This is a genomic window from Gordonia rhizosphera NBRC 16068 (assembly GCF_000298195.1).
In the GTDB taxonomy this organism is placed as follows: Bacteria; Actinomycetota; Actinomycetes; order Mycobacteriales; family Mycobacteriaceae; genus Gordonia; species Gordonia rhizosphera.
Window position 1 is genome coordinate 1 of the sequence record NZ_BAHC01000205.1, and the last position, 44,411, is coordinate 44,411.

39 protein-coding genes and 1 tRNA gene are annotated in these 44,411 nt (G+C 66.9%); 28 read left to right on the forward strand and 12 right to left on the reverse strand.

Features of this window, described 5'->3' with window-relative positions; all coding sequences use genetic code 11:
• From GORHZ_RS24665 to GORHZ_RS24710, 10 genes are all read left to right on the forward strand, one after another.
• Positions 1-489: glutamine amidotransferase-related protein (locus tag GORHZ_RS24665; protein WP_006337934.1), on the forward strand; the 489-nt coding region annotated here is incomplete at its 5' end.
• Positions 486-1,115 carry an NUDIX domain-containing protein gene (locus tag GORHZ_RS24670; protein ID WP_006337935.1) on the forward strand — a complete coding sequence of 210 codons (630 nt, stop codon included), beginning with the start codon at positions 486-488 and terminating at the stop codon, positions 1,113-1,115. The genes GORHZ_RS24665 and GORHZ_RS24670, both read left to right, overlap by 4 nt.
• Positions 1,112-2,053 carry a site-specific tyrosine recombinase XerD gene (gene xerD / locus GORHZ_RS24675; RefSeq protein WP_006337936.1) on the forward strand — a complete coding sequence of 314 codons (942 nt, stop codon included), beginning with the start codon at positions 1,112-1,114 and terminating at the stop codon, positions 2,051-2,053. The genes GORHZ_RS24670 and xerD overlap by 4 nt, the downstream gene beginning before the upstream one ends.
• A 131-nt stretch (positions 2,054-2,184) precedes the next feature.
• On the forward strand, positions 2,185-3,132 hold the full coding sequence (locus tag GORHZ_RS24680; protein ID WP_006337937.1) for a ParA family protein: 948 nt from the start codon (positions 2,185-2,187) through the stop codon (positions 3,130-3,132).
• The gene (locus tag GORHZ_RS24685; RefSeq protein WP_006337939.1) at positions 3,129-3,944 is read left to right on the forward strand and encodes a segregation and condensation protein A; all 816 of its coding nucleotides are present in this window, start codon (positions 3,129-3,131) and stop codon (positions 3,942-3,944) included. The genes GORHZ_RS24680 and GORHZ_RS24685 overlap by 4 nt, the downstream gene beginning before the upstream one ends.
• Positions 3,941-4,669: an SMC-Scp complex subunit ScpB gene (scpB, locus tag GORHZ_RS24690; RefSeq protein WP_006337941.1), complete on the forward strand. Its 729-nt coding sequence runs from the start codon at positions 3,941-3,943 to the stop codon at positions 4,667-4,669. The genes GORHZ_RS24685 and scpB overlap by 4 nt, the downstream gene beginning before the upstream one ends.
• Before the next feature lie 5 nt (positions 4,670-4,674).
• The gene (locus GORHZ_RS24695) at positions 4,675-5,697 is read left to right on the forward strand and encodes a pseudouridine synthase (protein WP_006337943.1); all 1,023 of its coding nucleotides are present in this window, start codon (positions 4,675-4,677) and stop codon (positions 5,695-5,697) included.
• Complete coding sequence (gene cmk, locus GORHZ_RS24700; protein ID WP_006337944.1) at positions 5,694-6,377, forward strand: (d)CMP kinase; 684 nt, start codon at positions 5,694-5,696, stop codon at positions 6,375-6,377. The genes GORHZ_RS24695 and cmk overlap by 4 nt, the downstream gene beginning before the upstream one ends.
• A gap of 35 nt (positions 6,378-6,412) precedes the next feature.
• A complete protein-coding gene (gene der / locus GORHZ_RS24705; RefSeq protein WP_040533376.1) occupies positions 6,413-7,846 on the forward strand; it encodes a ribosome biogenesis GTPase Der in 1,434 nt (477 codons plus the stop codon).
• A 278-nt stretch (positions 7,847-8,124) separates the two neighbouring features.
• The gene (locus GORHZ_RS24710) at positions 8,125-8,388 is read left to right on the forward strand and encodes a hypothetical protein (protein ID WP_006337955.1); all 264 of its coding nucleotides are present in this window, start codon (positions 8,125-8,127) and stop codon (positions 8,386-8,388) included.
• 120 nt (positions 8,389-8,508) lie between these two features.
• Here the strand turns inward: GORHZ_RS24710 and GORHZ_RS31455 are convergent, their stop codons facing one another.
• Together GORHZ_RS31455 and GORHZ_RS31460 are read right to left on the reverse strand one after the other, a co-directional pair.
• The gene (locus GORHZ_RS31455; protein ID WP_051999063.1) at positions 8,509-8,775 is read right to left on the reverse strand and encodes a hypothetical protein; all 267 of its coding nucleotides are present in this window, start codon (positions 8,773-8,775) and stop codon (positions 8,509-8,511) included.
• Positions 8,776-8,792: 17 nt separating this feature from the next.
• Positions 8,793-9,251 (reverse strand): acyltransferase family protein, encoded by a 459-nt coding sequence (locus GORHZ_RS31460; protein WP_006337957.1) that lies wholly within the window; start codon positions 9,249-9,251, stop codon positions 8,793-8,795.
• 289 nt (positions 9,252-9,540) lie between these two features.
• Here GORHZ_RS31460 and GORHZ_RS31110 point away from each other — a divergent pair, with 289 nt between their 5' ends.
• From GORHZ_RS31110 to GORHZ_RS24760, 10 genes are all read left to right on the forward strand, one after another.
• Positions 9,541-9,714, forward strand: coding sequence for a hypothetical protein (locus GORHZ_RS31110; protein ID WP_006337958.1), 174 nt, complete (start codon positions 9,541-9,543; stop codon positions 9,712-9,714).
• Between the two features lie 60 nt (positions 9,715-9,774).
• Positions 9,775-10,251: a hypothetical protein gene (locus tag GORHZ_RS24720; RefSeq protein ID WP_006337959.1), complete on the forward strand. Its 477-nt coding sequence runs from the start codon at positions 9,775-9,777 to the stop codon at positions 10,249-10,251.
• Between the two features lie 320 nt (positions 10,252-10,571).
• The gene (locus GORHZ_RS24725; protein ID WP_006337967.1) at positions 10,572-11,177 is read left to right on the forward strand and encodes a nitroreductase/quinone reductase family protein; all 606 of its coding nucleotides are present in this window, start codon (positions 10,572-10,574) and stop codon (positions 11,175-11,177) included.
• Positions 11,178-11,339: 162 nt separating this feature from the next.
• Positions 11,340-11,702 (forward strand): alpha/beta fold hydrolase, encoded by a 363-nt coding sequence (locus tag GORHZ_RS24730; RefSeq protein ID WP_006337968.1) that lies wholly within the window; start codon positions 11,340-11,342, stop codon positions 11,700-11,702.
• Positions 11,703-12,082: 380 nt separating this feature from the next.
• Positions 12,083-12,156 (forward strand) — tRNA-Pro (locus tag GORHZ_RS24735).
• A gap of 131 nt (positions 12,157-12,287) precedes the next feature.
• Positions 12,288-13,013 (forward strand): group I intron-associated PD-(D/E)XK endonuclease, encoded by a 726-nt coding sequence (locus GORHZ_RS31115; RefSeq protein ID WP_157205353.1) that lies wholly within the window; start codon positions 12,288-12,290, stop codon positions 13,011-13,013.
• A 236-nt stretch (positions 13,014-13,249) separates the two neighbouring features.
• Positions 13,250-13,648, forward strand: coding sequence for a hypothetical protein (locus GORHZ_RS24745; RefSeq protein ID WP_006337970.1), 399 nt, complete (start codon positions 13,250-13,252; stop codon positions 13,646-13,648).
• 366 nt (positions 13,649-14,014) lie between these two features.
• Positions 14,015-14,731, forward strand: coding sequence for a DUF4386 domain-containing protein (locus GORHZ_RS24750; RefSeq protein WP_006337971.1), 717 nt, complete (start codon positions 14,015-14,017; stop codon positions 14,729-14,731).
• Between the two features lie 97 nt (positions 14,732-14,828).
• On the forward strand, positions 14,829-15,584 hold the full coding sequence (locus tag GORHZ_RS24755) for a response regulator (protein ID WP_006337973.1): 756 nt from the start codon (positions 14,829-14,831) through the stop codon (positions 15,582-15,584).
• A 6-nt stretch (positions 15,585-15,590) separates the two neighbouring features.
• Complete coding sequence (locus GORHZ_RS24760) at positions 15,591-17,300, forward strand: sensor histidine kinase (RefSeq protein WP_157205354.1); 1,710 nt, start codon at positions 15,591-15,593, stop codon at positions 17,298-17,300.
• A 7-nt stretch (positions 17,301-17,307) separates the two neighbouring features.
• On the opposite strand, the gene GORHZ_RS24765 is transcribed toward GORHZ_RS24760, so the two are convergent.
• The gene (locus GORHZ_RS24765) at positions 17,308-19,269 is read right to left on the reverse strand and encodes an acetoacetate--CoA ligase (RefSeq protein WP_040533384.1); all 1,962 of its coding nucleotides are present in this window, start codon (positions 19,267-19,269) and stop codon (positions 17,308-17,310) included.
• Between the two features lie 223 nt (positions 19,270-19,492).
• On the opposite strand from GORHZ_RS24765, the gene GORHZ_RS24770 reads away from it, so the two are divergent.
• Positions 19,493-20,482 (forward strand): LLM class flavin-dependent oxidoreductase, encoded by a 990-nt coding sequence (locus tag GORHZ_RS24770; protein WP_006337993.1) that lies wholly within the window; start codon positions 19,493-19,495, stop codon positions 20,480-20,482.
• 1,462 nt (positions 20,483-21,944) lie between these two features.
• Here the strand turns inward: GORHZ_RS24770 and GORHZ_RS24775 are convergent.
• Complete coding sequence (locus GORHZ_RS24775; protein WP_006337994.1) at positions 21,945-22,841, reverse strand: haloalkane dehalogenase; 897 nt, start codon at positions 22,839-22,841, stop codon at positions 21,945-21,947.
• Positions 22,842-22,976: 135 nt separating this feature from the next.
• Here GORHZ_RS24775 and GORHZ_RS24780 point away from each other — a divergent pair, with 135 nt between their 5' ends.
• A complete protein-coding gene (locus GORHZ_RS24780; RefSeq protein ID WP_006337995.1) occupies positions 22,977-23,954 on the forward strand; it encodes an Acg family FMN-binding oxidoreductase in 978 nt (325 codons plus the stop codon).
• Between the two features lie 220 nt (positions 23,955-24,174).
• Complete coding sequence (locus tag GORHZ_RS24785; protein ID WP_006337996.1) at positions 24,175-25,647, forward strand: glyceraldehyde-3-phosphate dehydrogenase; 1,473 nt, start codon at positions 24,175-24,177, stop codon at positions 25,645-25,647.
• 258 nt (positions 25,648-25,905) lie between these two features.
• Here GORHZ_RS24785 and GORHZ_RS24790 read toward each other — a convergent pair whose 3' ends face one another.
• The 5 genes from GORHZ_RS24790 to amrS form a co-directional block, all read right to left on the reverse strand.
• A complete protein-coding gene (locus tag GORHZ_RS24790; RefSeq protein ID WP_006337997.1) occupies positions 25,906-27,543 on the reverse strand; it encodes an amidohydrolase in 1,638 nt (545 codons plus the stop codon).
• The gene (locus tag GORHZ_RS24795; protein WP_006337998.1) at positions 27,540-29,060 is read right to left on the reverse strand and encodes an MFS transporter; all 1,521 of its coding nucleotides are present in this window, start codon (positions 29,058-29,060) and stop codon (positions 27,540-27,542) included. The genes GORHZ_RS24790 and GORHZ_RS24795 overlap by 4 nt, the downstream gene beginning before the upstream one ends.
• Positions 29,061-29,157: 97 nt before the next feature.
• Positions 29,158-30,417 carry an ROK family transcriptional regulator gene (locus GORHZ_RS24800; RefSeq protein WP_006337999.1) on the reverse strand — a complete coding sequence of 420 codons (1,260 nt, stop codon included), beginning with the start codon at positions 30,415-30,417 and terminating at the stop codon, positions 29,158-29,160.
• A gap of 233 nt (positions 30,418-30,650) precedes the next feature.
• Complete coding sequence (locus tag GORHZ_RS24805) at positions 30,651-32,228, reverse strand: HNH endonuclease signature motif containing protein (protein ID WP_006338000.1); 1,578 nt, start codon at positions 32,226-32,228, stop codon at positions 30,651-30,653.
• A gap of 191 nt (positions 32,229-32,419) precedes the next feature.
• Positions 32,420-33,508: an AmmeMemoRadiSam system radical SAM enzyme gene (amrS, locus tag GORHZ_RS24810; RefSeq protein WP_006338001.1), complete on the reverse strand. Its 1,089-nt coding sequence runs from the start codon at positions 33,506-33,508 to the stop codon at positions 32,420-32,422.
• Positions 33,509-33,677: 169 nt separating this feature from the next.
• Between amrS and GORHZ_RS24815 the strand changes: the two genes are divergently transcribed.
• A complete protein-coding gene (locus tag GORHZ_RS24815; protein ID WP_006338002.1) occupies positions 33,678-34,196 on the forward strand; it encodes a hypothetical protein in 519 nt (172 codons plus the stop codon).
• A gap of 101 nt (positions 34,197-34,297) precedes the next feature.
• Here GORHZ_RS24815 and GORHZ_RS24820 read toward each other — a convergent pair whose 3' ends face one another.
• Together GORHZ_RS24820 and GORHZ_RS24825 are read right to left on the reverse strand one after the other, a co-directional pair.
• Positions 34,298-34,600, reverse strand: coding sequence for a hypothetical protein (locus GORHZ_RS24820; RefSeq protein ID WP_006338004.1), 303 nt, complete (start codon positions 34,598-34,600; stop codon positions 34,298-34,300).
• Positions 34,597-35,169 carry a recombinase family protein gene (locus tag GORHZ_RS24825; RefSeq protein WP_040533389.1) on the reverse strand — a complete coding sequence of 191 codons (573 nt, stop codon included), beginning with the start codon at positions 35,167-35,169 and terminating at the stop codon, positions 34,597-34,599. Before GORHZ_RS24825 ends, GORHZ_RS24820 begins: the two co-directional genes overlap by 4 nt.
• Before the next feature lie 251 nt (positions 35,170-35,420).
• On the opposite strand from GORHZ_RS24825, the gene GORHZ_RS24830 reads away from it, so the two are divergent.
• Positions 35,421-35,843, forward strand: coding sequence for a nitroreductase family deazaflavin-dependent oxidoreductase (locus GORHZ_RS24830; RefSeq protein ID WP_006338014.1), 423 nt, complete (start codon positions 35,421-35,423; stop codon positions 35,841-35,843).
• Between the two features lie 177 nt (positions 35,844-36,020).
• Positions 36,021-39,194, forward strand: coding sequence for an AAA family ATPase (locus GORHZ_RS24835; RefSeq protein WP_006338016.1), 3,174 nt, complete (start codon positions 36,021-36,023; stop codon positions 39,192-39,194).
• 71 nt (positions 39,195-39,265) lie between these two features.
• On the opposite strand, the gene GORHZ_RS24840 is transcribed toward GORHZ_RS24835, so the two are convergent.
• Positions 39,266-41,485 carry a 6-phosphofructokinase gene (locus GORHZ_RS24840; protein WP_006338018.1) on the reverse strand — a complete coding sequence of 740 codons (2,220 nt, stop codon included), beginning with the start codon at positions 41,483-41,485 and terminating at the stop codon, positions 39,266-39,268.
• A 214-nt stretch (positions 41,486-41,699) separates the two neighbouring features.
• Between GORHZ_RS24840 and GORHZ_RS24845 the strand changes: the two genes are divergently transcribed.
• Complete coding sequence (locus tag GORHZ_RS24845; RefSeq protein WP_006338020.1) at positions 41,700-42,227, forward strand: flavodoxin domain-containing protein; 528 nt, start codon at positions 41,700-41,702, stop codon at positions 42,225-42,227.
• 211 nt (positions 42,228-42,438) lie between these two features.
• A partial coding sequence (locus GORHZ_RS24850; protein WP_006338022.1) for an AAA family ATPase occupies positions 42,439-44,411 on the forward strand: 1,973 nt, incomplete at its 3' end.

The following is a 44,411-nucleotide window of genomic DNA, read 5'->3' on the forward strand; positions in this document are numbered from 1 at the left end:
GACCCGGACACGCCGTTCCCGGTGATCTCGACGATGGCCGACCAGGAGGAGGTCGTCGCCGGTGAGGCCGACCTGGGCGGCACCATGCGGCTGGGTGCCTACCCGGCCACCCTGCAACCGGGCAGCGTCGTCGCCGAGGCCTACGGCACCACACAGGTTTCCGAACGTCATCGTCACCGGTTCGAGGTGAACAACGCCTACCGCGACAAGATCGCCGCGTCGGGTTTGGTGTTCTCGGGGACCTCGCCCGACGGGCACCTCGTCGAGTTCGTCGAATACCCGCCGTCGGTGCATCCGTTCTTCGTCGCCACCCAGGCACACCCCGAACTCAAGAGCCGTCCCACCCGGCCGCATCCGCTGTTCCGGGCATTCATCGAGGCGGCTCTGGAATACAAGGCGGCCGAACGCCTTCCCGTCGACCTCGGTGACTACAAATCGGCAGACGCCGACCCCGAACCGCTCGATGACGACGAGGAACGTGGCGCTTGAGCGGACGTCACGAGTTCGTCGTCCGCGACAGCAGGTCCGTCTACGACGGGGCGATCCTGTCCTTGCGGGTCGACGATGTGGAGATGCCGGGCGGGCGCGTCGCCCGACGTGAGGTCGTCGAGCATTTCGGCGCGGTGGCGGTGGTCGCCCGCGACGAGGAGGGCCGGATCGCCATGGTCCGCCAGTACCGGCACCCGATCGGGCGCCGGCTGCTCGAACTGCCCGCCGGGCTGCTCGACGCCGGCCCGGGGGAGACCCCACTCGTCGCCGCCCACCGCGAACTCGCCGAGGAGACCGATCTCGCGGCCGATCGCTGGCACGTACTGGTCGACGTAGCCCTCTCTCCGGGATTCACCGACGAGGCACTGCGTATCTACCTCGCCGAGGACCTGCACGCACTGGAGGCCGCCGAACGCCACGACGAGGAGGCCGATCTGACGGTGGAATGGCTCGCCGTCGACGATGCGGTCTCCCGTGTGTTGGCCGGCGAAATCGTCAACGCCACCGCCGTCGCCGGAGTGTTGGCCGTGGCGCTGGCCGACGACCGGCGGATCCCGTTGCGCGACGTCACCGCACCCTGGGTGGACGAGCCGACCGCCCTGCGGGAACGACGGTCGCACCGATGAGCCGCACCGGTGTGACCGACGAGACCGCCGCCGACCAGGTCACCCGCTTCCTCGACCATCTCACCGTCGAACGCGGGGCCGCCGCGAACACGGTGAGCTCCTACCGCCGCGACCTCGGCCGCTACGAGCAGTACCTCACCTCCCGGGGCATCGACGACCTGTCGTCGGTGACCGAGAACGACGTCCGAGAGTTCCTCGTCGACCTGCGCCGCGGGGACCCGGACGCCGGCTGGGTTCCGTTGGCGGACAGTTCGATCGCGCGCAGCCTCGTCGCGGTGCGCGGTCTGCACAAGTTCGCCGCCGCCGAGGGTCTCGTAGCGGCCGACGTGGCCCACGCGGTCCGCCCGCCCCGCCCGGCCCGGCGGCTGCCCAAGTCGTTGCCGGTCGACGAGGTGGTCGCGATCCTGGAGTCCGCGGGTGCCGCCGATCATCCCCGCGCGCTGCGCGATCGGGCCCTGCTCGAATTGCTCTACAGCTGTGGCGCCCGGATCTCGGAGGCCACCGCGCTCGACGTCGACGACATCGACGCCGAGACCCGTGCGGTGCGGCTGAGCGGCAAGGGTGGAAAGGAACGGGTGGTGCCCGTGGGCGGTCCGGCCGTGGAGGCGCTGGAGGCTTACCTGGTGCGGGGCCGCCCGGCGCTGGTCAGCCGGGCCAACCCCGCCCTGTTCCTCAACGCCCGCGGAGGACGGCTGTCGAGGCAGAGCGCCTGGCAGGTGCTCTCCGACGCGGCGCAGCGCGCGGGACTCGACAAGACCGTGTCGCCGCACACCCTGCGGCACAGCTTCGCCACCCACCTGCTCGACGGGGGCGCAGACGTCCGTGTCGTCCAGGAGTTGCTCGGGCACGCCTCGGTGACCACTACGCAGGTGTACACCCTGGTCACCGTCAACACGATGCGCGAGGTGTATGCCACGGCGCATCCGCGGGCGCGGTGAGCATGGAGCAGTACCACCTGCCAGGACTCGAGCCGATCCACCTCGGCGATGCGTCCCCGGTTCGGACGCCGGACACATTAGGCTGTGACCATCGCGCAACGGCCGGTACGAGCGAAGGGAGCGGCGGACACGTGAGCACCCCGGGGGCACCGCGTTCGGCCGCCGCACACGCTGATCAGTACCGCATCGCGGTCTCTCCGGGCATCGACACCGACGAGGACCACGATCACGGCGACGAGTTGGGTCCGACCGGTCGGCCGTACCGTCCGGTCCCCGAGCCGCAACCGCTGGAGCGGCACGGTCCGGCCACCGTGGTCGCGGTGTGCAACCAGAAAGGCGGCGTCGGCAAGACCACCTCGACGATCAACCTGGGTGCGGCCCTGGCCGAATACGGTCGCCGGGTGCTGCTGGTCGATCTCGACCCGCAGGGCGCGTTGTCGGCTGGGCTGGGGGTGGCCCACCACGACCTCGACGAGACCGTCTACAACCTGCTGGTCCCGCCGCACGCCGCCACCGACGACGTCCTCATGCGCACCCGGGTCGATGGATTGGATCTGCTGCCGAGCAACATCGACCTGTCGGCGGCCGAGATCCAACTGGTCAGCGAGGTGGGGCGGGAGCAGGCGCTCGCGCGCGCGTTGCACCCGGTGCTCGACCGCTACGACTTCGTGCTGATCGACTGCCAGCCGTCGCTGGGCCTGCTCACCGTGAACGCGCTGGCCTGCGCGGACACGGTGCTCATACCCATGGAATGTGAGTACTTCAGTCTGCGTGGGCTCGCGCTGCTCACCGACACGATCGAAAAAGTGCACGACCGTCTCAATCCCCGACTCGATCTCGGCGGCATCCTGGTGACGATGTTCGACTCCCGCACCCTGCATTCGCGGGAGGTGATGGCGCGCGTCGTCGAGGTGTTCGGCGACACCGTCTACGACACCGTGATCAGTCGTACCGTCCGTTTCCCGGAGACCAGCGTGGCCGGTGAGCCGATCACCTCCTGGGCGCCGAAATCCGCGGGCGCCCAGGCTTACCGCGCACTGGCGCGTGAGGTGATCGCCCGCAATTCCCGTCGCACATGATCGCCGACGACACGGCTGCGTCCACCGGCTTCCAGGTCCGTCTGAAGAACTTCGAGGGTCCGTTCGACCTACTGCTGAGCCTGATCAATCAACATCGCCTCGATGTCACCGAGGTGGCCCTGCACGAGGTGACCGACGACTTCATCGCCTACATCCGCGAACTCGGCCCGCAGATGGGGCTGGAGCAGACCACCGAGTTCCTGGTGGTCGCGGCGACCCTGCTCGACCTCAAGGCGGCGCGGCTGCTGCCGACCGGGGAGGTCGACGACCCGGAGGATCTCGCTCTGCTCGAGGCACGCGACCTGCTGTTCGCGCGGCTGCTGCAGTACCGCGCCTACAAGCAGGTCGCGGCACTGTTCGGTGAACTCGAAGCGGCCGCGCTGCAACGCTATCCGCGTGCGGTATCCCTCGAACCGCAGTTCTCGGACCTGCTGCCCGAGGTCACTCTCGGCGTCGACGCGGCGGCGTTCGCCGCGGTGGCCGCCGCCGCGATGACACCGCGCCCGGTGCCCACCGTCGGACTCGATCATCTCCACGACGTGCACAAGGTGTCGGTGCCCGCGCAGGCGCGACGGATCGCCGAGTTGCTGACGTCACGGCCGGGGGAGTGGATGAGCTTCGGCGACATCGTCGCCGAGTGTGAGTTCGGACTCGAGGTGGTGGGCCGGTTCCTCGGGCTGCTGGAGTTGTTCCGCGAGCGGGCCATCGCCTTCGAACAGCCCGAGGCGCTCGGGGAGTTGCGGGTCAGCTGGACTGGCGAGCGTGACGCCGACGACATGAGGCTCGAGGCGGCGGAGGAGGACTACGGATGACCGACGTACCCGACACGCCCGAACAGACCACCCTCGACATCGCCGAGACCGAGGTCCTCGACGACGACACGTTGCGGTCGGCGCTCGAGGCGGTCCTGCTCGTGGTCGACTCGCCGGCGACCACCGAGGAACTCGCGTCGGCGGTCGGCGAGGCCCGGCAGCGGGTGCAGGCCATGCTCACCCGCATCGCCGATGACCTGAGGTCGGCCAACAGCGGGATCGACCTGCGGTTTGCCGGCGACGGCTGGCGGTACTACACCCGCGCCGAGTTCGCGCCGTACGTGGAGCGGCTGCTGCTCGACGGTGCCCGGTCGAAGCTGACCAGGGCCGCGCTGGAGACCCTCGCCGTCATCGCCTACCGGCAGCCCGTCACCCGCGCCCGCGTCAGCGCCATCCGCGGGGTCAACGTCGACGGTGTGATCCGCACGCTGGTGGCGCGTGGCCTGATCAACGAGGTCGGCACCGACCCGCAGACCACCGCGACGACCTACGCCACCACCGAGCTGTTTCTCGAGCGGCTCGGCCTCGCCTCGCTGTCCGACCTGCCGGATCTGGCCCCGCTGCTGCCCGACGTGGACGTCATCGACGACCTCGATGAGGAGATCTCCTCGGATCCGCGATTCGCCAAACTCGACGCTCACCGGTCAGACTCGACAGGTAACGATTCACCCGGGTCGGGAGCTGACGGCTCGTCGACCGGCCCGGACACCGACGAGCAGGACTGAACACGATGGCATCCGCTAGCCGAGACGGCACACCGGGCCCGCGCCGCAAACCCGCGCGAGCACACAAGACCGACAAGAAGACAGCCGGTAACAAGGGATCGAAATCCGGCGGCAAGACCGCCGGACGGGGCGCGTCGGGTAACGCACACCATGGCCGGCCCGCGAAGAAGACGCACCGCAAGGGCTCGGCGCAACCCGACGTGAAGTCGGGCCAGGTACGGCTCAACAACGCCAAACCGGCCCGCCACCAGACCCCCGGACCCGATCACACCGAGTCCGGTGCCACCTATGTCGCCGACGGCGTGCGCCTGCAGAAGGTGCTCGCCTCGGCCGGGGTCGCCTCCCGGCGCGGTGCCGAGGAACTGATCGCCGCCGGACGCGTCGAGGTGGACGGCGAGATCGTCACCGAGCAGGGCCTGCGCATCGACCCGGACACCGCGATCATCCGCGTGGACGGTGCGCGGGTCGTCATCGACGAGAGTCGTCAGTATCTCGCGCTCAACAAGCCTCGCGGCTGGCAGTCGACGATGGCCGACGATCAGGGCCGCCCCTGCGTCGGCGACATCGTCGCCGAGCGCGTGATGGCCGGACAGCGGCTCTTCCACGTCGGCCGCCTCGACGCCGACACCGAGGGTCTGCTGCTGCTGACCAACGACGGTGAACTCGCGCACCGCCTCATGCATCCCTCCTACGAGGTGCCCAAGACCTACCTGGCCACCGTGCGCGGTGAGGTGCCGAGGTCGCTGGGCCGGACGTTGCGCAACGGGGTGGAACTCGAGGACGGTCCGGTCGCCGTGGACAGCTTCACCCCGATGGAGGTTCACGATGGCCAATCGCTGGTGCGTATCACCCTGCACGAGGGACGCAACCGGATCGTGCGCCGGCTGATGGAGGAGGTCGGGTTCCCGGTCGTCAACCTGGTGCGCACCCACATCGGTGCCGTCGCGCTCGGCGATCAGCGCCCGGGCAGCCTGCGTGTGCTGGGCAACAACGAGATCGGCGCGCTGTACAAGGCGGTGGGATTGTGAGCGGTTCCCGTGTCATCGCGATCGACGGCCCGGCCGGCACCGGCAAGTCGACCGTCTCCAAACTTCTCGCGCACCGCGTGGGTGCCCGCTACCTCGACACCGGGGCGATGTACCGCGCGGCGACCCTCGCGGTGCTGAATGCCGGTGTGTCGCTGGATGACAGCGAGGCCATCGCCGAGGTCGTGGCGGCGGCCGACATCCAGCTCGACATCACCGACGACGGTGCGACGGCCTACCTCGACGGGGCCGACGTGTCGCGCGAGATCCGGACCGACGCCGTCACCAACGCCGTCTCCGCGGTGTCGGCGGTGCCGCTGGTCCGCACCAAACTCGTTGCGGTGCAACGGCGTGAGGCCGACGGTGCTTTCGTCGTGGTGGAGGGCCGCGACATCGGCACCGTGGTGTTCCCCGACGCCGACCTCAAGGTGTTCCTGACCGCGTCGCCGGAGGCCCGTGCGCTGCGGCGCCACCGCCAGAACCTGGCGGCCGGACGGCCCAGTGATCATGCCGAGGTGCTGGCCGGGGTGAACCGACGCGATCATCTCGATTCCACGCGGGCGGTGTCGCCGTTGCGGCCCGCCGTCGACGCCGTCGTCGTCGACACCTCCGACCTCACCCTCGAGCAGGTGCTCGACACCCTCGACGGCCTGACCCGCGATCGGATCGGAGTGCAGTCGTGAGCGAACACGATTCCGTGAGTGCGGTCGGTGACGACCTGGCCCTACCCGGTGACGACCTGGCCCTACCCGGTGACGGCACCTGGTCTGACGAGACCGACTGGGAGATGACCGATTTCGCCGGCGACGGCACACCGATCGGCGCCGCCCCCATGCCCGTGCTGGCCATCGTCGGCCGGCCCAACGTCGGTAAGTCGACGCTGGTGAACCGGATTCTCGGCCGCCGTGAGGCCGTCGTCGAGGACATCCCCGGCGTCACCCGCGACCGGGTGTCCTACAACGCGAGCTGGTCGGGCCGCGCGTTCACCGTGGTCGACACCGGCGGTTGGGAACCCGACGCCAAGGGCCTGCAGCAGGCGGTGGCGGCGCAGGCGGAACTGGCCATGCGCACCGCCGACGCGATCGTGCTGGTGGTCGACGCCACCGTCGGCGCCACCGCGACAGACGAGGCCGTCGCCCGTGTGCTGCGGCGGTCCAAGACGCCGGTCATCCTGGCCGCCAACAAGATCGACAGCGAACGCGCCGAGGCAGAGGCGGCCGCGCTGTGGTCTCTCGGTCTCGGTGAGCCCTATCCGGTCTCCGCGGCGCACGGCCGCGGCGCCGGCGACCTGCTCGACGTCATCCTGGACGTGTTGCCCGAAACCCCGCGCGAGTCAACGAGTTTCGGTGGCCCACGTCGTGTCGCCCTGGTGGGCAAGCCCAACGTCGGCAAGAGTTCGTTGCTCAACAAGCTGGCCGGCTCGACGCGGTCGGTGGTCCACAACGTCGCCGGCACCACCGTTGACCCCGTCGACGAGCTCGTCGAGATCGACGGCAAGACTTGGCTGTTCGTCGACACCGCCGGATTGCGGCGCAAGGTGCGCACCGCCAGCGGGCACGAGTACTACGCGTCGCTGCGGACCCGCGCCGCGCTCGACACCGCCGAGGTGGCGATCCTGCTGATCGACGCGTCGGAACCGATCACCGAACAGGATCTGCGCGTGCTGTCGATGGTGGTCGACAGCGGCCGCGCGCTGGTGATCGCGTTCAACAAATGGGATCTCGTCGACGAGGACCGTCGCTACCAGCTCGACAAGGAGATCGACCGCGAACTGGCCCGGGTGCCCTGGGCGCGGCGCGTCAACATCTCCGCGTCCACCGGACGGTCGGTGCAGAAGCTGGTGCCGGCGATCGAAGGCGCGCTCGAATCCTGGGACAAGCGCATCCCGACCGGACGGCTCAACACCTGGCTCAAGGAGGTCATCGCGGCCACGCCGCCACCGTTGCGTGGCGGACGCCAGCCGCGGGTCATGTTCGCTACCCAGGCAGCGACGCGACCGCCGACCTTCGTGCTGTTCACGACCGGCTTCCTCGAGGCCGGCTATCGCAGGTTCCTGGAACGGCGGCTGCGTGAGGAGTTCAACTTCGACGGGTCGCCGGTACGGATCAACGTCCGCGTGCGCGACAAGCGGGAGCAGCGCCGACGACGCTGAGCCGGGTTCGCCGGTCCGCGAGCGCACCCCACCCCACCCACCGCGTTGATCGTGCGCACCCCGGCGTCGACCGTGCAAACTCCCGCGTCGAGCGTGCGCACCGCAGCGTCGAGAGGGCACGCCACTGCGTCGAGCGTGCCACCACTGCGTCGAGCGTGCGCGCCCTGGCGTTGATCGTGCGCGGTGGGACATGCCACGGCCGGGTTGTCGGTGCTGCGCTGGCTTCCGCGCGTGTCCACGACGATGGCTGCATCACGGCGCATGCGATACTTCGACTCGTGCTCATCATCGGAATCATCCTGTTCGGAATGTTGATCGGCGCGGGTGCGCAATTGATACTCGGCAAGGGAGTCAAGGGAATCGACTGGGGACTTGCGCTCGGGGCGGGCCTGATCGGGTCATTTGTCGGCGGCCTGCTGATCAGTCTGATCGCTGGTGACGGTCTGGATTTCCGGCCGAGCGGGATCATCGGGTCGATCGTCGGTGCCATCCTGGTGACCGGTGGCTGGATGTGGTACAAGGGCCGGTCGGCAGTCTCCTGACCGAGAGAATCCACCAGCGGTCCCGGATCCACCGCTGCACTGCGTTCTCCGCCTGCACCGCGTTCCGCGGAACGCAGTGCAGGCTCATCGAGCGCCCTGGAAGTCCGCACCCATCACAGTTCAATGCGACCTTCGGCTCGACCGGCGGGACATCCTCTCAACCGGGGCGAACACCGCGACCACCACCACGAGAACAGCAAGCGGGGCCAGCAACCAGAACCAGCGCTGCGCCCACCAGTCGGTGCTCGGCTCCGTCTGCAGCCGACGGCCCAGGCCTTCGAAGATCGTTACCACGATGAGGTAGGCGGTCATGTGCCAGAGGAACACGGTGATCGCGACCGCGTTGAGCGCAACCAGTGGCTTCCACAGACGAGGTCGGCGCAACACGCGCGCGGCTGTCGGCGTTATGAGCGCCAACAGTCCGAGCTGAAGGACGGCGAGCGCCGCGATTGCCGCGTTTGTGGGGGGATGTTCGACTCGTCGGCGCCGACTGTGGCGACCATCGAGCTGGGGTAGCCCGCGACCATCGTCAGCACGACCGTCACGATCAGCAGCCCGTACACCCCGAGGAACCACAGCGGCACCAGGTATCCGGGGAACCGCTCCCAGATCCAGCGATGCGGTCCCGGCCGGGCCGCGGCGATCAGCTCACCGGCCGGCCACACCCCGGCCCACACGGCGGTCGGCACCAGGAGCCGCCGGAGCCGGTCGGCGACGAACCGTCCGGGGGTGACTCCGGAAGTTTGCGCGTGCCCCCAGCCGATCACGTTGGCGTAGCCGCCCACCAGGAAGAACACCGGCATGACTTGCGGGACCCAGGTGGCCGACCAACCACCCGGCACGACATCGATCGGGTTGGACATGGCGAGGGAGCCGTCAGCGGTCCGATGGGTGACCGACAGCGTCCAGTGTCACAAGGTGACCACCACGATGCAGAACACGCGGGCGGCGTCGACGACGCGGTCCCGGGATTCCGGTGTGGTATTGACCAGCCGGTCCAAACGCCCAGGAGTCCCGATCGACTTTCGTCGGCCCCCGCAGCGACTCAACCAATGAAAAGCCGTCGGGGCCAGCGATTGCTTTCCGGCCTGTGGATCGACCGATCGTCACTCGGCAGATTTGGTGCATTCGTCCAAACCGATTGGAGGACCTGTGACCGTTCTGCCGTTAGGCTACGACCCGTCTCAATCCGTACCCGTCGTTCTCGGCGTCGCGACGGCCGGGCATCTCCGGATATGGCACGAGGAGACCCCGTCGTTGTGGAAGGTGTCGAATTACGCGGACTTCGACGAGTACATAGATCTGTTGGGTTCGGGCGCGATCTAAACCGAGCGGTACGACGACGGACTCTATTGCGAGACCGCGAGTTTCGATCGGGTCAGCTCGGTGCTCGCCATCTGCAAGACGCTTCGCTTCTCGCACCATGGAGGGACTGTCGATTCGTGCTTGTGGATCGAGGTGGCGCAAGCGACGCGCGACGACTCCTGTCATGACATGCACTGGGACAGTGTCGAGGACCTGATCATCAGGGCCGCGGAGGGAGTGCAGGCTCGTGGCGAACTGCTGGTGGTGGGTCCCGGGCCGCATCCCCAGCCAGATGGTCCCGCGGTCCTGCTCGGAACATCGACGATCAGTGCATGGACGAGTTCGGTCGTCTCGGCGTCGCCCGTGCCGGGCGGGAGCCGCTGGGGCGAATCGGGGGCGGAGGGCGACCGGGTAACGCTGACGGCAACCATGTCGTCGTTCGCGCGTGTGGAGGCAGCCGAATTGACCATCGCTGCCCTAAGGGAGTGGGGCGTTGCGCCCTTCGACGTGGGAATCGGATTTGTTATTCCCATCGAGCGATTGATGCGCGCTGGCTGACATGCCAGGGCGACCGTGGGAGTCGTCGGCGGGAGGTCGACCCACGGTCTCGGCGGTCAGTAGGAATGTCTCTCCACCGAGATCCGTCACTGCCGTGGCTGCCGCGGCAGTCAGGTGAACCTCTGGATTGACGAACAAGGTTGGCAGCTAATCGATTTCGATGCCGACTCGGCAGGTTCGCTCAGGTCAACTGGAACCCGTGCCTTCACGCGGTCGCTGGGCAAATCACCGAAGGTCGAAGGTCTCTCATCGCCGGTGACCTCCTACCCGTTCGAGCGGCCCCGCGCCCGAGCATGATCGGTATCAGGAGGTCGGATGCGATGATCACACATACCTCGCTCGAAGCGGCACACGCGCGAGACCGGACGTTGGCCGTCATCCTCCGCTGGACGACGATCGCGCTGGGCGCTCTCGCCCTCGGCTACCTCATGTCCGTCGTCCTCCGAGTCGTCGTGTGGCGTGCGCGCTGGCAGCCGGCGATCGATGCACTTCGCCGGTATCAGAAGAACTTCGGGAACCGCCGGTCGCTGAGGTCGGGCGGGAAGCGTAGGCAAAGCGTGGCGCTCGTGCATCACGCCGGCCGCAGGTCCGGGGAACAATACGTCACCCCGGTTTGGGCTCACCGTGTCGGACAGTCGTTTTTCGTCGGGCTGCCCTACGGCACTGCAGTCGACTGGCTGCGCAACGTCCGGGCCGCCGGTGCCTGCGACATCGAGCACGACGGCGTTCGCTACCACACCGTCGCACCGACCATCGTGGCAACTGGTGACGTGCCAGAGAAGCTCGCACGCAAGCGGAAGCTGTTCGACCTGATGGGTATCAGATCGTTTGTCCGACTGGACATCGACTTGCCCGAGGACAGTTCGACGGGGAGCGCCGTTACCGAATCTGTTGCGGAACAAGATCTTCCAGAGTCGGTGGGCTGAGCACCGCCGCGAGTGCAAACGAGTCCTGACCAGGAGGAGCCACGACCAGCGAAGTGCTGTTACGCAACCGTCGCGGCACCTCCTCGGCACCGAGGGGCTCGACGACGACGCGGTCGCCTTGCTCCAGCTCGGCGTCGAGAGCTGCCACTGGGTGGCGCATCGATGGGCGGGTTTGTCGGTATTCGCGTGGCCGCGCGTCATCCCGAGCGGATCCGATCGCTGGTCCTGATCGGGCTGAGCATACGGCGTGTGTCCCGCGCCGACCTGCTGCAGATCGACGTGCTCGGATCGATGGTGCGCGCCAGCCGACGGCTGGGACCGGTCGGCACCGCGATTCGGCGCCGGGTGACCGAGCAGGTCATGCGCAACATGCTCGGAACGACATTCATGTCCGACCCGGAACGTGCAGACGACCGCGAGACATGGCGGCAGCGGTTCTCGGCGACGGTGGTGCCCGAAGCCATGCCGATGCTCCGCGAGGTGTTCGGGCACCGGGCAACCCACCAGAGCTGCTCGCCCAGGTGAAAGCGCCCACGCTCATCATCACCGGCGAGGACGAGTGGGCCGGACACGATGAGTCGGACAACGACCCGCTCCAGGCGGAGGCGTCTTCCCGGACGCGCGGCTGCTGACTGTCCCGGGGGCGGGGCACATGGTGCTCGTCGAGCAGCCCGAGGTCGGAACCGCCGCGATACCGACTTCATCCGAGGAATCGACAGCAGGTAACCGCAGGATCGATCCTGCAGTGGCGCAACGAGCAGTTCGGCGTCGCGGGCCCAGAGGTTGCGCCCCGGTACGCCCAGAGCCAGTGCCGCCTGTGGGGCCGCCCGTGGGCTTGTCTGGCAGGCGATTCGCATCCCCGGGCACGTCTGCGGTAACCTCATCGGGCGCTGGGAACGGCGCAACGGGCTGTGGCGCAGTTTGGTAGCGCACCTGACTGGGGGTCAGGTGGTCGCAGGTTCAAATCCTGTCAGCCCGACCGACCAGCACCCGGGAATTCCAGAGTTCCGGGACTTCTCGCTTTCTGCGCGCGGCGACTAACGATCAGCGGTCAAGTCTTCACGCTGGTGGTCACCTTGGGATGTCAGACGGTCCCCATACGGTCTGGGTATGACGTGGCAGCGAACGTACTCGGACAAACAGCTCTTCGATGCGATTGCCGCCGCGAACTCGTGGCGGGGAGTGTTGCGAGAATTGGGGAAGACTGCGACTTCCGCTGGGGCGATAAGATCGGTCCGCTCGCGTGCTGATCGTCTGGGCATCGATTACGGCCACTTCAGGGGACAACGACGATGGACCGATGACGAACTGCGCTCGGCGATCGCTTCTGCCGAAACCTGGACTGCAGTTACAGCAGAACTTGGACTTTGTGGTGAGTCCGTAACAGCCACGGTGAAGGGCCATGCGGTGAGGCTGGGCCTTGACGTTGCGCATCTGGCAGGGGAGCGGTCCTCGGTGCATCCCGCTGGAACTCGGCCGAGAATCGATCATCTCGATCGTGCCGGTTCATTGCTCGCAGCCGCGTGGTTCGCACTGTCCGGCCACGACGTCTCCTGGCCACTAGAGCCCAGCCGTTACGACCTGCTCGTCAGCACCAGTGACGGCATCCGACGCGTGCAGGTGAAGACGACGACCGTCCGCGTGGGACACACGTGGAAGGTGTATCTCTCGACTGCCCACCGTGAGCGAAAGACGTATGACCCGGACGAGATCGACGACTTCTTTGTCATTGCCGGTGACCTCGCCTACTACCTGATCCCGGTCAGCGCGGTCGGTGGTCTGCATGCGATCCATCTCAGCGCATACGATCGATTCCGTCTTGTCCAGTCGCCGTGAGCAATCGACGTCATTTTCGCTCAGCGTCTTCGGAGGCATGGGTTCTCGAATGACTGCGAATACGCCACGGACCGATGCCGGGACCGATGGCGAAGTGTGGCACGTGTGAGCCCAGATGAATTGGTGGTGACGATACTGGTCCGCGCGCAGGCTCGAGCTGTTGAATGATTGTCGGAGGAATGGCGCCGTCTGGTCGACGGCACTGTGGCGAGGCCCCGCGTCAGTGGAGGAGTCGTATGCGGCGCGCAGTCGGTGGGTTCGTGCTGGCTCTCAGCGCGGCGGGCTACCCCATAACCGAGGCGCTTGTCCGGCGCCTCGGCCGGAGGGGTGCCGTCGTCGTCGAAATGGTTTGCCTCGGCCTTTTCGTCCGCGATGCGGCGCTCATCGCGAGCGGCACCCCGCACCGGCTCAGGACCGGACCGGCCGGGCTGCTCTGGCTCGAAGCGCTGGCGGCGGCGGGCGCGTCCGGGACGACGATGCCGCTGGTCCGGAGCCGGCGGCCGGAGGTTGGACCAGGCTCGGACACGCCCGTCGACATCGCGCGTCGCGGTGCCGTCGCGGCTCTCTTCGGGTTGCATACGATCCGCTTCTGGATCTACCTGAAACCCGACCAGGGTCGGCGCACGACGACCTGACTCCGTATCGGTTGCGATCCGCGCGAACTGCCGGTGATCACCCGGTCACGGTCGGCCATCACCTTCCGAATATCCGACATCTCCGGCACCGGCGGCGTGTCGCTTGGAGTGTTAGCGTCGACACCGGTGTGCCGGAAAGTCCTGCCCGCTGCGGAGACGGCCGACCTTTCGGATGTGCCCCGTCCGCATCGTGGCAGTCAGCGCTTTGCGCCGACCCGGCCTTCGGTACGCACACCTTGGCCGGGCTGCCGTGGTCGTTGGCTCACCTGCGTGGCGTCTTCCCGGCTCGCTTCGGTGTCCGGGTCCGAATCAGACACCCGTAACTCAGACATCGCTTGACGGATTTACTGTCGGAAGGGAAACCACATGACCAGCCAGAAGACCACCGCCAGAGCGACGGGTGCCTGGTATCTCGGACTGGGCATCACCGGAATGGTCGGGTTCCTGCTGATCCGCCCGGCGATCTGGGTCGACGACGACGCTGCGGCCACGCTCGCGAATCTGACGGAGAAAGAGGGTCTCGCGCGCCTCGGCCTCGCACTCGAAATGGCGATCGTCGTTACCCAGGCGCTGGCGGCGATCTGGTTCTACAAGCTTTATCGGTCCGTGAATCATGTCGCCGGGGTCGCCGTCGCCGCATTCGGGCTCGTCAACGCGGTGGCGATCATGGCCAGCGCGGTCTTCATGGCCAGCGCCCTCGCGGTGGCCGGGGACTCCTCCCTCGCTCCCGCCGGTGACGCGGCAGCCACCGTCGGACTACTCCACCAGCTCAGCACGGCGGCCTGGGGCATCGGCGCGCTCTTCTTCGGACTTTGGCTCATCCCGATGGGGTGGGCTGCGATCACCAGCGGTCGGTTCCCGGCGGTGCTCGGTTGGATCCTGGTGGCAGGTGGCGCGGGCTACGTCCTCAGCAGTTTTGTCGACTACGGCCTGGTCGGCGCACCAAGCCTGCTGGTGGATCTCTTGGCATTCCCCGCGACGATCGGGGAGTTCTGGATGATCGGCTATCTGCTGACCCTGGGCATCCGATCTGCGTCTGCGACCGCGCCTACGTCCCGGGCCGCCACGTCTGCCTCTTCGTGAACCACGTTGATCGATATTCGGGCCAAGGCCGCGGGGAACTGCGCTGCTGCCGCGGAAGTACTGGCGCCGGCGGACCAGCCGGTGTTAAGTCACACCCGTGGACGTTTCTCCGACCGACGTCGATCCGCGCCGACCGACGGCCGGCGCTGCGGCGGGGCAGCGAATTCTCGTCGTCGACGATGACGACGGAATACGGACCGTAGTCCGGTGGCAACTCAAGGACTCGGGGTTCGATGTCGTCGAGGCAGACGATGGGGCGTCGGCATTGCAGGTGATGGCGCACGAGGTTCCTCTGTTGATCGTGCTGGATCTCTCGCTGCAGGGGATGAGTGGACTCGACGTCCTCTGCGCGATTCGTGATGGACGTGCGGGTGTTTCGCGTGACCTCCCCGTCATCATTCTGTCGGGCCGAAGCAGCGAGACCGACCGCATCGTCGGCCTGGATCTCGGCGCGGACGATTACCTTGTGAAGCCGTTCTCGCCTGGCGAGCTGGCCGCACGAGTGAGGTCGCTCCTGCGCCGTGCCGGGCCAGTCGTGATATCCGAAGTCCTCACCGTTGGTCCTGTGCAGATCGACGTCTCCAGCCGCGAGGTCACGGTGAGCGGGCAACGAATCGAACTGACCGCCAAGGAATTCGACCTGTTGTCTTTCCTCGCCGGTCATCCAAAGCAGGTGTTCACGAGGCATCAGTTGCTCGAGACGGTATGGCAGTCCGCAGAGTGGCTCGGGGAAGCGACTGTTACCGAGCACGTCCACCGGCTGCGGAACAAACTCGGGAGGGCGAGCACCGAGGCGCTGATCCGAACGGTCCGGGGCGTCGGCTATCAACTCGATGTCTGCCCGGGACAGTGATCGATGATGAAGGCGCGTCCAAAGGAGGATGGCGATCACGTCCTCGAGCCCACCGACACCTCGGTGCTATTGGAGCGACAGATGGAGGTTCTGGAACTCGTCGCGACAGGTGCTCCACTCGAACGGACGCTCGATGCGATCATCGGCTCGCTCGAGGACCTCATTCTTGGCGCGCGATGCTCCATCCTGATCGTCGATCCCGCGGGACCTACTCTCCGCAATGGCGCGGCCCCCAATCTGCCCGAGACATACATCCGAGCGATCGACGGCATCAGGCCGGGCCCGCGGGCCGGATCGTGTGGAACGGCGGCATACCTCGGGGAACCGATCGTCGCAGTCGATGTCCGCACCGACGAACGATGGCCCGAATACCGCGCCGCGGCGCTCGACGCGGGTCTCGTCTCGTGCTGGTCCTCGCCGATCTTCGACCCGCGGGGCGAGACTGTCGGCACCTTCGCCGTCTACCACGGTCAATCGCATGATCCCAGCGATCGAGAGCGTCGCCTGGTCACGCGCTTCACCTATCTCGCATCGGTGGCCATCGAACACAGTCGGCTACTCGGAGATCTGGTCGAGAGCGAGGAACTCTTCCGTCGTACGTTCGACGACAACCCGGCAGGTGAGGCGTTGCTCGACCTCGACCAGAGATTCGAGCGGGTGAACGCGGCGTTCGCTCATCTGAGCGGCTACCGTCCGGCCGAATTGGCTGGGCGGCCACTCGAGACGGTCATCCGCACCGTCCCTGACACGGACGCGTGCATCGACAGCGAACTCGTCGCCCAATTGACCAAGTGCGTGACCCAGCAGATGCATCTGCAGTGCAGGGACGGCACGCTGCGGCCGGTGGCGACGACGATCTCGGTGATCCGCAGTCGCGATGGTCTGCCCTCGCGGCTCGTCCTCAACGTCATCGACCTGACCGAGAGCCTCGCGGCCGAATCCGACAGACGGGCACGTCATGAGGCCGAGGTCGCCAGGCAGATCGCCGAAGACCACAGCAACGCGAAGTCTGCCCTGCTCACATCGGTGAGCCACGAAGTGCGCACCCCGCTGCAGGCGATCAAGGGTTTCACCGAACTGCTGGGGACGCTCGATCTCGATGCATCGCGCCGGCAGGAGGCGCTCGCGCGGATCAACTTCGCGGCCGATCATCTGCTGGACCTGGTCACCGATGTCCTCGACATCAGTAGGTCCGAGGCCGGCGTCCTGCCCCTCCACGTCGAGGCGGTCGGCGTGAACGAGACCGTCCGCGAGATCGTGCACATGCTGGCATCCGCAGCGGCGGACAGGGACGTGACCATCGAGGTGTCGATCGATCCGGAAATCTCGGTTTGGGCCGATCGAGGGCGGCTTCGCCAGGTGCTGCTCAACATCATCGCCAATGCGATCCGGTATGGCCGCCGCGGGGGGAACGTGCGTATCGTCGTGACCCCGACGATGAACGAGGTCACGATCGAGATCATCGACGACGGCGCTGGTATCCCGGCCGAGTACCTGCCGAGGATGTTCAAGCCGTTCTCCCGTGCCGAGGGTGCGAGCGCCCCGAGCGCGCCGGTGGACGGATACGGAATCGGGCTGATGCTCGCTCATGGGCTCGTCACCGCGATGGACGGTGCGATCTCCGGGCACAACGCGCAGGAGGGGGGAGCGGTTTTCACCGTGGTGCTGCCTCGGACGTCGGCGCGAGTCGACTCCGAGGACGTCGCGGCGAGGTGACCGACGGTCAGCCCGCCGCCCCCAGCCGATCCGCGGCGAACCGCGCATACCACCGCAACGTGTCGGGATCATCGACGGACGCGAGGTTCGCGGCCTGCTCCAGAGGCCTGCCGAGCAGCAACTTCTTGACCGGGATCTCGAGTCTCTTCCCGTTCAGGGTGTGCGGCACCGCGGGGGCTTCGATGATCTCGTCGGGCACATGGCGGGGTGTCAGGCGCGTCCGCAGTGTTACCACGATCTTGTGTTTGAGCTCGTCGTCGACCGCATGCCCGGGAGCCGGAACGACGAACAGGCCCAGCCAGTAGGCGTCGTCGGGTTGGTCGACGCCGATCACCAGCGTCTCCGCGATCTCCGGCATGCCGTCGAGCACGTCGTAGAAATCGCTGCTCCCCAGCCGCACGCCCTGCCGGTTGAGCGTGGAGTCCGATCGGCCGTGGATCGTGACGCTGCCGTCGGAATGCATTGTCACCCAATCGCCGTGCCGCCACACCCCGGGCCAGGTGTCGAAATACGAATCGGTGTATCGCGTGTAGTCGGGGTCGTTCCACAGCATGACCGGCATCGACGGCATCGGCTGGGTGATCACGAGGTCGCCCACCTCCTCGACGACGGGAGTGCCGTCGTCGCGCCAGGCGGCGCAGTCGACGCCGGCGAGCCGACCGCCGATCCGTCCCACCCGGACCGGTGCGTACTCGTTACCGCCGACGAACGAGCCGGAGATATCGGTGCCCCCGCTGGTGGAATCGATGCGGAGGTCTGCGCTGACGTGGTCCATCAGCCAGTGATAGCCAGCCGACGGTAGGGCCGAGCCGCTGACCATCACGTGCCGCAGCCGGCTCAGGTCGTAATTGTCCCGGGGAAAAAATCCCGCGCCCGCAGAGAACGTCACCACAGCGGCGCCGAGCAGCAGGGCATCTGCCCGAGCGCGCGCCGCGACCTCCCACACCGCGCCGGGCGGATAGCCGGGGCTGCCCTCGTACAACACGATGCCCGCGCCCTGAGTCAATGCCCCGAGTTCGATGTTCCACAGGGCCCAGCCGGTCGACGTGTAGGTGAACAAGCGCTCACCCGGACGGAATCCGCCATACAGGCCAGACCATTTCAGGCCTTCGAGAGTGATCCCACCATGGCCGTGGACCAGCCCCTTGGGCACGCCGGTGGTGCCCGAGGTGAACAGGACCCACAGCGGATCGGAGAACTCGACCTGTGTGAACTCGAGCGGAGCGTCGTGCGCAACGAGTTCCTCCCACGGCGTCGAGTTGTCGGGATGAGGCCGGTCGAACACGTACGGAACGTGAACGAAATGCCGCACCGTGGGCAGGTTCTCGCGCAGCTGTGCGACGACGTCGCTGCGGTCGATTTCCTTGCCGTTCCAGTGGTAACCGTCGGTGGCGATGAGCACCGTTGGTTCGAGCTGGGCGAGGCGACCGATGGTGCCGTCGGGCCCGAAGTCGGGGGAGCAACACGCCCACACCGCGCCGACGGCGGCAGAGGCGAGGACACCGATCACGGCATGCTCGGTGTTGGGCAGGTAGGCGGCGACGCGGTCGCCGGGTCGCACCCCCACGGTGCGCAACCACGCCGCGGCTGCGCCCACCGAGCGACGCAGTTGCGCGAACGTGATCTCCCGACCGGGCAGTCCGCCCTCCTGAACGCATACCATCGCCGCCGTGTCATCGGCACCCCGACGAAGTGCGTGGTGGGCCCAGTTGAGATGGCCGTCGGTGAACCAGCGGGCCCGCGGCATGGGGTCGGTGGTGAGGACCTGCGTCCACGGTGCCGAGAACTCGACGTGGTAGTAGTCCACGATGGAGGTCCAGAAACGGCGGAGATCACGCACCGACCATTCCCACAGGGCGTCGTGATCGGGAAACGCCTGTCCCTCATGCCCTTCGAGCCAGTTCAGATACGCCCGCAGCGGAGATTTCTCGATCCGCTCCGGCGATGGGCGCCACAACACGTCAGACATCGGCCGGCGCATCGGGCGGGCATCGAACGAGATCTGCCGGGCCACACTCCATCGCCCGAACATAAGCCCATGCGTCGATTCGCCGGCAACGGTTGATGAAGCGTTGAGGTTTGGTTGAGACGACATTGAGAAGGACTGAATACGGTCGCAGGCAGTGTTCGTGTTGGGCGTCGTCCCGCGACACGGCCACATCCTGCTCGAATCGCCCTGAGGAGTCCGACCGATGAAGCTCGCCCTCTACCTTCCGAACTTCCGCGACCACGTGACCATCAAGGAACTCGAAGACCTCACCGCGCTCGCGGAGGACCTCGACTTCGACTCCGTGTGGACCCTGGACCGGATCGTCGTTCCCGAGGCCTCCGACCACGAGGAGCTCGAATACCCGTTCGGCATGATGACCGACCTTCCCAAGGCCCTGCCGGTCATCTCGCGGGGCAAGTGGTTCCAGGGCATGACCCTCATCCCGTGGCTTGCCGCGAAGACGCAGAAGGTCCGGATCGGCATGAGCATCATCGACACGCCATACCGATCCCCAGGGGTGCTCGCCGCGGAACTCGCCACCCAGGATCACCTGAGCAACGGACGACTCAACGTCGGCGTCGGGTCGGGCTGGATGCCTGAGGAGTTCGCAGCCGCAAGTGCCTCGCACCTGTTTCCGCGGCGACACGCGCACGTACGCGAAACGATCGAGATCATGCAGGGCATCTGGTCCAATGAGCTGTTCGAATATCATGGCGAGTTCGCCGACTTCCCGCTCTGCGGCTTCGGCCACCAGCCCATCCAGAAACCGGGTCCGCCGATCTACTTCTCCGGCCTCAAGGACCCGAAGCGCTCGGCCCGCCGCATCGCGAAGTACGGCCTGCAGGGGTGGATCGGGATCCAGGATTCGCCCGAGGACATCAAGCGTTGGAAGGGCGAGATCGGGCGCGAGCTGAACGAAATGGGCCGCGATTTCCCCGAGGGCTTCGACATGTGCAGCATGATTTGGTTCGTCATCACCGACGAGCCCATGGATCAGACCCCGGCGGGCAAGGCCTCCAATCTGCTCGCGGGCAACGCCCAGCAGATCGAGGACATCCTCAAGCGCTACAAGGAGGCGGGGATGACGATGCCGTTCCTGTGGCCCCCGTTCCGGGACGTGCCGACCTCCAAGACAATCGACGACCTCAAGCGACTGGCCGAGGAGATCATGCCCAAGGTAAACGCGAGCTGAGCGCGGCTGGGGGATATTTTCGGGTCAGAGGTGCACCGCCGGCGCGTGACTGCGGAGGGCATCGATGGCCCAAGTCGACCCGAATCCGACACGGCCCCGACGTCACGACGTCAGCCGCCGCGGAGCGGGGCGCGGCCGGCTTCGCCGATGTCACCGGTCATGCGGTGTTCGAATGTAGGTGGTCGCGGCCCTGCCACGGCTGCAACTCGTCACCGCATGGGCCGAAATCCTGATGCATCACGCCGGGCCGGCCGAGCATGTACGGGACCTCGTCGAGACCGCCATCGAAACCAGGACCTCCACGCCGGCCGAGATCGCCGATCTTCGGCGGGAGGCAGCGGCGCTTCGCGCCGTGGTGACGCTGCGGGCCGACCGGCCTGAGGGCATAGAAGAGCTTGCGGCGCCGTCATTTCCACATCCGGAACGCTCCGTCCGTGGGTGGTGTCGGTCGCCGCCAATGTCGCGACGTTCGCTGCGACCTACCGGTTCGACCTCGAGGAGCCACGTCGGTTACAGGAGTGGGCCTCCCCATACCATCATCGCAACAGCGGCCCCTACGACGAGATATCCGGGCACTGCTGGGTGGGTATCGCAGCCCACCACCAACTTGACATCGACACCGCGGAACACCCTTTCCGCGAGGCCCTGAGGGCGGCCAGGCGTTCTGCGGAAAGCGTTCGTATCCCGTTCGCATGGCCGGTTCGCTGCTCGGATCAAGGCGCTGCGCGGCGATCGCGACGCGGCGACGCAACGTCTCCATGAGGCCCTGTGGATCGCCGAGGCCCTGTCGCTGGGGCGTTTGCGGGCCGTCGCGGAGAACGAGCGGGTCAGGTTGGGTCTGCCCGCATTCCCGGACCACGGGCCGGTGCCGGTGGTTCCCTACGCGGCGCCGGCCCGAGAACGGCATCGAGGAGACCACCGCACAGCTCCAGGAGGACACCGCGACAGATTGCTGCTCCTCGAGGCGCGTCCCGATGAGCCGACCGAACTCGCGTGTCGTTGGGCCGGGGAGTAAGTGGACAGAATGGAGGTCCGGCGACACCCACGCAGCCTGCTGGAAGCCAGGAGGTTTGCTCGTCGATCGCCGGCAGTCCGAATTGCCCACGGTCCCAGCCTCGTTCCTGACCGCGTTGGTCGCTGCCGACACAGCCCACATCGTGTGACGCGCGCAGGGATGCTCAGCGGCAGCCGGTGTCGTCGCCGAGTTGGACTTCGAGGTCGGCCGGATCGAGGTCGGTGCGGCAGCGAGCACTCCGCGCCGAACATGGTGTTAATCATCCTGGGTCGGGATCCCCCATGGTCCCGCTTGCCGGCGCAGCGTGTTGGACAGGTAGGAGCCGTCCCAAGGTCAACGCGAGCTGAACACGGCTGACGGAATACGGCGGAGTCGGTCGTCGCTGAGCCAAGGTCCTTGGCTCCGGCACCTCGCTCGAGTCACTCGATTGTCCGCAGGCCGACGAAGCTATCGGCGTCCCGCGCCGATGAACTCGATCATCCTGCGCGCGAGCTCCGGTCCTTGATCCTCCTGGATGAAATGCCCGCCACGGAGTCGGTCGTGGGGTTGCCCGGCGGCACCGGGAATGTGCCTCTGCAACGGTGCATCGGCACGCCCGAGGATGGGGTCCTTGGCGCCGAACAGGGTCAGGAAAGGTTTGTCCCACGCCGCCAGCGCGTCCCACGCCGCACGGTTTGCCGGGACGGCGGGATCATCAGCACGCAGCGGGACCAGGCGCGGAAAGGCCCGTGCCCCGGCCTTGTACGTCCTGTCGGGAAACGGGGCGTCGTACGCCGCGCGTTCGGCTTTGGTGAGTTTCGTCAGCGACCCGGTGTCGACGAGACGGCCGATCGGGAACACCGGAGACCAGCGAGCAAAGGTGCGCCACACGAGAAACGCCAGAGAAGGCGACCCATGCGCCGTGGGCAGGAAACCGTTGCCGATGACAACGCGAGCGAATCGCTGCGGGTGTTCGGCCGCGATCCGCAACCCGATGAGGCTTCCCCAGTCCTGGCCGAACAGTGTGACCTGGTCGAGTTCGAGGGCTCGCACCGCGTCGAACACCCAATCGACGTGCTTCTGGTAGCTGTAGTCCTCGATCGACGCCGGCTTGTCGGACTGGCCGAACCCGATCAGGTCGGGTACCACCACCCGCAGCCCGGCAGCGACGAGTGGCGGGATCATCTTCCGGTAGAGATAACTCCAGGTTGGCTCGCCGTGGAGCAGGAGAACGGGCTCTCCGTCCCGGGCGCCTTCATCGACCACTGCCATCCGGACATCGCCCAACTCGATGAAGTGAGGTGCGTACGGAAAGTCGGGCAGGTCGGCGAACCTCTCGTCGGGGGTGCGCAGGATTCGGGACACGCCCCTTGCTTAGCACATCGTGGCCGATTGAAGTCCGCGATCGACGACGGGTTGGCAACGTGCTCAAAGCCCCTGTTCGATATGCCCCAGCATGCGACGCTGGAAGGTGAATGGCGATGGAAGGAGACGATCACGATGGTGCCGCCCACAGCGACAACCGATGGCATCCTCGAACGGGCGCTCGCCACGGCGGTCCGGGCACCCTCGGCGCACAACACCCAGCCGTGGCTGTGGCGACAGTCGGGCGACGGCGTGGATCTTTTCATCGACCCCGATCTCGTGTTACGTAGCGCCGATCCGCACGGGCGTGACGCCCTGCTGAGTCTCGGTGCGCTGCTGAATCATCTACAGATCGCTCTCGCCGTCGAGGGACGGCGCGCGGAGATTCACCTGTTCCCCAGGACCTTTGATCCCCAGCACGTCGCACACGTCGACTTCAGCGCGCCTCATACACCGACGGAAGACGAGTCGGCGCTCGCCGCCGCGATCGGCCGGCGCCGCACCGACCGTCGGCGTTACGACCCGCGACCGCTTGCGCCAGATCAGCTGAACGACCTGCTCGAGCGGGCCTCCCGACACGGTGTTGTTGCGTCCGTGGTGTCAGATGAGGCGAAGCGCTCGAGCCTCGCGCGCGCGGCACGCGACGCCGCGGCGGTACATTCCGAGGACCCGGAGTATCAGCTCGAACTCGCCACGTGGAGTGGTCTGCCATCGCCTGACGAAGGCGTGCCCTCGTCCAACGTCGTACGTTCCGATCCTGGTGCCGAGTTCCCGGCCCGTGCCTTTGCGGGTAGCACTCCCGAAACGTCGACCGCGGGAGGTGCGGTCGGTGATCTGATCGTGATCGGCTCCGAGGTCGACGACGGCGCCGCGCAGCTGCGTGCGGGTGAGGCGGCGAGCGAGATGCTGCTGGCCGCAACCAGCGCGGGTTTGGCCACCTGCCCGGTGACCGAACCGTTGGAGATCTCCGAGATACGTGCCGAGATCACGGACAAGGTGCTCGACAACCGCGCCTATCCGCAGATCATTCTGCGCCTCGGCCGGCCGATGCCGGACGCACCGGAGCTGCCGTTGTCGCCGCGGCGGTCGATCGAGGACAGTCGCGTCCGCTAGTCGAGCAGATCCGGGTCGTTTTTCGCAGGCTCTTGTCGATGGCGTCGGGTGCGGTCACGACGTCGTTGACCTGTTCGCCGAGGCTGCGCCGAAACGAGTCCGTACACCTTCGGCGACAGGCGTCGGCAAGCGGGGTCGAGCGCAGCGCGACCGGCCGCACTGAATACGATCGACGTGCACCGCCCGTTTGGAAATCGCCCGAGTGACCATAGGACTTGCAGTGACCACGCCAGAACTTGCCCGCTGGAACTCCCAAGAAGCTGTCGCGGAGGCGATGATTCCGATCATCGGCACTCTGCATCGCTCGAAGGGGGTGACGATTCTGCTGCATAGCCGGTCTCTGGTGAACAAGTCGGTCATCAGCATCCTTCGAACCCATCGCTTCGCACGGCAGATCGGCGGCGACGAACTGTCGGTCGACGAGACATTCGCCTTCCTGCAGGCTCTTGCCGATCTGGATCTGGGTCCGTCGAAGATCGACCTCGGCTTGCTGGTGATGGCGTATCGCGCGGATGATCGTGGTCTGTCGGTGCCTGCCTTCACCGCCGAGGTGCTCGACGACGTGACGGGGGCCAACAAGATCGAGCCGCAGGGGCCACGGGATGTGGTGCTCTACGGTTTCGGCCGCATCGGAAGGCTGGTTGCGCGCCTGCTCATCGAGAAGGCCGGCTCCGGTAACGGGCTGAACCTGCGGGCGGTCGTCGTCCGCCGGGGCGGCGACGACGACCTGGCCAAGCGCGCATCATTGCTTCGTCGCGATTCGGTCCACGGGCACTTCAACGGATCGATCAAGGTCGATGCCGAGAACAACGTTCTGGTTGCCAACGGCAATGTCGTCAAGTTCATCTACAGCGATGACCCGGCCAGCGTCGACTACACCGAGTACGGCATCGACAACGCGATCCTCATCGACAACACCGGCAAGTGGCGGGATCGGGACGGTCTGTCCAAGCACCTGCGTCCCGGTATCGCGAAGGTGGTGCTGACGGCACCCGGCAAGGGCGACGTGCCGAACATCGTGCACGGAGTCAACCATCGGACGATGGACCTCGAGCAGCAGATCTTCTCGTGCGCGTCGTGCACGACCAATGCGATCGTGCCACCGCTCAAGGCCATCGAGGAGGCGTTCGGCATCGTTCGCGGTCACGTGGAGACGGTCCATTCGTTCACCAACGACCAGAACCTGTTGGACAACTATCACAAGGCCGACCGCCGTGGCCGTTCGGCGCCGTCCAATCTCGTCCTCACCGAGACCGGTGCGGCGTCGGCGGTGGCGAAGGCGCTGCCAGAACTGAAGGCCAAGATCACCGGCAATTCGGTTCGTGTCCCGACGCAGGACGTATCCATCGCGATCCTCAACCTGACGCTTCGAGAAGCGACCACGAAGGACGCGGTGCTCGAGTACCTCCGGCAGGCGTCGCTGTCGGGACCGCTGAGCCGCAACCTCGACTACACGGCCGCGACCGACGCGGTGTCCAGCGACTTCATCGGATCGCGGGCGGCGTGCATCGTGGACGCCAACGCGACGATCGTCGACGACGACAACGTGATCCTCTATGTCTGGTACGACAACGAATTCGGGTATTCCTGCCAGGTCGTCCGCACCGTCCAGCACTTGTCCGGAATCGAGTACCCGACTTATCCGTCTGTGCAGGAAGTGCACGCACGGGCTGTGCACGACGTGCCGGTGTAACCGGGCAGGCGATCTCGGTGTCGCGACGTCGGCACGCTCTCGTCGGTGGTTCTGCGCCTCAGCCGGCCGATGCCGGACGCACCGGAGCTGCCGTTGTCGCCGCGGCGGTCGATCGAGGACAGTCGCGTTCGGCACAACAGCTGACCGGTCGCCGCCGTCAACGGACGTGACCCACCGTGGACGCGACGGGATTCGGAGTCGAATCGCTCCGGCGGTTCGGCTCCGAATCCCCTCATAGACCGAGATGTGCGTCGCTCATCACGGGCCGATGCCCGCGACGTCGTGCACCGCGTCGACGCGTCGTCCGGCTATCCAGGTCTCGACGACACCGATCGCATCGAGTTCGGCGGGATCGGTCGTGAGCGGATCACCGTCGAGGATCACGAAGTCGGCGAACTTGCCGGTCTCGATCGAGCCGATCTCGTGTTCGGAATGCAGTTGCCATGCGGGCCAGATCGTCTGGGCGCGGATCGCATCCCGGATATCGATGCGAAGATGGTCACCCAGGACGGCACCTGACCTGCTCTGCCGGGTCATCGCGGTCCGCATGTTCAGCAATGGATTCGCTGGTGTCACCGGAGAGTCATTGTGCAGGGAGAACGGCATCCCACATTCGGCGGCGACGCCGGCCGGTGTCCATTCGTCGGCGCGGTCCCCGAACAGCCCACGCAATACGTCGCCATAGAAGTGGATATGGGCGACGAAGAACGAGATCGTGACGCCCAGCGCATGTGCCCTGCGGACCTGGGCTGCGGTGATGGCGCCGCAGTGTTCCAATCGGAGTCGCAGGTCGGTGCGTCCGGTTTCGCCCATCACCTGCTCGAAGGTGTCGAGAACGGTGTCGATCGCCAGGTCCCCATGGACATGGCAGGCGATCTGCCAGCCGTCACCCACATGCGTGCGGCAGATCTCCAACAGGTCTTCGGCGGTGTAGTTGCTGCAGCCACGGTGACCGGGATGCACCCCGACGGCACGCGTCGCCGCGCTGTCCTCGTAACCGAAGCTGGTGTGGATGTTGCCGATCCAAGGTGAGCCGTCCTTCCACACCTTCACGCCGACCTTGCGGAACATCGAGTCGCCCGCAGCGGCCGGCGCGATGTGGGGTCCGGCGCCGGACCGCTCGTAGGCGCGGATGCGCACCGGGCTGTCGTGGCCGGCCATGTAGTCGGCCACCGCGTCGTAATGCGTGGCCTCGAACGCGAGGTCGCCGGTGGTGGTGATGCCCGCGGCGGCGAATCGGTGCAGCTCGTGGTGGAGGAAGCCGCCGAACGAGTCGGGCCGGGCCTGCATCGTCGGACCCATCAGGATCATCGACGCCGGAACCTCGCGCCCCTCGCCGGTGAGTTCGCCATCCGCGGAACGGATGAACGCCGATCCGACCGGGTCGGGCGAATTGCGATCGAGTCCCAGGCGGGCCAGGGCGGCGTCGTTCGCCCACGACGAATGCGCCGAGTAATGCATTACCGACACGGGGATCTCGGGTGACAGCTCGGTGAGCAATCGGCCCGACATCTCGGGCAGGTCGGGTACGAGCAGCGGATCCCACCCGAACGCGATCACCCAGTCCTCCGGAGCCGCGAGCGCGACGGCGTCCCGGAGGCGTGCGAACACGTCTGCCGCGGTCGGGCACTCCGATGCGCGGATGTCGACAGTGTCCGGACCCAGCATGTTCATCTCCGCGGTGGGATGGCCGTGCGCTTCGACGAATCCGGGTAGCAGAGTGCGCCCGGCGAGGTCGATCACCCGAGTGCTCGGGGAGCACAGTGTGCGGACCTCGGACTCGGTGCCGACCGCGATGATGCGCCTGTCGGCGACCGCGACGGCATCGGCGATGCGGAAGTCCGGGTCGACGGTGATGATCCGGCCGCCGAGGAAGATCGTGTCTGCGCTGATCATCGGTTCACCTCTGCATCGGTGGTCGACGCGGATGCATCGGTCGTCGCGACGGACGCTGTGCGTCGGCTGCGCAACAAGTACGCAACCGCGGCCGCGGCGGCGATGAACACGAGACCCTCTACCGCGAGACCGTGACCGAACCCGCCGACGTCGAGGGTCGGTCCGGTGGTGAACAGCGACGCGATGGGGGCGGCCGTGGCGAACCCGAGGCCGAAGCCGAGTTGTCCCACAGCGGGTTTCACCGCAGAGACGGCGCCCACCTGGTCGGAGGGTGCACATCCCAGGATCACCGCAGCCTGCGGATTCTGCATCCACATCACGGCGAAACCGACACAGAACAGACCGATCGCCGGCAGTACGATGTCGGTCGGTGCCGACACCCCGAGCTGGGCGATCAGACTCGTGGCACACAGCAGCAGACCGCTGACGAACATCGTCCGCGTGCTCAACCCGAACCGGCGCTGTAGGGTCGCTGCCGCCGCGGAGCCGGACACCATCCCGAGGTACATCAGCGCGACGATCGCGGTGACGACGGCCGGCGCGACACCTGCCGGCAGCGCCATCGCGGGATACTGGCCGAGCAGGGATGCGTCGGCCCAGTTGAACAGGACGCCGGCGATGCATGCGGCGCTGAACGCGGGAATCGCGAAGAGCCGGATCGGGAATCCGGGCTCCCGTACCCGGGCTTCCCACCAAGCGAAGACACCAAGCGTCACAACGGCGATCGACAGGCCGAACAGCACCGTCGAACCGGACCATCCCCGGATCGAGGCCTGACCAATCGACCACACGAGCGCGATGAGGCCGACAGCTGCCAGCAGGACGCCGATCACGTCGAACCGGCGGCTCGTCGCGGCGCGGTTCTCCGGGAGCAGCAGGGTCGCCGCGACGGCACCGACAAGCGCCAGAACGCCCACCAGGGCGTACATGGTGCGCCATCCGAAGGCCCCGAGGATGATCCCGGAGAATGCCGTGCACACCATGAGCTCGGCGGAGCCGAGTGCGAAGAATATTCCGAAAGCCTTGGGCAGCTCGGCTTTCGAGTACAGGGTCGGGATTATCGCGACGCACATCGAGAACATCATCGCGGTACCGACGCCCATCAGGATGCGGCCGACGGTGAAGACCGCGACATCCGGCGCGAGGGCGGTGATCATGCCGGAGACACCCATGAGGGTGACACCGGAGACCAGCATCCGACGCCGTCCGTGGCGGTCACCGAGAATCCCGACGCCGAGCATGGACGCGGCCAGCACGATCGTCCCGATGCTCTTGACGAACGAGGCGATGCCCGGATTCATGCCGAGGTCGGAGACCGCGCCGGTGAACGCGATCGAGTGCAGGGACGGATCGAGCGGTTGCAGCCCGCCGATGCCGGCGATGCACAGGATCGCCCAGAGCAGCGGGCGTCGAGCTCGCAGTTGATGCGGGCGCCACTGCTGAGGCACCGGCGTGGTCGGGGCGGGAGGGTTCGACACCGGGTGTGTCGGTGGATCGATGGTGGGCAACCCGGTCATGGGACTGGCCTTTCCGTGGTGAGGTGCAGGCCACTGAGCATCAACTCAGTGGCCGAGCTCACTTTAATCCACGTCGTGGAATAAATAAACCCTGCGGCTAGGCCGCCGCCTTCCGGGCCACTGACGGCCGGGCCAGAATGGCGTTGCGACCAGCGATGATCATGCCGGTGGTGGAAAGATCGTCGGCGTCGTCGGGGCGGTAGACCACCGACAGTGACGCCAGCGACGGCAGCGATCCCACCGAGTCGAGGTACCCCCGAAGGGACGGCTCGACGTGCTCGGTGAGGCGGCAGAGATAGCCGTCGACGAACACGACTTGCGGGTTGACGACCGACGCGACGGTGTCGATGGTGATGCCGAGCCAACGCCCGGCCTCCGCAAGCGCCGCGTCGACGGTCGCGTCGCCGGCATCGGCCTTCTTGGTGATGAGGTCGATCATCGCGGGGTAGCGCTCCGAGAGCTCGTCGAAGGATGGCTCCGAACCATTGATCGCCGCGTACAGGTAGCGCAACCCGAGTCGGGTCTCCACGCATCCGCGGCGGCCGCACCAGCACTGTTGTCCACCAGGATCCACGATCAGGTGGCCGAACTCGCCGGCCAGTCCGCCGGCCCCGTGCACGATGCCGTCGCGATCCAGGATGCCGCCGCTGATGGCGTTGCGCCCGCCCAGATACACCACCGGTTCGGCGGGGCGGTCCAAGCTCTCTCGCCGAGCCAGCAATGCGTAGTTGGTCTCGCGGTCGACACCGACCAACGCCGTCCCGATCCCGGCGCGCTCGAGCATGTCCTCGGCTGCACCGCGCAGATCGACGCCACCCCATCCGTTGAGGACCGAGCGGATCACCCGTCCGCGATCGTGATCGACGGCACCGGGGATCGCGAACTGTGCGGACAGGGGCCGTAGCCCACGCCGATGTGCGTCGGTCACCGTCGCGACGAGGACCTCATCGAGCTGTGGCGCGTAGCGGTCCCATCCCGCCGGACCGCTGATCGGCCAACGATTCTCGGCGACGACGTCGCCGCGCAGGTTGCCGATGGCGCCGACCACGTGATTGCGGCTGCAGCCGAAGGCCAGGGTGCACGTCGGTTCGGCGGCCAGCGCCACGGGGTGCGCGGGGCGCCCGCGTGCCTTGCTGCGCGGTTGCGGAATCTCCTCGACGAGTCCTCGGCCGCGCAGCTCGTCGACGAGGCTCGTCAACGCCGTGACCTTCAGACCGCATCGGTGCGCGATCTCGGCTCGCACCATCGGCCCGTGTGTGGCCAGCACCCGTAGCACCTGAGAGAGGTTCTGCTCACGCAGATCTGTGACCGAACCACCCCGATCGAGGGGCGACTCGCGCAGTACTGCGTCGTTCATCGAACACTCCGGAGACTTACCGGCAGATCCGACTCTGCCGGGTGGGCGGGTTCGTGTCGAGCTTAGTGGTCCTGGCCAAAAATTCGTCGGGGGTCTTCGGCGTTCGATGAACGACTGGCTGCGTTGTCGTCGATCACGATGACGCTGTCATCGCTCACTCCTCCGCCTTGCCAGTCGCCCATCGCTCCACCGAATACCCCGGACGAATTCATGAACAGGACCACTTGGTTGTCTCAGCGGGAACGCTCGATCAGGCGCAGTGCCAGGCGTGCTTCGATGACCGAGATGGGTGGTGGGATGGTCTCAGTGAGGTGCAGGTTGTCGCGGATCGGTGGTGGGGTCTGCGGGTCTGGCGGGTGCAGGTGCGCGCGTGCGTGGTCGAGGTGTTGTGTGTAGAGCGCGCCGATGTCGGGGCGGCGGTTGATCTGTGGCGGGTTGGGTGGTGCACCGGGTTCGCTGTTGCGTCGCCACCAGGTGCGGCCGGTGTGGGGGCCGTGGTCGTAGATGCCGGTGGAGAACTGCCCGACCCCGCCGCCGACCATGCGGTTGTGTTTCGGGCAGGCCGGGGCGAGGTCGACGATGTCGGTGCTGCCGCCTTTGGCGTAGTCGCGCCGAGCGTGGTGCATTTCGACGTGGGTGGCCGGCTGATCACATCCGGGCGCAGAGCACACCTCGCCGTCCGGGCGGGCGAAGGAGGCAAGGCGTTGGGCTTGGGTGGCGAATCGTTTGGCCCGACCGAAATACAGCGGCAGTGCGGTGGCGTCGGCGAAGACGGCGAGATACTGCTGGGCCCCGGCGGCCAACCGGATCACGTCAGCGATCGGCATCAGTGATCCGGTGGCGGTGGTGGCCACACCGGATTCCCGGACCAGGTCGTTGAGGTCGGCCTTGATGATCAACTGGACGGGCAGCCCGCGATGGGTCTTGCCCAGCAGTCCGTCGGTGAACACCGCCCGCAGCAACGCGGTCAAGGCGTCGTGGTTGCGTTGGGCTTGGGTCCGGTTGTCGCGGTCGGCGGCCTCTTTCAACGCGTCGGGGTCGGCGTCGGATTCGGCGCCGGACGGGGAGTCGGGATCGTCGGGATTGTTGAGTCCCGGCTTTGCCCACACCGCCAGCATCATCTCCAGCAGGGCACGCGTTTCCGGATCGAGGTGGCCGGTCAGCTTCGACATCTGTTGCGCGTTTTGCTGATTCAGCCACAGGTTGCGCTTGCGCTTCCGGTCGGCGTCGTCGGTCAGCTCTCCGTCGGGATCCAGATGTGCGAGTAGGCGTTGTCCGAGGGCGGTGATCTCGGCGGGGGTGTGGCGGCGCGCCAGCTCCGAAAGGGTGGCCTCGGCCGCCACCTGCTTGTCGTGAGGTAGCCGCTGCGGGACGGTATCGAGGATGTCGATCGTCGCGCGAACATGCGCCGAGCCGACCTCGCCGCGGGTGAATGCCTCGGCCAGGGTCGGATATTTCGGGTCAGCGGTTTGCCCGCTCAGTTGCCGGAACCGTCCGGTGGCGGCGATCTGGGCTTTGCGGCGGCCCGGATCGGACACCCGCAGTTGGACGTTCATGAAGTTCGTCAGACTCCGAAATCCCATCGCGCGGGGCACATTACGATCGGATAGTTCCAGGATTTGCCGGTTGCCCTGGAAGGTCATACGGTTGATCGCCCGCTCCTGTGCCTGAGCCACCGCCGCCAACTCCGCATCGCTACAGCGCGACAGATCGGCGGCGGCGATCCGATCCAACAGGGCATCCATGTCGGCGAGCAGGCCCGGCACCTCGGACAACGACTCCTCGGTCACCTGATCGTTCGGCTCGGCCATGCTCACCCCCCCAGCGAGTCTGTTCGAATGTATGTTCGACTATAGGCCATGCGCGCGACACCCGCAACCCCCTGCCCTGAATAGCCCGGGACCACTTCGACACAGTCCGGCGAGATCCTATGGCCGAGATGGGCACGCAGTGCTGCATGACGCCGGGTAGGGATCGGCGGTTCAGCAGGATGCGCTCGGCCTCACTCGAGGAGCACTGGAAGTCGTCGGCCGCCCCACCGGCCGACCGGACCGTCGTAGACGCCGGGGACCGTTGTCCCGCAACGCTGACAGCGACCGTCATCGGTCAGCTCATACCTGCGGATCTCGTACCAGTCCCGGACGACCACCGCGGCGCCGCAGGACGGGCACGAGGTGGTGCCGCCGTCGGCGTCGTGCACGTTGCCGGTGTAGACGTAGCGGAGGCCTTCCTCCATCGCAATCCGCCGGGCCCGCGAGAGTGTCGCCGCGGGTGTCGGGGGAACGTCGCGCATCTTGTAGTCGGGGTGGAAGGCGGTGAAATGCAGCGGGATGTCCTCGCCCAGGTGCCGGCGAATCCAGTCGCTTTCGGCGGCGATCTCCGCGTCGCTGTCGTTGTGTCCGGGAATCAACAGGGTGGTGATCTCGAACCAGACGTCGGTCTCGTGCCGTAGGTAGATCAGGGTGTCGAGCACGTCGGCGAGGTGGCTGACGCAGACCCGGTGGTAGAAGTCCTCGGTGAACGCCTTGAGGTCGATGTTGGCTGCGTCGATGTGGCGGAAGAACTCCGCGCGCGGTGCAGGGCACATGTATCCGGCGGTTACCGCGATCGCCTTGATGCCGCGCTCGTGGCAGGCGTCGGCGACGTCGGCGGCGTACTCGAAGAAGATGGTCGGATCGTTGTAGGTGAAGGCGATGCTCCTGCAGCCGAGTTGCTCAGCGGCGCGGGCCAATTCGTCGGGCCCCGCGCGTCCGGAGAGGGTGTCGATCTCGCGTGACTTGGAGATATCCCAGTTCTGGCAGAACTTGCAGGCGAGGTTGCAGCCCGCCGTCCCGAAGGACAGCACGGCCGAGCCGGGCAGGAAGTGGTTGAGGGGCTTCTTCTCGATCGGGTCGACGCAGAATCCGCTGGAACGCCCATAGCTGGTCAATACGATCTGATCGTCGATCCGGGCCCGCACGAAACACAGTCCTCGCTGGCCCTCGCGCAGCTTGCAGGCGCGCGGGCACACGTCGCACTGCAACCGGCCGTCTGGTAGGCCATGCCAGAACTTTGTCGGCACTGTGTGCGGGTCATCGAGCGTCACGGTCATCGGAGTTCACCCAGGCCCAGGTTACGCTCGCGCAGCGCGACCATGCGGGGCCGCGGAGGCGGATAGCGGCCTCGCAAGTTCTCGCTTTTCCCCGGGGTCTCGCGTCCGGCGCGGTAGTGTCGATAGCACGCTGAACGGCCAGCGCGTGATTCGGACGGAGGAGCGTGCGATGAGCGAGGAGCAGGTGTCGAGCGACCCACTGTTCGACTTCGTTGACGAGGTTCTGCAACGACACTTCGGCCCGGAGTACAGATCCGCCGCGCGGATGGACCGCAAGGATGTCGAGCAGTTGCTGACCGACGACACGCGAAGGCGGGTCGAGGAGGCTCGCAGCGCGGCGGTGGAGTGGGGAAAATCCGAGCTCGCCGGCGAGGTTGTGATCGCATCGGATCGGCTGGTGATCACGTCGCACGGCCTCGTGTACGCCGCGGGGATGAGCGCACCGGGTGCCCATCGTCCGTTGTACTACCTCGCGACGCCGATCGAGCTCTTCGAGTCGATGGTCGAGCGCGTCGATGCCACGTCCTTGCAGCAGGGTTCGGTTGCGGCGGTGGACGACCGGTTCGGTCACGAACTCGTCTATCCCTGGCCCCTCGACACGGGGTTGCGGCACTTGCTCGACGCACACCAGGCCCTGCACCTCGACCTGTCCGAGCACGCCACTGTCCTGGAATCGCGCGACCGATAAGTCCGATCACCTCGGGCGCGGGTGGAGTGAAGTGAGTACGCCTGCGCGCATGGCAACCCGTGAGGCGGGCACGATCGCGAGTGACCCGCGACCGTGCCGACTCAGTCTCGCGCGTGACGCAGGTGGCCGTACAACGCCGCGCGGTAGCCGCGTGTGTAGCTCGGTTCGTCATCGTGGGGATCGGGAGCGCACGCGAGGATCGACGACGCGTGGTGACGTGCCCACGCCGGTGGCAGCGTGAGAAGCCGCGCGTTGCCGTCCTCGAAGCCTTTCTGAAACAGGTCCGGGTCGAGATGACCGTCGAGTTCGGGGTCGATGATGGGAAACGACGTGGGCAGGCGTGTCACCGTCCCGTGGGCGGTGACGATGTCCAGTTCGGGGAGGTCGGGGTCGATGGTTGTCAACGGACCGAACGCCTTTCGGCGAGCGTGCGGTACAGCGTTGCACGGCTGACTCCCAACGCCGCCGCAATCGTCGGCACGGGCTGTCCGTCGGCGCGCATCTGCTCGGCCAACGCCACCTGATCGTCGTCGAGGGCCCGCGGCCGACCGACGGATGACCCGCCTCCGTGCCGCGATTCGGCGGCCGCAAGTCGCCGCGCCTGTCCGAGCTCCTCGTCGAGCTCGGCCAGCGACGCGAGAAGGCCGACGATCATCGCACCGGCAGGGTCGTCGGTGTCGATCTTCTCCCGCAGGGAATGCAGGCCGATCCGCCGATTGGAGAGTTCACGTGCGGTCGCCAGGACTTCCGGGGTGGTGCGGCCGAGCCGATCGATCCCCACGACGACGGCGGTGTCGCCCGCACGTGCGTAGTCGAGCAATGCACGCAGGCCCGGTCGTTCGCGCACGATCGGGATCGTCTCGAGTGCGTCGGTGTAGATCCGCGCGGGCTCGATCCCTGCGTCGGTCAGGGCGTTGATCTGCGATTCGAGTGTGTGGGGTGCGGTGCCGGCGCGGGCGTAGCCGAGCATCATGCCGGCGGACGCGCTCGCCGCATCTGACTTCATGGCGATCATGCTATCTCAAAAAGTCTTGAAATATGCGCTGAGAGCGACGTGGATTATGAGAGTAGATTCGGGAAGTCGCAGACGGAAGATACGATTTGCTGCTGAGATCCGGACATTCGGGTGGCTGGTCTATCGAGACGATCATATTTTAAGAATTCCTGATACGAGACACACTGCCGAGATGGAATAGCGCCCGCCGCTCGGCGTTGTCTCCGGATGTGACCGCACAACCAGAGCTGAGCCCGACCGGGTGGGTCCACGACCACACCGAAAAGATCTTGAAGCAGGGAACCACCGACGGAGTGCAGGTGTTTGACCGTCCCGTCGTTCTGTTCACCGTCACCGGCGCGAAATCGGGGAAGAAGCGTTACGTCCCCTTGATGCGGGTCGAGGAGAACGGCCGCTACGCGATGGTCGCCTCCAAGGGCGGCGATCCCCGTCATCCGGCCTGGTACCACAACATCAAGGCGCATCCGCATGTCACCGCCCAGGACGGCGAGACCGTGCGGGAGCTGACGGCGCGCGAGGTCGAGGGAGCCGAGCGCGACCACTGGTGGAAACTCGCGGTCGCCGCATACCCGCCCTACGCCGAATATCAGACGAAAACCGACCGGCTGATCCCGGTGTTCGTCCTCGAGTAATCTCGTCACCCGAGCCGGGGCATTGCGTCCGAAACCACACGACGGCTACCAGCGGGCGACACCCGCGAAGTCGTACACCGGGTCTGCACGACATCCCGCGACGTCCACTGTCGATGCTGGTGAAAGTCCTATTCTTGTCATCATCGGGGGTTCGGAGCCTGGATCGGTGGTGCTCGGATGGCCGCAGTCGTCACGTGCGGGGCCTGCGGCACCGGTCTGCGCGACGGCGCCCGGTTCTGCGACCAGTGCGGAGCGCCGATCGCGGCTTCGAGTGATCCTGCGGAGTACAAGCAGGTGACCGTGCTCTTCGCTGACGTGGTGCGGTCGATGGGGATCGCGGCGGCGGTGGAACCGGAGCGGTACCGCGAGATCATGGCCGGTCTGGTCGAGCGTGCTGCGGTGGCGGTGGAGCGGTACGGCGGGACCGTGGACTACACCGGCGACGGTGTGATGGCGGTCTTCGGAGCACCGGTGGCATTGGAGGACCATGCGGTGCGCGCATGCTTGGCCGCCCTGGATATCCAGCGCGAAGCCGATGACCTGGCGGCCGAGGTGGCCCGCGACGATTCGGTGGACCTGCATCTGCGGGTTGGGCTGAACTCGGGCGAGGTGATCGCCGGGGAACTCGGTTCCGGGTCGTTCGGTTACACCGCGACTGGAGAGCAGGTCGGGTTCGCGCAGCGCATGGAGTCCGTGGCCCCGGCGGGCGGCGTGTTGTTGTCGGAGGCGACCGCGATGCTGGTCGAGGGCTTCGCTGAACTGGCGGAGCCGGAGTGGGTCAACATCAAGGGCGCCGACCAGCCGGTCCGTGCGCGGCGGTTACTGGGGATCCGTCCGCGCCAAGGGATTGTTGGGCGAACTGGGGCCAGACTGGTGGGACGGCGCCGGGAGATGGCCGTATTCGATGCCCTCGTCGACCGCGCGATCAGTGGTCTCGGAGGTGTCGTGAACGTTGTGGCACCACCGGGTATCGGCAAGAGCCGAATCGCGCGAGAGGTTGCCGCACTGTCGGCAGCTCGTGGGGTCGAGGTCCTCTGGACCTTCTGCGAATCGCATGCCCGCGACGTTCCGCTTCAGGCGGTCGCCAGTCTGCTGCGAACCGGCCTCGGGGTGGCGGAACTGGACGGGCAGACCGCTCGTAACCGGGTCCGGGAACGACTCACCGACGCCGACGCAGAGGATCTGCTGTTGCTCGACGATCTCCTCGGCATCGCCGCCCCCGACGCGGCACTACGCCACATCGACCCGGATGCCCGGCGCCGCCGGTTGGTCGCGCTGATCAACGCTGCTTCGCGGGCACGCACCGGGCCGGTGCTGCTCATTGTCGAAGACGTGCAGTGGATCGATTCGGTGAGCGAGTCTATGCTGGTCGACTTCCTCTCGGTCATCCCGAACACACCGACTCTCGTCGTCATCACCTCGCGCCCCGAGTATCAGGGAGCAATCTTGGAGCTGTCGGGCGCGCAGCAGATGACGCTATCCCCGCTGGATGGTCGGGATACGGCGACACTGGTCGACGAGCTACTCGGGACAGATCCATCGGTGGCCGAACTGGCCGAGAAGATCGCCGATCGGGCCGCAGGTAATCCGTTCTTCGCCGAGGAGATGGTGCGGGAGTTGGTGCAGCGCGGGGTGCTCGCGGGCAAGCGCGGTGACCACGTCTGCCGGCTCGACGTCGCCGACGTGAGCGTGCCGGTCACGGTGCAGGCGGCCATCGAGGCGCGCATCGACACGCTGCGTCCCCCCGCCAAGCGGACCCTGCACATGGCGGCGGTGATCGGGGCCCGATTCGGGGCGGACCTGCTCGCCGAAGTGGAGAATGAGCCGGTCCTCGACGAACTGCTCGACGCCGAGCTCATCGATCAGTTGCGGTCGCGCCCGAGCGGCGAGTACGCCTTCTGCCACCCGCTGATCCGCGCGGTGGCCTATGAGTCGCAGCTGCGGTCCGACCGTTCCGACCGACATCGGCGTCTGGCCGCCGCGATCGGAGACCGTGGATCGGAGGACGAGAACGCAGCAGTGATCGCCGGCCACCTGGAAGCGGCCGGCGACCTGCACGCGGCTTATGGCTGGCACATGCGCAGCGGTGGGTGGTCGGCGAGCCGAGATCTGGGTGCTGCGCGCGTCAGCTGGGAGGGCGCCCGCCGAGTCGCCGATGGGTTACCCGGCGAGGGCACAGACATTCTGGCGATGCGTATAGCCCCGCGCACGATGTTGTGCGCCACCGACTGGCAGGCGTGGCCGGTCCAAGACACCTGGGGCCGCTTTGCCGAGCTACGCGAACTGTGCACTCTGGCCGGGGACAAGGTGTCGCTGGCCATCGGTATGAGTGGGCTTGCCGTCGAACTTCTCTACGCGGGCCGTCCGGGCGAAGGATCGCGATTGGCGTCCGAACAGATGGCGCTCCTGGAGTCGATCGGTGACCCCGCCCTGCTGATCGGCTTGGCGCTGATGGCCTTCTGCAATTGGTACGACGGCGGGGAGTTCGGTGAGATCCTGCGGTGGTCGCAGATCGTCATCGATCTGGCCGACGGAGACCCGGCCCTGGGGGCGGGCTTCGGGCTGGGGTCGCCGCTGGCCATGGCGACGGCGTTTCGCGGTATTGCCAGGTGGTGGTTCGGTCACCTCGGCTGGCGGCAGGATCTCGTCGATTCCCTCGCCCTGGCCCGACAGAGCGACCCGGGGACCGATGCCCTTGTCGTCTCCTGGATCTACGGTACCGCGCTACTCTACGGGGTGCTCCGCGCCGACGACTCCACGATTCGGGCGCTCGAGGAAGCGGAAGCGCCGGCCTACGCGGCCGCCAACGACTTCGGGCTCCAGGGGGCGCACCACGTGCGGATTCTGGCGCTGCTGTATCGCGACGCGGCGGGCGAACGTGATCGAGCGCTGACACTGGTGGCGCAGGCCGAAGGCTTCTTCCGTGAGCGTGCTCCTTCGTTCCTTCCCCTGATCGACGTGTTGGTGGCCCGGGAGTGGGCCAGACGCGGTGATCAGGACGGCGCGATACCCGTGATGCGTGCCGCCGTCGAGGTTCTGTACCGAGAGGGACGGCCGGGGTGGGGCGTTTGCGGCACCATGGTGCTGGCCGAGACACTGCTGGCGCGGGGAACCGAGGCCGATATCGCGGAAGCTCGGTCGGCGATCGACTGGGTGGCAGAACTGCCATCGGGCAAGGACGCGGCGATACCGAAGATCACGTTGTTGAAATTGCGCGCTCTGCTGGCCCGAGCCACGGGTGACCCACACACTCACCGTGCCTTGGCGTGCCGCTACCTCGCGATGGCGAAATCGCTCGGCTTCGAAGGGCATATCAGGTGGGCCGAGGCAATGCTGAATGACGCGGGGTAGGGACTGTCGTCACGGCCGGCCGGACCGCTGGACCCGGCTCAGCCCTCGGGCTCTTCTCGAGCCAACCTCGGTCAGCGACGCATTATGACCGCCAGTCGGCGGCTCTCCATCCAGCGTTGCTCGACGGGCCGTCTGACGTCCGATTCGATGAGCGCCGGATAGGAGGTCAGATCGGTGAATTGCTGACGACCGGACTGGAATCCGATCATGGCACTGGCCCGGCCACCGGCCTCCAGCTGCTCAGAGAGGAACTCGATGCAGCGCGCGGTCAAGGTGGTGGCGTGGATGCGATCGAACGGGGACGGGTCGCCGCCCTCCTGGACGTGCCCGAGGACCGCCTGCCGGGCGTCGAACAGCTCCCCGCCCTCCTTCTCGAACAACGACGTGATGAACCACGTGTTGTAGACCGAATCGGCGCCTTCGCTGCGGATGATCAACCCCAGTCGCTTACCGGACCGGAATCCCTCGGCCATCGCGTGGATGTCGGAGGTGAGGTCGTCGATGGTGATGCGGTCCTCCGGCATGTAGATGCGTTCGGCACCTGAGGCGATCCCGCTGAGCAGGGCCAGGTATCCGCAGTCTCGACCCATCACTTCCACGACGACGACCCGTCGGGTGGCCACCGCGGACTGCCTGATCTTGTCGACGTCGGTCACGATGCTGTTCAGCGCGGTATCGCTGCCGATGCTCAGCTCGGTGCCCGGCACGTCGTTGTTGATCGTCATCGGCATGCAGACGATCGGGATGTCGAGCGCGGAGTACTTGTCGCGGTGCCGATGCAACTCATATGCGGCCGCGTAACCCGACCAGCCGCCGGCCATCAGCAGACCGTCGATCCGATGGGCGGCGATCTGCTCGGCGATCTGCCCGATCTGCTCTCCCGAGGGCACGTCTCGATTGGTGCCGAGCTCGGCACCACCGTCGGACACCCAGCCACTGACATCCATCCAGCCCATCTCCTGGACCTGCCCACGCCGAAGCCCACGGAAACCGTTCTTCACCGCCAGCACGGTGTAGCCGTGGTCGAGGCCCAGTCGTACGGCAGCGCGCACCGCGGTGTTCATCCCGGGCGCCGGGCCCCCGCCGTGCACGATCGCGAGCCGGAAGCGTCGGCGGCCCGGCCGCGTCGGGCGGGCCGCGGCCTGCTGTACCGTCTGCAGGATTTTGTAGGACTGACGGAAACTCCCGCCGCGCAACAACATCGCCCCGTCATAGTCACGGGCCTTGATGCGTTCTGCGACGGCCCGTGTCTGTTCGACACACTCCATCAGCGGAGAGGTGACCACCCGGTTCCCGCGCAGGCCGATCAACTGGGCGGGCGTCTGCGGGTCGTCGGTGAGCAGACGCTCCACGGCGGCGCACCCCAACTGGGTTGCCAGATACCGGTCGAACGCGCTCGGCGAACCGCCACGTTGCACGTGGCCGAGGGTGGTGATGCGGGTGTCCTCACCGAGCTCGTCCTCGAGAAGTTTCCGGATCTGCTCGGCGGTGATCGGATTGCCCTCGCGGTCCTCGGCGCCCTCGGCGACGACCACGACCGACTGGCGACGACCGATCAGCCGGCCGGCGCGGATGTCTCGGCACATCTGTTCGGCCCAGTCGTCGGCCGGTGGTTGTTCGGGAATCAGCACCCAGTTGGCAGCGGTGGCCAACGAGGCCATCAGCGCGAGATAGCCGCAGTGCCTGCCCATCACCTCGACGACGAAGGATCGCTGGTGGCTGGAGGCGGTGCTGCGTAGCGCGTCCATCGCCTCGACGATCCGGTGTAGCGCCGTGTCCGCGCCGATCGTCATGTCGGTGCCGGACATGTCGTTGTCGATCGAGCCGACCAGACCGACGAGCCGGAGGAAGGGATGGGCGTCGGCGACGTCGCGGGTGACCTCTCCGGCGTCGACCAGCTCGGCGAGCAGTTCCGCCCACTCGGCACGAAACATGTTCGCGCCGGTGAGGCTACCGTCGCCGCCGATCACGACCAGCGCGTCGATGCCGCGCTCGAGCATGTTGCGGGCAGCTGCCCGGCGGCCCTCTCGGGTACGGAACTTCTGCGACCGGGCCGTTCCGATCGCGGTGCCGCCCTTGTGCAGGATGCCGTCGGTGTCGGCGATCTCCATCCGCCGGATGAACTCACCACCTTCGACGAGGCCCTGGTAGCCCTCGTGGATCGCGTAGGCGTCGATGCCGTGGTGCAGCGCGGTGCGGATCACCGCCCGGACCGCCGGGTTCATGCCCGCGGCGTCGCCGCCGCTGGTGAGTACGCCGATACTGGATGGTGCGGACCCGGGCTCAGACATACCGGTGACCTGACGGCGGAAGGTGATCGAGTGAACCTCTGCATCTCATCGGTATTCCGTGTCCTCGTCGTGTGTAGGAGAAACGCTTCCGGTAGACCCTTCGGCTATGAGCATTGCGGTAGAGCAGAGGCTGCGCAAGCGATTCGCCGCCGGATCCATGGTGCGGGGCCGTTGGCCTCTACCGGCGGCGTGATGTCTGCATGACGATGAAGTCATGACCACAAACGTGCTCGTCGCCTACGCCAGCGCCGACGGGTCGACCGCCGAGGTGGCCGACCGCCTGGGGCAATACCTGCAGGATTCGGGACTCGAGGTCCGCGTGGCATCCGTCGCCGAGGGTCCCGACCTTGTCGGCGCCGATACCGTCGTGCTGGGCAGCGCGGTTCACAACGGTGCGGTATTGCCCGAGTTCGTGGGCTTCGTAGACGACAATCTCGCCGAACTGCATCGTCACCCGGTCTGGATGTTCACCCTCAGCATGGGCCCGACGCTGCGCGGACCGATCGGCGCGATCTTCCGCAACAAGCTGCCACCCGCGGTCGCCGAGGTGCGGGACCGGTTGGCGGCGAACGCATACCACGCGTTCGCGGGGAGGTTCGGCCGTCCGCCCGAGCGAAAATTCCGGGTGCTGATGTGGGTGATGGGGGCACGCCCGGGTGATCACCGCGATTGGGCCGATGTCGAGGCGTGGGCCGCCGAGATTGCGCACGCGGCCCGGGCCGCCGAATCTCACGCCGAATAGGTCATCGGCCGGCGGAGGCATACCCCTGGCTTCGCCGGCTCGGCAGCAGAGCCCCGACGAGATCGCGCTTGAGCTTGCACGGCGGCAAGCAGGAATCCGACCATACCCATTCGGCTCCCGCTTCCGGCGCGAAGATCCAGGTGCCGCTATCGCCGACGGGGAATCATCGGTTTGCCTTTTGCAGTGCTGTCCGCGCTCTTACGCTTGTCGGGTGCGTTTGTCGTGGCCGATGGTCGGCCGCACGAAGGAGATGCGAATCGTCGAAGCCGCTCTCTCGGCTCCGGCCGAATCCGGCATTCTGATCAGCGGGCCGGAGGGCGTCGGCAAGAGCCGAATCGCCCGTGAGGCCTTGTCGGCAGTGGCGGCCAAGGGCGGTGGGACCCGCTGGACGGCGGGCACGTCGGCGGCGCGGGACATCCCCCTCGGCGCGTTCAGTGCGTGGGTGCCTGCGGGTGTCTCGGACACCGTTTCGGTGCTGCAGGGAGTGATCGAGGCGCTGACCGCTGCGTCGTCGGCGAGCGGTGTGGTGGTGGGTGTCGACGATGTCCATCTGCTCGACGACCTGTCCGCGTTCGTGGTGCACCAGATCGTCGCGCGTGGCACGGCGAAACTGGTCCTCACCGCGCGCGCCGATGCGCCGGTTCCCGCCCCGATCCAGGAGATCTGGAAGGCGGGACAGTGCGACCGACTCGACCTCGACGCGCTGACGCGCGACGATATCGGCGAATTGTTGTCGGCGGTGTTGGAGGGTTCGGTCGATGCGGATGTCACGCGGCGGCTGTGGCAGCTGACCGGCGGCAACGTGCTGTATCTGCGCAACATCGTCGAACACGAGGTCGCCGCCGGGCGGATGGTGCAGCGCAAAGGGTACTGGCGGTGGATCGGGGAGCCGAGTATCCCGCCTGGTTTGGTCGAGCTGATCGAATCCCGGATCGGAGCCCTTCCCGCGCCGGTCGGCGACGTGATCGACCTCGTCGCGGTGGGTGAGCCGATCGAACTGGAGGTCCTCACCCGGATCACCGACGCCGCTGCCGTCGAGGAAGCCGAGATGCGGAACCTGATAATGCTCGAGCCGGCGGGCGGCGGTATCGAGGTGCGGGTGGCCCATCCGCTCTACGGACAGGTACGCCGCGGGCGCGCGGCGCGCACTCGGCTGCGGCGGCTGCGCGGTCTGGTCGCTTCCGACCTCGCCACGTCCGACGACCGCGATGACCTGCGGGTCGTCGTACGCCGAGCCACGCTGAGCCTCGATTCGGATCTGCGGCCCGACGCCGATCTGCTTCTGCGGGCCGCATATGGCGCAGTCTGGCTCGCCGACCTGACTCTCGCGGATCGCCTCGCGGAGGCCGCTGCCCGCGCCGGAGCGGGTCCGGAACCGAATCTTGTTCGGGGACATGCATTGTCGTGGTTGGGGCGCGGGCAGGAGGCAGAGGATGTGCTTGCCGCGACGAGCACCGACGAGTTGTCCGACCGCGACCGTGCCCGGTTCGCGTTCCTGCGGTCGAGCAACATGCTGTGGGCGTTGTCGGACCCGAGGCGGGCGAAAGAACTCATCGACGACGCGGCGCGCAGCATCGACCCGGATGTGCGCGAGTACATCGATGCCTTCCGCACGGTGTACTGGTTCGCGATGGACCAGCCGGATGCGGCCCTAAGCGCGGCATACAACCTTTCGCCGGACGACCTTCCGGTCGCCGGGGCGGAAGTGTCATGGGCGCTGACGCAGATCGCCGCCGACGCGGGACGCGCGACAGAATCGGTGTCGGTGGCGGACACCGGACGCGCTGTCGCGACGCGATCGCTCGACGCACCGCAGATGAGGTTCAACATCGCCGACGCCGAAGTCAGCGCGCTGCTGTTGGCCGGAGAGATCCGATCTGCGCTCGATGTCGCCGAGCGTGTCCGCCGACAGTCCGCCGATCTCCCCGGGGCGGCTCAACTCCTGGGTGCCGCCGTCGCGGGTCGGGCGGCACTTGGTGCCGGCCGACTCGACACCGCATGCTCGCTGCTGCGTACCGCGGCCGACGGTCTGTCCGTGGCGCACGCCGCGGGGTGGGGATACCGCTATCGGATACCGCACATCACCGCACTCGCCCTGCGCGGTTCGACACGTGAGGCGGCCGCAGCGCTCGCCGCGCACGACGACGTGCGCAGAGCCTTTCGGTCGCTGGACCATGAGCGCGC

Coding starts and splice junctions, on each gene's coding strand:
- GORHZ_RS24825 (WP_040533389.1), bottom strand. CDS start 35,169: ATGATGCTCGGCTACGCCCGCGCCGGCACCGCACCCCACACACTCGAA.
- GORHZ_RS24765 (WP_040533384.1), bottom strand. CDS start 19,269: ATGTCTGACGTGTTGTGGCGCCCATCGCCGGAGCGGATCGAGAAATCT.
- GORHZ_RS31460 (WP_006337957.1), bottom strand. CDS start 9,251: ATGTCCAACCCGATCGATGTCGTGCCGGGTGGTTGGTCGGCCACCTGG.
- GORHZ_RS24695 (WP_006337943.1), top strand. CDS start 4,675: ATGGCATCCGCTAGCCGAGACGGCACACCGGGCCCGCGCCGCAAACCC.
- GORHZ_RS24790 (WP_006337997.1), bottom strand. CDS start 27,543: ATGATCAGCGCAGACACGATCTTCCTCGGCGGCCGGATCATCACCGTC.
- GORHZ_RS24725 (WP_006337967.1), top strand. CDS start 10,572: ATGATCACACATACCTCGCTCGAAGCGGCACACGCGCGAGACCGGACG.
- xerD (WP_006337936.1), top strand. CDS start 1,112: ATGAGCCGCACCGGTGTGACCGACGAGACCGCCGCCGACCAGGTCACC.
- GORHZ_RS24770 (WP_006337993.1), top strand. CDS start 19,493: ATGAAGCTCGCCCTCTACCTTCCGAACTTCCGCGACCACGTGACCATC.
- scpB (WP_006337941.1), top strand. CDS start 3,941: ATGACCGACGTACCCGACACGCCCGAACAGACCACCCTCGACATCGCC.
- GORHZ_RS24780 (WP_006337995.1), top strand. CDS start 22,977: ATGGTGCCGCCCACAGCGACAACCGATGGCATCCTCGAACGGGCGCTC.
- GORHZ_RS24815 (WP_006338002.1), top strand. CDS start 33,678: ATGAGCGAGGAGCAGGTGTCGAGCGACCCACTGTTCGACTTCGTTGAC.
- GORHZ_RS24760 (WP_157205354.1), top strand. CDS start 15,591: ATGAAGGCGCGTCCAAAGGAGGATGGCGATCACGTCCTCGAGCCCACC.
- GORHZ_RS24685 (WP_006337939.1), top strand. CDS start 3,129: ATGATCGCCGACGACACGGCTGCGTCCACCGGCTTCCAGGTCCGTCTG.
- GORHZ_RS24805 (WP_006338000.1), bottom strand. CDS start 32,228: ATGGCCGAGCCGAACGATCAGGTGACCGAGGAGTCGTTGTCCGAGGTG.
- amrS (WP_006338001.1), bottom strand. CDS start 33,508: ATGACCGTGACGCTCGATGACCCGCACACAGTGCCGACAAAGTTCTGG.
- GORHZ_RS24795 (WP_006337998.1), bottom strand. CDS start 29,060: ATGACCGGGTTGCCCACCATCGATCCACCGACACACCCGGTGTCGAAC.
- GORHZ_RS24840 (WP_006338018.1), bottom strand. CDS start 41,485: ATGTCTGAGCCCGGGTCCGCACCATCCAGTATCGGCGTACTCACCAGC.
- GORHZ_RS24845 (WP_006338020.1), top strand. CDS start 41,700: ATGACCACAAACGTGCTCGTCGCCTACGCCAGCGCCGACGGGTCGACC.
- GORHZ_RS24745 (WP_006337970.1), top strand. CDS start 13,250: ATGCGGCGCGCAGTCGGTGGGTTCGTGCTGGCTCTCAGCGCGGCGGGC.
- GORHZ_RS31115 (WP_157205353.1), top strand. CDS start 12,288: ATGACGTGGCAGCGAACGTACTCGGACAAACAGCTCTTCGATGCGATT.
- GORHZ_RS24800 (WP_006337999.1), bottom strand. CDS start 30,417: ATGAACGACGCAGTACTGCGCGAGTCGCCCCTCGATCGGGGTGGTTCG.
- GORHZ_RS24730 (WP_006337968.1), top strand. CDS start 11,340: ATGGGCGGGTTTGTCGGTATTCGCGTGGCCGCGCGTCATCCCGAGCGG.
- GORHZ_RS24835 (WP_006338016.1), top strand. CDS start 36,021: ATGGCCGCAGTCGTCACGTGCGGGGCCTGCGGCACCGGTCTGCGCGAC.
- GORHZ_RS24750 (WP_006337971.1), top strand. CDS start 14,015: ATGACCAGCCAGAAGACCACCGCCAGAGCGACGGGTGCCTGGTATCTC.